This is a genomic window from Cupriavidus sp. FW305-27, assembly GCF_058787995.1.
The window spans coordinates 1-56,247 of record NZ_JBYTAG010000011.1; the positions used below are offsets into that span (position 1 = coordinate 1).

The following is a 56,247-nucleotide window of genomic DNA, read 5'->3' on the forward strand; positions in this document are numbered from 1 at the left end:
AGGGCTGAGCCCCGTGCAATACAGGACTCAGCCCTTGGCGGCCTAACTTACCCGTCCAACTTTACGGGGTCAGTTCAAGTTGGTCTCGCGCCGTTTGCATCTTCCCGATGGTCGAGCGGTGCAAGCTGCAGATCCGCATCGAGATCGGGAGCTTCGAGGCGATGTGCCATCACCGCACAAAGCTGCGGTCCGGCACGCATTCCGGCCGGACCGCGGCGACCAGACACTCAGCCCAGCCCGGTTGCCATCGCCGGGTCCGTCACGCCATGCTGGCCGGTCTCCAGGCGACCGGCGAAGCGGCGTTCGAATCCGCTTTCGGCTTCCGTGACCGTGAAGTCGTACCAGTTGCCGCTCTCCTGCAGCGGCCAGTGGTGCTCCACCTCGGCGCCGGCCGTGATATGGAGTTGCCACGGACCGTCGTTACGATAAGCATTGGGCGTCACCACCAGCGTCAGCGGCTTGCCGCCACCGTTGACTGCGCCCTTGCCGTCGTTGCGCGCCGACAGGTAGACGCTGCCCTTGCCCAGGTCGTAGCAGACGCGGACCTCAGGGGCATCGGCCATGGCGTCCGCGGGCAACTGGCCCTTGAACATGCGCACGAAGCCGTTAGGCCCGTAGACCGCCAGGTCATAGCGTCCGTTGTCCGTGGCGCGCGCATCCCATTCATCGTCCAGCATCTTGCCGGGCTCGACCGTGTAGCGGCGCGGAATCTGGTCCAGATGGAGCCGGTCGTAGACATGGAAGACCGCGCCCTGCTCCCCCGTATTGCTGAAGATCAGCTTCAGCTTGCCGATGGTGGGCTCGGCCAGCGCACTCGCATGGAGGACATAGGGCAGCGCGCGCGAATACTTGGTGCCAGTCTCCTGGAACAGCGACGCCGGCACGGCCGGTGCCGCCGCCTTGGGTTTCGCCAGCTGTTCCGCGATCACCTGCTTGTAGTTGCTGGTATCCGGCAGCGTCGGAAACACCTGGTCATTCGGCGTCCTGAAATCGAAGACCGAAGTCAGGTCGCCGGCCACCGCGCGGTGCCACGGGCTGATCGCGGGCACCGTGATGCCGAAGCGCTGTTCCAGGAAGCGCCCCATCGAGGTGTGGTCGAACACCTGCGAGTTGATCCAGCCGCCGCGCGTCCACGGCGAGATCACATACATCGGCACGCGCGGGCCGAGCCCGTACGGGCGCAGGCGGATGGTCTCGCCGCTGGTGGTGGTGCCGTCGAGCGCCGTATTGCCGGCGGTGTCGAAGTATTCGCCGGTGACGTCGACGGTCGACTTGCCGTGCAGGACGCCATTGGCGTCGTAGGACGGCACCGCGGCCGGCGGCATATGGTCGAAGAAGCCGTCATTCTCATCGAAGGTGATGAAGAACACGGTCTTGCTCCAGACCTCCGGGTTGGCGGTCAGCGCCGTCAGCACCGTGTTGATGAAGTCCGCGCCTTCGGTTGCGCTCGACGGGCCGCCCGGATGTTCGGACTGCGCCGGCGTCGGCAGGATCCAGCTCACGGCCGGCAGCGTGTCGTCCCGCACATGCGCGGCCAGCTGCTCGATGGTCCAGCTGCTCATGCCGTTGTCATAGAGCGGATTGCCCGGCTGCGCTTCACGGAAGCTCTTGAAGGCGAGCCCGCCATGCAGCAGGCCGCCCCAGTTGGCGTTGGGGTTCTGGTAGATGCGCCAGCTCACGCCCTTTGCCTGCAGCAGTTCCGGCAGCGTGGCCCACTGGAAGGCGGAACCCTTGTAGGTGTAGCCCGGCGTGGGCAGCTTGCCGCTCACGCTGCAGCGCAGGTTATTGACCTCCGCATCGTCAAGCGTGCAGTTGCGCCCCGCCTCGCGCAGCGCGGGGTTGTAGTTGGAGCCCGACATGAAAGTGATGCGGTTCGGGTCGGTGCCGCCGGCGTGGCTGCAGTGGTAGGCGTCGCAAAGCGTGAAGGCCTCGGCCAGCGCGTACTGGAACGGAATGTCTTCACGACGGTAGTAGCCCATCGAATGGTCGTTCTTGTACTTGGCCCAGAAGCCGAAACGGCCCTGGTTCCACGCATTCTGCGCATCCATGAAGCTGTGCGGCGTGCCGGAGACGCGCAGCGCGTTGACGGTCGCGCTGTCGAGGTGGAACGGCGTGATCTCGCGCGCGCCGTTCGATTCGAACCACACCGGCTTGCCTGACGGCACCGGCACCGGGAAGCGGTCGCCGAAGCCACGCACGCCGCGCATGGCGCCGAAGTAATGGTCCAGGGCGCGGTTTTCCTGCATCAGGATCACCACGTGCTGCACGTCCTGGATCGTGCCGGTATTGACCGCAGCGGGAACGGCGAGTGCGCGCGCGATGCTGGGCGGCAGCATCGACAGAACCGAAGCAGCGGCAGCGCTTCTGACGGCGCCGGAGAGGAAGGTGCGTCGATCGATTTTGGTCATGATCGGGGAATGGTAAGAGCGGACGATAGAGGAAGGGTCGCGGGTGTGTCAGGGTGCGCAGTGCATGCCCTGCTTCGACGCTGCCGCGTCGCCGGCTGGTGCCGCCTGCATGGTTGCCTTGACGGCCTGGGGAGCGAGGGTGCTGCCATCTTCGCCACCACCGCATGCGGTGAGAGCCAGGGACAAAAGCGCCGCGAGCAGCGGGGCGCGGCCAGACCACAACGGGTTGTTCATGAGGACTCCTTATGTTCGAGGGCCAGGGGGAAGGGACTGACGCGACTCGAAGCGTAGGGGCCCGATGTGACATCAAAATGAATATTGCTCAATACAATTGTTTTTATATTTGAATTATCCTCATTTTCTGGCCGTGGAACGGCACCCGCCCCCGTCACTGACGGGAGCAAGGCAGGACGACAACTGCAGCAGGAATATGTCAGGATGCCGGCGCGGGCCGGCCGAGGCTCAATATCGCTTGAGCGACAGGACGTCGAACGTACGCCGCAGCGTTTCAACGGAGGTGTCGTAGTCCGTCAGCGCGAGGCAGGCGATCAGCACATCGATGATCGCCAGTTGCGCCAGGCGGCTGGTCATCGCCTCGGTCCGGAAGCGGGTCTCGCGCGCCATCGTGAACAGCACGACGTCGGCGAAGGCCTGGATCGGCGACTTGCCGAAATTGGTGATGCAGATGGTGCTGGCACCGCTCTCCCGGGCCAGCCGCGTGGCCGTCACGGTTTCATGCGTGCTGCCCGAATGCGAGATGGTCAGCGTGGCAACCCTGGGGCCCGCGAGCGATGCGCTGATGGCCTGGATATGCGAATCCACCACCGCCTTCACGTTGAGCCCGATGCGCAGCATGCGGTACTGCGCATCCTCGGCGATCGGCGCCGCGCTGCCAATGCCATAGATCTCGATGCGTTCGGCCGCCCTGAGCAATGCGACCGCGCGCTCGATCGCGGCCACGTCGAGCACGGCGCTGGTGTCATGCAGCGTCTGGACGTTGCTCTGGAAGATCTTGCGCATGACCGCCGGGCAGGTGTCGCCGGGCTCGAGGTCTTCGTGGATGATCTGGACCCCCTGCACCAGTTCCTGCGCCAGCAGGATCTTCAGTTGCTGGAAGCCCGTCGCGCCCAGGCTCTTGCAGAAGCCGACCACGCTGCCCTCGCTCGCATTGGTGCGCTCGGCCACTTCGCTGACCGACATATGGATCACGGTCTGCGGATACCGGGTCACGAAATCGGCAATGCGCTGCCCGGCCGGCCCCAGCGAGTCCCGCATGCTGTGGATGCGCGCGAGCATCGCCGACGTGGTGGGCGACGGCGGCGCTGGCTCGGCGGTCTGCGCGGGCTCCGTTCTGGCCGATGACGCCTGCGACGACGATTTCCGGGCCGGCGCCGCGCCCGCGCCGCGGCGGCCCTTTACCATGGGCCCCGCCCGCTCAGGGACTGACGATACGGCGCGAAGCCAGGGTGGCAAGACGGAATCGGCATCAATCGACCTGCAAAGTGGATGGTGAATTCAGTGTTCCGGATGAAACCGGCAAGGCACGGCACGATGATAACTGTTTGCGTTGACGGTACCGTTCTCCCTTGCCCCCGCTGCCCCTGCGGCAACTCAAGTCCCGGCCAGAAACTGCCGATATCCGCAAGGAACCGGCCAATTCCGTGGCGCCGTTGCCAAGGGCCGGCAGACCAGGAGAAGTACGACCGTGACGATGATCGAGCCGACTGCCGCGAACGCAGCGGCAGCCGTTTCCATTGACAACCCGGCAGTCACGCCGGCCGTAGCCGCCAGCGAGACCGCCGGCGACACCGCCGGTATCCGGGCGCGGCCCGCATCCAGCACCGAGATCCATATCTCGGCACCGGGGCAGGCCCTGGCCGGTGGCGGACAGGCGCCCGCGGTGCACGACAACAGCGACGTCGACAACAGCGGCCTGCCCGACCAGGCCAAGGATGCGATCAAGCGCCTGCGCGAACTGCGCGCGCAACTGGAGCGCAAGCTGCAAGAGCTGGAGGCAGTGAAGAATGCGGCCACCGGGACCCCGGACCAGAAGCGCATCCGCATCGCGGCCCTGCAACAGGAAATCGCTGGCCTGGGCGCAGCCATCAACAGCACCACCGCGACCCTGAACCAGGCCATCCGCAAGCTCTCCGCCGAGCAGAAACTGGTGGCGGGCAGCCTGGCGATGAACTAGCACGCCAGGCAGCGACGGTCAGTCTCGATACGCCCACAAGTCGACCACGCGGCCGCCATCGTCCGCAATGAGGCGGAAGGCGGCAGGCTGGTAGTCGGTGTCGATGGCCAGGACGCCGGTGGCGCTGGCGGGCACCATGCCGCAGGCCGACGCGGCAAGCTTCAGGCTCAGCGTATTCGGCATGGCGTGCGCGGCGACCGTCCCGGAGAGCTGGCACCCCGAAGCGCCGGGCGCGATCTTGCCGTCCGCCGTGACCGTGAAGCTTGCGCTGGCGCCCGAGGGCAGCACGACCGTGTACGAGCCTGCCACGCTGCCGGGTTCCACGCTCGCCGCCGGCATGGGATCCTGGCGCAGCAGCCTGACGCTGGCAGCAGCGTCCGCGCCCGGGGCGGCTACCCAGCTGCCACCCTTGTCGCGGCGGTAAATGATGGTGGCCTTGTCTTCGGCATCGGCTAGCGCCAGGTAGCGGCTGCCGTCCGCGCCAGCGTAGTACTTGCCGACCGTGGGGTTGTCGGCGTCGCCAACGCTGACGACGTACGCGCCGGGCTCCAGATCCGTGACCGACAAGCTCGCGGTGGCGGGCGGCGTGGTGTTGTCAGGCGCGTCGTTGCCGCCGCAACCGGCCAGCGCCAGCGCGGCCATCAGGGGGAACAGGGGAATGAGGCGTTTCATCGGGACATGCCTCACTGGCCGAACAGTTCACCCAGGCGCAGGCGCAGCCATTGCTGGCCCGCGGGACGCTGGTCGAAGCCGATCTGCATGGCGGTGACAGCCACCTTGGTCTTGTAGACGACGGACTCATCCTCGCCTTGTGCGGCGGTCGGCGTGCCGCTGCCGGCGCCGATGCCCAGCCCATACGGCGCCGTGCCGTTGAACTTCAGCGCATACGCATCGAAGGTGCCGTGCCGCGAGAACGCGAAGGGCGTGGCGGCCGACGGCGCGTTCGGGAAGTTGACGTTCAGCGCCAGCCCTGCGGGCAGCAGCGGACCGCCGTTGGCCTTGGCACGCAGCGTGTTGACCAGCTTGATGGACAACTGCGCCACCACGCCGGACACCGGGCTTGCCAGGCCCGCATTGTCGACCGAGTCCGTACCCGCGCTCAGGGCGATGGACGGGATACCGCGCGATGCGGCGAACTGCGCATTGCTGACGGTGCCCGAGCTGTTGACGATACGGCCGACGTTCTGCCCTTCGTTGGGCCCGGACAGCACCAGGTCGGGGGCCTTGCCCCAGCGCGCCGGAGCCAGCACGTCCAGCCCGTACATGGTCGCCATCACCGGCGTGCCATGGGCGTAGTTGTAATCGCCGTTGGTGTAGCCCGGCTTCGTGAAGGGGCCCACCGCCGGCTCGCCGGTGGCCGCCGCACCGTTGTGGCAGCCGCCTTCGGCCTCGATCTGGGTCTTGTCGTTGTCGGGCACGATGACCGTGGTGCTGTACATCACGATGCCGGCGCCGCGGCCACTCTGGCCGGTGCAGGGCACGCTGACGATGACGTTGTGGCCTGCGCCCTTGAGGGCGTCGTACAGCGCCTTCAGGTTGCTGGTCAGGCCATCGTCGTTGGTCAGCAGGATGTTCAGGGCGAAGGCAGGGCTCGCCGTGGCGGCCAGCAAGGCCGCGGCGATCAGTCGGGTTTTCATGGCGGTGGTGTCGAGGCGGTTCAGGAGTGCGGGCAAAGCGCGCCCACGGTGCAGACAAGGCAATTCCGGGCAGCCCGATCAGGCTGGCTGGCGCACGCGCCGGCAGCGCCAGGTGTGGGGGCGCGGGCCGGGCGCAGCGCCCTGTGGTGTCCGGTAGTGGACGGACGCTACGTTACCCGCGCTTCGTTACAGTTGCGTGAACAACAAAGCGGTGCCTGGCGATGAATCAGGCGTGCAAGTAAACCGCTCCAGGCACAGGCATGACCTGGCTTCTGGCCGTGCGTCTCAATGAAAATCCCGGCTCCCCACCATCAACCGCCCCAGCATCGGGCTTAAATCCACCAGCTCCTTGGCCACCAGGTGGCGCACGTCGCCCTGGCGCTGCCAGGTGCCGACCACGCCCAGCAGCGTGGCGCTCAGCACCTCCTTGCGCTGGCGCTCGACCAGGTCGGGCCACAGGATCAGGTTGACGGAGCCGGTCTCGTCCTCGATGGTGGCGAAGATGGTGCCGCTGGCGGTGGATGGGCGCTGGCGCACGGTGACGATGCCGCAGGCGCGCACGCGGCGGCCGTTGGCGCAGCGCGCGAGCTGGCTGGCGGTGGCAAAGCGCATCGCCGTCAGCTTGCGCCGCAGCAACGCCAGCGGGTGCGACTTGAGCGACAGGCCCAGGCTGGCATAGTCCGCCGTCACGTCTTCGCCGAGCCGGGGCTCGGGCAGCGCCAGCGCGGCTTCGGCGGGCGGCGCTTCGTACAGCAGGTCGCGGTGCGCGGCATGCGCGGCGGCGGCGCGCGCCTGCCAGCGGGCCTGGCGGCGGTTGCCGGCCAGCGGCGCCAGTGCGTCGGCGGCGGCCAGCACGTCGATGTCGTGCCGGTCCAGGCTGGCGCGCAGTGCCAGGTCTTCGACGCTGTCGAATGGACGCTGGGCGCGCGCGGCCTCGATGCGCAGCGCGGCCGCTTCGCGCATGCCCTTGACGCGGCCCAGGCCCAGGCGCACGCGCGGATGCTGCGGCCTGGTGCGGGCCTGCGCGTCGGCGACATCGGCCTCCACCGGCTCCAGCGTGCTGTCCCAGCGGCTGATGGTCACATCCACCGGCAGCACCTGCACGCCATTGCGGCTGGCGTCCTGCACCAGTTGCGACGGTGAATAGAACCCCATCGGCTGGCTGTTCAGCAGCGCGCACAGGAAGGCGGCCGGATGATGGCACTTGAGCCAGGCGCTGATATAGACCAGCTTGGCAAAGCTGGCCGCGTGGCTCTCGGGGAAGCCATACTCGCCAAACCCCTCGATCTGCTTGCAGATCGCCAGCGCGAAGGATTCCGGGTAGCCGTTGCCGGTCAGCGCGCGCACCAGCGCATCCTGGTGCTGGCGCAGGTCGCCGCGCCGCCGCCACGCCGCCATCGACCGGCGCAGCTGGTCGGCCTGTCCCGGTGAAAAGCCGGCCGCGTCGATGGCCAACTGCATCACCTGCTCCTGGAAGATGGGCACACCCAGCGTGCGGCCCAATACCTTTTCGATGACCGGGTTGAAGTAAGTGGGCGGCTTGCCGGTGCGGCGGAAGGCCTCGCGCCGCTTCAGGTAGGGATGCACCATGCCGCCCTGGATCGGGCCGGGCCGCACGATGGCGACCTCCACCACCAGGTCGTAGTACTGGCGCGGCTGCAGCCGCGGCAGCATCGATTGCTGCGCGCGCGATTCGATCTGGAATACGCCGATGGTCTCGGCCTTGCAGATCATGTTGTAGGTGTCCGGGTCTTCCTTGGGGATGTCTTCCATCCGCGTCGGCAATGCGGCGCGCGCCGGGTCCGGGTTGGGGATCATCTCCAGCGCGCGCCGGATCGCCGACAGCATGCCCAGCGCCAGCACATCGACCTTGAGCAGGCCCAGCGACTCCAGGTCGTCCTTGTCCCACTGGATCACGCTGCGGTCGGCCATGGCCGCGTTCTCGATCGGCACCAGCCGCGACAGCTTGTGCTGCGCGATCACGAAACCGCCCACATGCTGCGACAGGTGGCGCGGAAAGCCGCGCAGCTGCGCGGTCAGGCTGGCCCACTGCTGCACCGCCGGCGATTCGGGATCGAGCCCGTAGCGGGCGATCTTCTCGACAAAGCCGCGGCCGCCGTCCCACCAGGCCTGGCCCTTGACCACCTGCTCCACCACGCTGGCGTCGATGCCCAGCGCGCGGCCCACGTCGCGCAATGCGCTGCGCGAGCGGTAGGTGATCAGCGACGCCGCCAGCGCTGCGCGGTGGCGGCCGTATTTCCTGTAGATGTACTGGATCACCTCTTCGCGCCGCTGGTGCTCGAAGTCCACGTCGATATCGGGCGGCTCATCGCGCTCGCGCGACAGGAAGCGGCCGAACAGCAGGTTGGCCTGCTCGGGACTGACCTCGGTCACATACAGGCAGAAGCACACCAGTGAATTGGCGGCCGAGCCGCGGCCCTGGCACAGGATGCCCTCCCCGCGCGCAAAGCGCACGATGTCGTGCACGGTCAGGAAGAAGGGTTCGTAGTGCTTTTCTTCGATCAACTGCAGTTCTTCTTCGAGCTGTTTCTCCCACTCCGGCTTCAGGCCGTTGGGGAAGCGTTCACGCTTGCCGCGCGTGACCTCCTTGCGCAGGTAGGAGATCGGCGTCTCGCCGGCCGGCACCAGTTCCTCGGGATATTCATAGCGCAGCATCCCCAGCGAGAAATCGCACGACTCTGCGATCTTCAGCGTCTGCGCCAGCGCCTCGCGCGGGTACAGGCGCGACAGCACCTGGCGCATGCGCAGGTGCTGCTCGGCATTGGGCGCCAGCGCCATGCCGCATTCGGCCAGCGGCTGGCCCAGCCGGATCGCGGCCAGCACATCGGACAGCGGCTTGCGCGAGCGCACGTGCATGGTGACCGCGCCGGCCGCCGCCAGCGGCACGCCGGTCTGTGCCGATACCGCTTCCAGGCGCGCGCGATGCAGTGCATCGGCATGGCCCTGCAACTGCTCCAGCGCGATCCAGGCGCGCTCGCCGAAGACCGCGCGGCACCACTCGGCCTGCTCTCGCAGCAGTTCAGGATCGGCGCAATAGTCGGGCAGCAGCAGCGCCACGCAGCCGGGCACGCCGCGCAGGTGCGCTTCATCAGCAGCGGGCGCGGCCAGGTCTTCGGGATGCAGCCGGTAGCTGCCCTTCTGCGCGCGCCGCCGGCCCAGCGTGATCAGCTCGCTCAGGTTGCCGAAGCCCTCGCGGTGCTGCGCGATCAGCACCAGCCGCAGCGGCGGGCGCGCCGAGCCATCGGCCGGGGTCAGGCTGAAGCGGCTGCCGATCAGCAGCGAGAAGGCATCGGCGGCGCGGGCCAGCGCCTGCAGCCGCTGGTGGCGGCTGGCGTGGGCATGGGGATCGTCAGCGCCGGCGTCAGGCTCTTCGTCATGGTCCAGCAGCGGCTCATCCACGCCCTCTTCGCCGCGTGCCGCGCTGCGCGCCACTGCATCGTGCAGGCGCTTGCGCAGCGTCTCGATGGCATCGTGCGCGCGCGCGGTGCCGGCCACCGAGCATTCATCGGTCAGCGCCAGCCCGCTGTAGCCCAGGCCGAAGGCGCGCTCGATCAGCTCGCCCGGGTGCGAGGCGCCGGTCAGGAAGGTGAAGTTGGAGATGCAGTGCAGCTCCACGTAATCCGGCAGCGCCGGCAGCAAACCCGGCAGCGAGGCAGGCAAGAACAGCGCGCTCATGCGAACAACCCGTGCAGGAACCAGCGGTACTCGCCGCCATCGTCCTGCGCCGCATGGCCCGGACGTTCGCGGAAGATCCAGCAGCGCAGGCCGTCGGCGCGCTCGGCGATAAAGTAGTCGCGCGTGGCCAGCGCGCCGTCCCACCAGCCGGCCTCGATGCGCTCAGGGCGGCTCAGCAGCGCCAGCGGGCCGCCGTGGCAGGGCCGGTGGCGCTGCACCGGCAGCGGCAGCGGTTGCGGCAGCAGCCACAGCGGGCGCTCCGGCTGCGGATCCGGCAGGCTGGCGGCCTTGTTGCCGCCGGGCTCGTCGACCGGGCACCAGCGGTTGGCGCGCTCGGGCCGGTGGTCGGCCAGCGGCCGCGGCTGCAGCACGTTGTCACGGCCCAGCCGCGCCATCAGCGTATCGAGCAGGCGGCCCAGGTCTTCCGGCGTGCCGCCGGGCTCGGGGAACAGCGCATCGCTGTGCGGCACGCATGCGGCCATCGCCTCAACGCGCAGCGCCAGGCCGGTCACCGGGGCGTGGAAATTGAGCTTGTCGAGCTTCTCGCGCAGCAGCCGCGACAGGTGCGCGGGGTCGCGGCTGGGCTGGGCCAGGCCCACCGGCACCTCGGTGCCGTCGGTGTCAACGCCGCGCCGGTAGCGCTCATGCTCCAGCACCAGCACGCAGCGCGTGACGCCGGCCTGCTGCACCGCCAGCCAGCCCGCCAGCGCCAGCAGCAGGCGCTGCGCGCCGGCCAGCACGCCCTCGGCGGATTCGATGCGGCCCGGCAGGTCCATGCGCTGCGCAAACGCGGGCGGCGCCACAAACCAGGCAAAGCGCGCCGGCGTGTCGCCATAAGCCTGGTCCAGCCGCGCCAGCAGCGCCGGGCCCAGCCGGCGCGTCAGGCCCGCGCGCGGCAGGCGCCGCACCTCGCCCAGCGTGCGGCAGCCGATGCCGTCCAGCCAGGCCGGATCGGCCAGCGCATGCAGCGCCTCCACCGGCAGGCGGTCCAGCAGCCGGTGCAGGCGTGCCATGCCCACCGCGCGGCGCCCGGGCCGCACCACGCCGCGCCGCGTGCGCCGCAGCGGCTGGCGCGCCAGCCACGCGGCGCCGTGCGCGGTCGGGCCTGAGCCCACCTGGGCAAAGGTGCCAAGCTGGCGCACGCAGGCACGCACCGCGCGGCACAGCGCGCGGTGGCCGCCAAACAGGCGCAGGCTGGCGGTGACGTCCAGCATCACCGTGGCCGACTCCGGTTCCTCGTCGACGGTCACGCCCGGCGTGAAATGCAGCAGCGCCAGCGCCACCGCCTCCATCAACGAAGCTTCCGCGGCCAGGTCGCGCTCCAGCTGCACGATGTCGGCCGACAGCGCCTGCACGCCGCCGCGGCGCATGCCGTAGCGCACGCCGAGCTGCATCGCCGGGCCGTTGGCCAGCACCACCTGCTCGCGCGCCATCACCGCCACCGGCAGCGCATGGTGCAGCGTGGCGGTGGCGGCAGGCGGGCTCACGGCGGGCGCCAGCTCAGGCCAGCTGGGCTGCAGGGCGTCCAGGGGCAGGCGCGGCAGGTGCACCGCGATCCAGTACGGCATCGGAAGAAGATGGAGAAGACGATTCAGACAAGGCAGGTGCTCCTGCCGGGACAGGCCAGGCGGCTGCGCGCGTGGCCGCTGCCATCCCGTCCAGGCGCAGCAGCAGCGGCGTGTCCCGCACCGGCCCGCGCCGCTTGTGGAAGGTGATCGACAGCACATTGCCGGGCAGCGGCGCCAGCAGCAGCCGCAGCACCGCCGGCGACGACTCGCGCAGCGCCGTGGCCGGGCGCAGCGCCCATGCCACCGCGTCGCCGGCCTGCGCCAGCACCTGCAGGCGGCGCAGCGCCTCGGGGCGGGCCGCGGGCAGCCAGACCAGCACGCCGCCAAAGGCCTGGCTGCGCAGCACCTGCTCGGCCGCCCACAGCATGTCGGCCTGCTGCGCGGCCTTGCCGGCGCCGGCCGGGGGACGCATCCAGTAGAGCTGGCGCGCCGGCAGGCCGGCCGCGGCCAGCCCCATCGCATTGGGCAGGTAAGGCGGCGCCACCAGCGCAATACGGCGCCCGGCCCCGGCCAGCGCGCCCAGCGCCGGCAGCAGCAGGCGCAGCTCGCCCGCTCCACCCTGCGCCGTCAGCAGCTCCGTCAGCCCGCCCGCCGGCCAGCCGCCGCCGGGCAGCTCGGCCGACAGCGCGTCATATCCGGTCGGGCATACCGCCGCACCGCCGGCACGGCCCAGCTGGCCGGCCCGCCACAGCCCGGGATAACGCTGCTCGAGCGCCGACAGCGCCTGCTGGCGCGAGACCGGGGGCGCCGGCGCAGGGAAAAGAAGGCCCTCCGCCGCCATGGGCGGGGCTGCGTGCGATTGCGCAGTCATGTGGAGTTGGCGTCGCTCGCCGGGGATGGCGAGGAACTAGTAGATTTACGATAACTGTATATTTATACAGTATCGGGTGCCAGCGCAAGGGGTAGCGGCAAGGGGTGGCCTGGGGGACACCGGGGAAGTGAGACGGGCGGGCGGCGGCCCGTCTTCATTTGCTCCACCCGGTTTCATTCCGGACGGCGGTCCGCAATAGAAAATAATTCGATAGCATTACTTTATTGAATAGAGGCTACTATCGAATGATACGCGCCTGGCTATCGGCGCGCCGATGTATCATACTAAGGCATGCATATATCAATGAAATAATGCTATGTCATTAGTTTCTCAGTGCCGCGACATGCGTGAAGCCAGAGGCAAGACCCTGACCGAGATCGGGCGGGTGCTGGGCATGGCAAGCCAGAACCTGTCGGCGATCCTGCTGGGGAAGAAGGACAGCCGCGCATCCACCCTCGAAGCCCTGGCGGCCGCCCTGGACGCAGAATGGGTCCTGGTGCCCAACGAGCGGGCACAGGAAGTCAGGCAAGTCCTGGAAGGCAAAGGCAGCGGGCCCGACCGCAGCGCCCGCAGCGCAGTCGACATCTTCCTGGACCAGGAATGAGCTACGAACTGCATCCGCGCTTTCTTGAGGTCCGGCTGTACGACCAGTTATGCGGCTACCTGTGCGAGGCCAGCGGCAATGTCCGGTTCGTGCCATCCGAAGCCTTCCGGGGCGACACGCGCCGCCCCACGCTGAGCCTGTCGATCAGCGTCCCGACCGAGGCCGGCCGCAAGGCCACCGCCGAGGTGCTGGACAACCCCTTCCATCCTGCCGTCTACAGCACGGGCCATGAACTGCCGCCCTACTTTGCCGGCCTGCTGCCCGAGGGCGAACTGCGCAAGCGGCTCGAGGCAACGCGGAGCAATCCCGATGACAAGGATGATTTCGGCATCCTGGCATCGGCCGGCAATGATCTCCCGGGGGCCGTCGTCATCGTGCCGGCGGACATCGGCGCGTTGCCGGAGTATGCGCGGACGTATGGCGTGACCGGCGGCGCGGACAACCTGGAAATTGCCGTGGTGGAGGGCGCCACCCAGGGCGCGGCCTCGGTGTCCGGCGTGCAGAACAAGCTGGCCCTGTCGACGGTGCTGCAGGACAAGCGCTACACTCTGCCAGCCAAGGGCAGGCTGTCCGACATCATCGCCAAGCTTCCTGCCAGGAACGATGATTCGCAGGTGTTCAACGAATCGATCTCGATGCAGCTCGCGGCTGCCGCCGGCGTCCATGTCGCGCCGACAAGAGTACTGCCCGTCTCGACCATCGAGGTCGAGGGACTGGTTGAATCGCTGGGCGAAAACCTGCACTACCTTGCGGTGGACAGGTTTGACCGCACCCCGGCCGGGCGTGTGCACGCCGAAGACGGCTGCCAGATGCTGGGCAGGATGCCAGCGAAGAAGTACGCCGGCATCGAGAGCTACATTCAGCTCGTTGCCGCCCTGTATCGCCTGAGCCCGAGCGGGGTCGAGCATGCGCGGCAGTTCTTCCTGCGCCAGGCGGTCAACACGCTGATCGGCAACAGCGATGCGCACCTGAAGAACTTCTCGGTGACCTATCACAACGGGGTCCTGCCAGAACTGTCACCGGCGTACGACATCGTCTGCGTGGCCGCGCTTCCCGGCTTTGCGACCTATGGCCAGAACGTTGCCATCGACAGGCGGCAGCGTGAAGAAACCCTGGCAACGTACGAGACCATCGCGGAGAAGGCCGGCGTCCCGCGGCGCATTGCGACCGCCGCCGTCAAGGAAGCCGTCGCGCTGGCGCATGCCAACTGGCCGCGCATGCTGGACGACCTGGACGCGCCGCAGGCGATCCGCAATATCGTTGCCGAGCGCCTGCAGACGCTGCCGCTTGCACGGGCCGCCAGGCCGGCCAGGTGAGGCGCCCGCCAGCCACCCTCACGGCGCCTGCATCGACACCCCGTAGCCGGCAAAGATGCGCGCCAGTTCGCCATTGCTGCGCAGCGCGCTCAACGCCTTTTCCAGCGCTTCGGCCAGTTCCCGCTCGCCTGCCTTGACCGCCATGCCGACGGCCCACCCGCGCTGCGGCAGCAGCGGCGCGCTGGGTTCCGTCGCGGCAAAGCGCGCCCCGGATTGCCCCGCGGCCTTGAGCGCGCTCTCGTATTGGGCGCGCGTCACCATCGCCGCCGCGATCTCGCCGGAGAACAGCGCGCGCAATGCCGCGTCGGCTTCGGGGTAGATCCTGACCTTGTCGCGCAAGGCGCCGCCCGCGCCGGACAGCAGCGCATTGGCCCCGGCCGAACCGGCTGCGGCGCCGGTCGGCTGCCCGGCCAGGTCTTCCAGGCCGCGCACCGCCGGCACGCGCTCGCGGTCCTGCACCAGCACGAAGGTCTCGCGGTAGTACGGCGCGAAGATCAGCGCCTTGTCGTTCTCGCGCATGAAGGCGCGGTCGACCGGCACGTGCAGCATTACGTCGGCCGGTCCGTAACCAAGGTAATGGCCGCGCCAGACCATGGCACGCAAGTCGTCAGCCATGCTTTCATCGGCATCGAACGGCATCAGCGCCACCGACAGGCCCAGTTCCTTGCCCAGTGCCCTGGCCAGGGCCACGTCGATGCCCGCGGCCTGACTGCCCGCGATCGCGGAGAACGGCGGCAAGCCTTTGTAGACCGCCACCTTGAGGGTGCCGGTCTGGCGGATCCTGGCCAGGTCGGCCTGGGCCGGTTGCGCGCAGAAGAGCACGGCGGCAGCCAGCATGGCGCCGCACAGCCAGCGCACGGCGCCGGCCGGCGCCGCCGGCATGGGGGACACGGAATGCCTGGGGCCGCGGACAGGGCTGGCGGGCATGGGATGGCTCCTGAAAGATGCGTTGACCCGGCACTGCGGGCCGGGGCTGGACAACGTGAAGGACTGCCGGCGCAACCGCCTCTTACTCGTGGCGCGACTCCAGGTAGGTCTTGATGGCCCACACCGCCTCCTGGCTCAGCACGCCGTCGAACGGCGGCATGTAGACGCGGCCGTCGCGCGTGCGGCCCTTGCGCACGGTGGTGGTGTAGAACTGCGAGATCTCGCTCATGCACGCCTGCTTCTTCTTTGCATCCGCCAGCGAGACGCAGTCGCCGTCCAGCTTGCGCAGGTCCGGCGCGATGCCCCCTGACACCGCTTCCAGGCCATGGCAGCGCGCGCAGTTCTGGTTATAGGCCGAGCTGCCGATCCGCAGAGCCTCCTTGTGCGCATCACCGCTACGGTAGGGATTGTCCGGGCGCCATTCGTCGCCCAGTTGTGGTAACGCTTTGGTATCGACGGCCTGGGGCGTGACGTCGCCATGGGCCAGCACGGAGCCGGCCGGGAGGGCGGTCAGGGACGCGCAAAGCGCGAGCAAGGCAAGCAGGCGGCGCTGCGTTTTCATGGATGTCTCCTACAGTGGACGGGTCTTGGTTGTTTGCCCTGTTTCCGCAAGAGCCATACCAGCCAGCCGGACCAGGCCCGGAGGCGCCTGAAAGCAGGCTTCGCCGCGCCGCCATCGTTGTCTGCAACGCAGCATCGCGGCACGGGTGTCCCGGATTGCCACACCCTGGCAAGTGTTTTGCTTCATGACGCAACACTGTCGACCATGCGCCCGGCGAAGGCGCCGACAGCGACCCGCGCAAAGACCGCGGGCGGACTTTCCACAGGAGACAGAGAAATGACCTTCCAGCCGGAACCGGCCCGCCCCGCGGCGGGCGCCCCGGGTGACACAGGGCAGCCCGAGCGCGACCAACTGATTGCCCAGGCCCACCAGCGTTCCGAGTCCTATGGCCTGCGTCCCTATGAATCGCCCGACTTCTGCCCGGTGCTGCAGAGCGAGCTGAAAACGCGGATCGAGCGTAGCCAGTCGCTGTTCGCCTATGCGCTGCCGGTGATGGAAACGCTCTACGACCAGATCGTGAATACGCAGAGCATGGTCATCCTGACCGACGCCGATGGCCTGATCCTGCACTCGATGGGCGATGACGACTTTCTGGCCCGGGCCAACCAGGTCGCGCTGCGCCCGGGCGCGGAGTGGTCGGAAGCGCGCCGCGGCACCAACGCCATCGGCACGGCCCTGGCCGAGAACCGGGCCACGCTGGTACACGGCGCCGACCACTTCCTGGAGGCCAACCAGTTCCTGACCTGCTCGTGCATGACCATCCTCGACCCTTACGGCAAGACCGTGGGGGCGCTGGATGTGACCGGCGACCAGCGCGGTTTCCACAAGCACACCATGGCGCTGGTGCGGATGTCGGCGCAGATGATCGAGAACCAGCTGTTCGGCAACGCCTTCCGTGACATGGTGTGCATCCGCTTCCATTCGCGCGCGGAGTTCCTGGGCACGCTGGTCGAGGGCATCGTCTCCTTCACGCCCGGCGGGCGCTTCCTGTCAGCCAACCGCAGCGGGCAGTTCCAGCTTGGCCTGTCCAATGGCGCCCTGCATGCGCACACCTTCTCTTCGCTGTTCGGGCTGTCGATGTCGCAGCTGTTCGACACGGTGCGCGCGGCTCATGCGGGCATCGTCCAGCTGCACCTGCCGAGCGGCGTCAAGGTCAGCGCCCGGGTCGAATGGAAGTCACCCGCCGCATCGCTGCCGGGCAACACCGATGCCGGCCAAGCAGTCCAGCCTGGCACGGCCGCTGCACCGCGCAGCCTGGCCGCAGGCCCCGCCCGCTCACCCGGGCTGGACGACCTGGACACGGGCGACGCGCAGATCCGCGCGGTCATCGGCAAGCTGCGCAAGGTCATCGGCAAGGATATTCCGGTGATGGTGCTGGGCGAGACCGGCACCGGCAAGGAACTGATGGCGCGCGCCATCCACGCCGACAGCCCGCGCCATGCCGGGCCCTTCATTGCCGTGAACTGCGCCTCCATCCCGGAAACCCTGATCGAGTCCGAGCTGTTCGGCTATGAAGAAGGCGCCTTCACCGGCGCCCGCAAGAAGGGCGGCATCGGCAAGATGCTGCTGGCCAACGGCGGCACGCTGTTCCTGGACGAGATCGGGGACATGCCGCTGCATCTGCAAGGACGGCTGCTGCGCGCGCTGCAGGAACGCGCGGTGTCGCCGCTGGGCAGCAGCAAGGTCATCCATGTCGACGTCTCGGTGGTATGCGCCACCAACCGCAACCTGCGTGACCTGGTCGCCAACGGCCAGTTCCGCGAAGACCTCTACTACCGCCTCAACGGGCTGGTGGTGCGGCTGCCGGCCCTGCGCGAGCGCGGCGACCTCGACGCGGTGGCCGCCAGGCTGCTGCGCCAGGACCAGGCGGGCGTGCAACCCGGCGAGCCGCCCCGCATCCGCGAGTCGGTGATGGAGATGTTCCGCCGCTACCACTGGCCGGGCAATATCCGCCAGCTGTGCAACCTGCTGCGCACCGCGCGGCTGATGGCCGAAGGCGAAGCCGAGATCACCGAGGACCACCTGCCCGACGACTTCCTCGATGACCTGCGCGAGCGCCAGGGGCATGCGGCGGTGCCCGCGGCCCATATGTTGCCGGGCGCGCAGCCCACGCGGCTGGCCGATGTCGAGGCCATGGCCATTGTCGCCACGGTCAAGGCGCACAACGGGAACATCTCTGCGGCGGCCAAGGCGCTGGGGATCTCGCGCAATACGGTCTACCGGAAAATGGAAGAGGCCCGCGGGCTGCCCCACCAGGCCGGCTGATTCGGGCCACGCACCAGGGCAGCCCCGCGCTCAGGCCAGCGGCTCGCCCTGCATCCACAGGTCTTCCAGCTCGCGCCAGGCGCGCTGCACGTTCAGCGGGTGGCGCGACTGGAAATGGCGCCAGTGCCGGAACGGCACCGCCGCCACGGCGTCATTGGCGCGCGAGGCATCGCTGCCCGCGGCCAGCGCGGCGCCGATTCCGTGCGCCAGCGCATCCAGGTAAGCCAGCGTCGGCGCCAGCGTCTGGGCGGGCGTGCCCGCCGCGGTGCCCACCACCGTGCGCGCCGGCAGCTCCTGCAGCCGCCGCAGCGCACGGCGCCACCCCTGCAGCGAGGCGTCGTGCATCTCCGGCACGCGCTCGCGGTAAGCCAGGCCACCCGCACACAGCAGCTGCAGCTGCGGCGCGTACAGCACCGTATCCGAGGCACTGTGCGCATTCGCATAAACCTGCACCTGCCAGGCGGTAGCGCCGGTGTGCAGCCAGCCATCGGGCTGCAGCGCGGGCTGCGGCAACACGATCACGGCGCCGCGCATGGCACCGTTCCCGAGCAGCGTCGCCATGCGGGCCAGGCAGGCCGCGCAGCGTTGCCGCATCAGCGCAGCCGTGGCGGCGGAGGCCAGGAACACGGGCCGGGGCCGCAGCCGTGCGAACGCGGCATTGGCCAGCACGTTCTCCGGGTGGGCATGCGTGTTGACCACCCAACGCACGGGCTGCGGCGTCAGCGCCCGGATGGCGCCGAGCAGCGCACCGCCCCACGCCGCCTGCGGCCCGGGGTCCACCACCAGCACGCCCGCACCGCTCAGGTGGACCAGGGTCGGCACCACTTCGGCGGCGTTGGCGCGCGCCACTTCGGCATTGCCGGCGCGGGCCACGTACACGCCTGGCTGCAGCCGCTCCAGCGTGACCCGCGTGCCGGCAGCGGCCGCCGGGCGCCAGCCGTTCATGGCCAGCGCAAGCGTGGCGCCAAGAAAGCCGCGCCGCGTCGTGGGCATCACCGCTGCCAGCCCGCGGCGCGGATCGCGGCCACCAGGGCGTCGCGCATGGCCCCTGCCGCCAGGTGTCCGCCGTCCACCCAGGCCAGCCTTGCGCCCGGCATGGCGGCCTGCAGGCGCAGCGCGTTGGCGGGACGGCAGACCTTGTCGGCGCGGCCATGCAGCAGCGTCACCGGCAGGCCATGCGCGCCGATGACCCGCGCCGCGCTGAGCAGGGCCGGCTTGCCCAGTCCGGCCCGGTTGCGCAGGTAGTGCGCCTGGATCCGGTATTTGTTCACCGCGGCCATGCGCTCAGGCCGCCGCTGCCGGCGCGAATGCGACGCAGGGGAAAGACCCAACCACGCCTGTTCGCTCGCCTGCCACGCCGCGGCAGTGTCCCGTTTTTGAACAGGCGTACCACTTTGCAACAGCCGTGACACAGTGAGCAGCCGCGCGCGCGCATCGGGCAAGCGCTCGCCCCATGCCTTGACGCAATGCAGCATGCGGCGGCCCCCATGGCGCGGTGAAAACAGCGCGAGCACATCGTCGCGGCCGGTCAGGAAGGAGCCGCGCAGGACCAGCGCCGCCACGGCGTGCGGGCAGTGCGCCGCGTACGCCAGGGCAAGTGCTGCACCCCATGATCCGCCCACCACGCCCCAGCGCTCGATGCCCAGCGCGCGGCGCAGCTGCTCCAGGTCGGCCAGCAGCGCGCCCACGGTATTGCGGCGCAGGCAGCCGGCCGGCCTGGAGCGGCCGGCGCCGCGCTGGTCCGGCATCACCACGCGGTGCCGCCGCGGGTCGAACCACTGCGCCATGGCGGCAGAGCAGCCGCTGCCCGGCCCGCCATGCAGCACCAGCCACGGCTGGCCGTCCGCGGCGCCGGCCAGCCGCACATGCACGCGCTGGGCATCGGGCGTACGCAGGTGGAAGGTGGTGGCCGCGTCGGAAAAGCCGGCAGAAATCGTTGATGCGTCGGGCATGGATGTTGCCTTGAAGGGATGCGGCAGTCGGGCGGCAGCCAGGCGCCGCTGCACAACGATATTCACTAACCATGCCACCCAAGGAGAGAGACATGCGCTGGACCACCCCCGCCTACACCGAGCTGCGGCTTGGCTTTGAAATCACGATGTACATCGCCAACCGCTGAGGGTGCCGCGGTGCCGCGGCGCCTGCGACCGGCGCTGCGCCGACAGGCAAGCCGCGGACCGCAAGCACAACCAACGCAGGCAGACGCCAGGCCTGGCGCCTGCCCCGTGAAGCCATGACCCAACACCAAGCGCTCACGCCATGACAAGCATCCGGGTACTGGGGTCGGCCGCCGGCGGCGGCTTTCCGCAGTGGAACTGCAACTGCCACAACTGCGACGGCGTGCGCCGCGGCACGGTGCGCGCCACGCCGCGCACGCAATCCTCGATCGCGCTGACGGGCGACGGGCCTGATGCCATCCTGGTCAATGCCTCGCCCGATATCCTGCAGCAGCTGCGCCAGGCACCCGCGCTGCAGCCCGCGCGCGCGCCGCGCGACACCGCCATCGCCGCGGTCGTGCTGATGGATGCGCAGATCGACCACGTCACCGGCCTGCTGATGCTGCGCGAACACCGCGAGGCGCTGCCGCTCTATGCCACCGCCGCCGTGCTGGACGACCTGGGCGCCGCCTTCCCGCTGACGCGCATCCTGTCGCACTACTGCGGACTGCGGACGCATGCCCTGCCCTGCGACGGCACCGCGTTTTCAGTCCCGCCGCTGGACGGCCTGACACTGACGGCGATACCGCTGGAGAGCAAGGCCCCGCCCTACTCGCCCAACCGCCACGCGCCGCGCGCGGGCGACAACATCGGCCTGCGCATCGAAGACCGCCGCAGCGGCCGCAGCGCCTTCTATGCGCCCGGCCTGGGCCGCATCGACGACCACGTCTTTGCCGAGCTGCACAGCGCCGACATCGTGCTGGTCGACGGCACCTTCTGGCGCGACGACGAGATGCAGGCGCCTGGCTTCTCGGGCAAGAGCGCCGCCGACATGGGCCACCTGGCCCTGTCGGGACCCGGCGGCATGATCGAGGTCCTGGAGCGGCTGCCCGCCAGCCGCAAGATTCTTATCCATATCAACAATACCAACCCGGTGCTGGTGGAAGACTCGCCCGAGCGCGCAGAGCTGGCGCGGCATGGCATCGAGGTGGCGTACGACGGCATGGAAATCGCCCTATGACAACTGCCATCCTCCCCATCCCCCCCATCGCCTGGACCGAGGCCGAGTTCGAGGCCCGCCTGCGCGCCAGGGAAAGCGGCTACCACATCCACCATCCTTTCAACCAGCGCATGGCGGCAGGCCAGTGTTCGCCCGCGCAGATCCGCGCATGGGTGACCAACCGCTTCTACTATCAGGACAACATCCCGCTGAAGGACGCCGCCATCCTGTCCAATTGCCCCGAGCGCGACACCCGCCGCGAGTGGGTGGTGCGCATCCTTGACCACGACGGCACCGACACCCAGCCCGGCGGCATCGAGGCCTGGCTGCGCCTGGGCCAGGCGGTGGGCCTGGAGCGCGAAGCACTGCTGAGCCACCGGCACGTGCTGCCCGGGGTGCGCTTTGCCGTCGATGCCTACGTCAACTTTGCGCGCCGCGCACCGTGGCAGGAAGCCGTGTGCTCGTCGCTGACGGAGATGTTCGCGCCCGCAATCCACAAGGAACGCCTGGCCGGCTGGCCCACGCATTACCCGTGGATCGAGGCCGCCGGGCTGGACTACTTCCGCTCTCGCATTCCGCTCGCGCAGCGCGACGTGGACCATGGCCTGCGCGTGACGCTGGGCCATTTCCGCAGCGCGGCGCAACAGCAGCGCGCCCTCGACATCCTGCAGTTCAAGCTCGACGTGCTCTGGTCGATGCTCGACGCCATCCAGCAAGCCAACCCATGACAGCCAGCACGCAAGACCTCGCCAGACCGACCCTGCACCGGACCTTTCGCCTGCAATGGGAAGCCTCCCAGCAAAGCTGGGTGCTGCTGTACCCGGAAGGCATGGTCACCCTCAACGACAGCGCCGCCGCGATCCTGCAGCGCTGCGACGGCAGCCACACGCTGGACATGCTGATCGACGACCTGCAGGCCGCGTTTGGCGTGCAGGGAATCGCCCCGGAGGTACATGCCTTTGTCAAACATGCGATCGAACGCGGCTGGCTGGTCTGAGGCCGCGCCCGGCCCGCCGCTGTGGCTGCTGGCCGAGCTGACCTACCGCTGCCCGCTGCATTGCGCCTTCTGCTCCAACCCGGTGGACTATGCCCGGCATACGGCCGAGCTGAGCACCGTGCAATGGTGCGACGTGTTCAGCCAGGCGCGGGCGCTGGGCGCGGTGCAACTCGGGCTGTCCGGCGGCGAACCACTGCTGCGCAAGGACCTTGAAGTACTGGTCAGGCATGCGCATGGCCTGGGCTTCTACACCAACCTCATCACCTCGGGCGTGGGCCTGACCGACGCCCGCCTTGCCGCCCTGCGCGACGCCGGCCTGGACCATATCCAGCTGTCGTTCCAGGACTCCACCCGCGAGCTCAACGACTTCCTGTCCAGCACCCGCACCTTCGACCTGAAGCAGCGCGTGGCGCGCATGATCAAGGCGCACGGCTATCCGATGGTGATGAACTGCGTGCTGCACCGGCATAACCTGCCGCATGTCGGCACCATCATCGAGATGGCCCTGCAGATGGGCGCCGAATACCTGGAACTGGCCAACACGCAGTACTACGGCTGGGCCTGGGAGAACCGGCTGGCGCTGCTGCCCACCCATGAGCAGCTGCGCGAGGCCGAGGCCGTGGTCCGGCAGTACCGCGCGCGCATCGGCAGGCAATGCCAGATCCTGTTCGTCGTGCCTGATTACTTCGAGGCGCGGCCCAAGAAGTGCATGAACGGCTGGGGCACCACCTTCCTTGGCGTGGCGCCGGACGGCACCGCGCTGCCCTGCCACGCGGCGCGCATGCTGCCGGGCCTGGCGCTGCCCAATGTCGCCACGCAGGGGCTGCGCGAGATCTGGACCGAAAGCGATGCCTTCCGCCGTTTCCGCGGCACGCAGTGGATGCAGGAACCCTGCCGTTCCTGCGACCAGCGCGAGCAGGACTACGGCGGCTGCCGCTGCCAGGCGTTCCTGGTCACCGGCGACGCCACCGCCACGGACCCGGTGTGCGAGCGCTCCGGCGCGCACGACAAGGTCAGCGAGATCGTGCTGCAGGGCCGGCTGGCCGTGGCGCAGGCACGCGAGCAAGCGATGGTATTTCGCAGCGATGGCAACTCGCTGCGGCTGAGCAGCGGCCAGCGCTAAGAAAGGAAAAACCCCGGCATGGCAGGCGCCAGCCGGGGTTCCTTGCCGGCATGCCGGCATCGTCAAGACAGTCGCCGGCCTCAGCTGGCACTCAACACCCACTCCGCCAGTTTCTTCGCATCGTCCTCAGCAAGGCTGCCATGCGGCGGCATCGGAATCCGCCCCCACGCGCCCTTGCCGCCTTCGCGGATCTTCTTTGCCAGCCGCTCCGCCGCCTGGCTGTCGCCCTTGTACTTGGCAGCCACCTCGGCAAACCCCGGGCCCACCAGCTTTGACTGCATGCCATGGCAGGAAAAGCAGCCGCTCTTGTCGGCCAGGGCCTGCATGTCGGCGGCCGTGCCGGCCAGCGCCGCGCCCGGCAGCAGCGCCGAAGCCACCGCCAGCGCCATCCATTCCTTCTTCATACCTGAGTCCCGTTTCATCCTGTTGCACCCGCGCCCGGCGCCCGCATCGCACCCATGATGCGATGCGGGCGCCTGGCAGTGTCATCTCCCGCCAGCTCAGCTCTTGTGCAGCTTGAACACCCACACCGAGCCGCCCTGCTCCAGGAAGTTCACGCGCTTGGCCACCTCGCCGCCCCACAGCGGCACCGCGCCGCCCCAGCCGGACACCACCGCCACGTACTGCTCGCCGTTCTCTTCCCAGGTGACCGGGGGCGCCACCACGCCGCTGCCGGTCTGGAACTGCCACAGCTCCTTGCCGGTCCTGGCGTCGGCCGCCTTCAGGTAGCCTTCCGGCGTGCCCCAGAACACCAGCCCGCCGGCGGTGGTCATCACCCCGCCCCACAGCGGCGCGCTGTTCTTGACCTCCCACATGATCTTGCCGCTCTTGGGGTTGATGGCCCGCAGCGTGCCGATATAGTCCTCGTTCAGCGGACGGATGGTGAAACCCGCGCCCAGGAAGGCAGCGCCCTTCTTGTAGCTGATGGGCTCGTTCCAGATATCCATGCCCCACTCGTTGGCGGGCACGTAGAACAGGCCGGTCTGCGGGCTGTAGGCCATCGGCTGCTGGTTCTTGCCGCCAAGGAAGCCCGGCGCGGCAAACACGGACTTGCCCTTCTTCTCGTCGCTGCCGGCGGCGGGGTCGCCGGGGCGGCCTTCGGCGATGTAGTTGGGGCGGCCGCTCTTCAGGTCGATGCCGGTGGCCCAGGTGATCTTCCTGACGAAGGGGAAGGCGTTGACCAGCTTGCCGCTGGCCGCGTCGTTGACGTAGAAGAAGCCATTGCGGTCGGCCTTGCCGCCCATGCGCTTGCCGTCCAGGTCGAAGGTCACGAACTCATTGACGCCATCGAAATCCCAGCCGTCGTTCGGGGTGTTCTGGTAGTGCCAGGCGATCTTGCCGGTGGCGGGATCCAGCGCCACCGTCGAGGCCGAGTAGAGGTTGTCGCCCTTGCGGATATGGCTGTTCCACGGCCCCGGATTGCCGGTGCCGAAGTACACCAGCCCGGTGGCCGGATCGTAGGTGCCGCCCAGCCAGGTGGCGGCGCCGCCGGTCTTCCAGGTCTCGCCCGGCCAGCTTGCGTTGGCGGTGCCGGTCACGCCGTTCTCGGTCTTGTTGCCGTCCTTGTCGTACTTGTAGCCCATATGGCCTTCGACCACCGGCCGCGACCACACCAGCTGCCCGGTCTTGGCATCGCGTGCGTCGACCCGGCCCACCACGCCGAACTCGCCGCCCGAGATGCCGGTCAGCACCATGCCCTTGACGATCATGGGCGCCGCCGTGTACGAATAGCCGGCGGCGTAGTCCTCCAGCTTCTCCTTCCACACCACCTTGCCGGTCTTCTGGTCCAGCGCCACCAGCTGCGCATCGAGCGTGCCGAAGATCACCAGGTTGTCGTAGAGTGCCGCACCGCGGTTCACCACGTCGCAGCACGGCATGATGCCTTCGGGCAGCCGGTGCTCATACTTCCAGAGCTTGCGCCCGGTCTTCAGGTCCAGCGCATAGATGCGCGAATACGAGGCCGTCACGAACATCTTGCCGTCATGGATCAGCGGCTGCGATTCCTGCCCGCGCTGCTTCTCGCCGCCAAACGAGAACGACCACGCCGGCACCAGCTGCCCGACGTTCTTCGTATTGATGCGCGACAGCGTGGAATAGCGCTGGCCTTGCGGGCCCATGCCCCACGACAACACATCGCCGGGGCTCTTTGCGTCGTTCTCGATCATGGCATCGGTCACAGCCGCCTGCGCGGCCAGACTGGCCGCGGCAGCCGCAACCGCCATCACTACTCGTAACGTCCTCATTGCCATCTCCTCTCTTGTTTTGGGTTTCCCAGGTGCGCCACTGCGCCACCCACCAGACACGCCTTTGGCAATTCCCATGCCAGTCGCATCCCCGCACCAGCACGCCGGTTGCGGCCCGGTTGCGTGATGACGGCCGTGCCAGCGCGCAACACTGCGTTGCAGTTGCTCCAGAACTGAACAGCCCGCCTCGGCTGGCCAGCGTCAGTGGCCAAGCGCGGCTTCCTCACGCGCCGGGTAGAGATGGCCGACGTTGCGCAGGTACTCCGCGGGCATCGCGGCCCAGTGCGCGTAGGGCTGCGGCACCGGCATCGCCATGACCTCGGCCAGGTCCCGCCCCTGCGCCGCGGCCTCGCGCAGGCGCGTGTCCAGCCATTGCAGGTAGCCGCGCGTCTGCGCGATGGCCTCAGCGCCGCCGCCGGCCGCAGGCACTGGCCCGTGGCTGGGGACCAGCACGCGCGCCCCGCTGTCGGCCAGCAGCGCCTGCAGCCGGCCCAGGCTGGCCAGCCAGCGGCCGATATCCGCGTGCGGCGTGGTCGGAATGCGTTGCCGGAACACCAGCCCGCCGGCAAAGACCACGCCCGCGCTGTGGTCCAGCACCACCAGGTCGTCGCCGGTATGGCCGTCCAGGCGCACCATCTCCAGCGTATGGCGCCCGATCGTGAGCCGGCCCGGCGCCAGCGCGTGCGCAGCCGGCACGGGCTCGGTGCCGCGCATCCAGTCGCCGCACAGGCGGTAGAGGTTGTCGGCATAAGCGGCGCCCTCGCGCCGCGCCCCGTCGATGGTGCCGGCCAGGGCGCTGCCGCCCACATCGGCATAGGCCTGGTTGCCGAAGAAATAGTCGGGATGCAGGTTCAGGTTCAGCACCAGCCGCACCGGGGCGGCCGTGACCGATGCAATCGCCTTGCGCTGCTGCTCGCCATACAGCCGCGACGGGCCGGTGTTGATGACCACCACCCCGTCGCCGGTGTCGATAAACGCCGTATTGATGATGTTGCAGCCGTTGCCGGCCGCGAAGTCGGCATTGGAGCCTTCCAGCAGCCACACGCCCGCGGCGATCTCGCGCGGGGCCAGGCGGTAGTCAGGAGGCTGCAGCGCGGCCTGCTGGGCGAGTGCCGGCGGCACGGGCTGGCCCGCCAGGCATAGCAGCAACCACAGTAGCAATCGTCGCTTCATGGCGATACCCGCGCCGCGATGCGGTTGCCGTTGTTGTCGTGGCCGGCCACCGTCATGCCCGGCGGCACGGCATCGCGCAGGTCGAAGGAGAAAATCGGGTTCTCGGCAACCGGCTCATGCAGCGTCAGTCGCAGCAGCGGCTGCCGGGCCGCGTCGGCCAGGACCAGGGTCTCGATATGGAACGCCGGGATGCCCGCCGCCAGGCCGGTATCCATCGGATGCATCACGCGCAGCCGCACGCGTGCCGCGGCCCCGCCGAAGCCCGGGAACACGCGCGCGTCCACGCGGTTGAGCGTGCGGCTCCAGCTGCCGTCGCGGCGCGTGGCGCCGGGCACCGTGCAGCCCCCGCCGCCGGCATCGACCAGCACGCTGCCGACATGCCAGGTGCCATCGCGCGTGCGCGCCGCCACCCGCACCGGCGATGCCTGTTCCAGCTTGAAGCGGAACGACAGCGACGGGCGCACCCGCAGCGGTTCGAACGCCAGCACCTCGCGGATCGGGTTGCGGTCCACCGCCACCACGATGCGATCCACTTCGCCCAGCGCCGAGGCATCGAAGGCGATCGGCACGCGCATGGGGTCTTCCGCAAACGCCGGCCCGGTCACCCTGACGCGGCTGTCGAACACCACCGGGCCAGACTGCAGCAGCTCCTTGTGGATCCAGGCCCATTGCGGCGACTGCAGCGGATCGCTGTGCGCGATGACGGCGCCCGCTGCCCCGGCAGCCGCTACCGCCGCACTGGCCAGGCCCAGTGCGGCCGCCATCAGCAGGAGCATGCCCCACGTCCGCCGCCTCATGCCTGCTGCCCCCGGCGCGCCATGCCGCGCTGCGGGTCGTAGCCCTGCAGCGCCAGCGCGAAGAACACCACCGCGCTGCCCGCCACCACCGCCAGGCTCAGCGGCGCCACCTGCCCGTACAGCGCAAAGCGGATCGCCTCGACCGCGTGGGTGAAGGGATTGAAGCGGGCCAGCTGGTACACCAGCTCCGCGCCCGACTCCTGCAGCTTCCACAGTGGATACAGCGCCGAGCTGATGAAGAACATCGGGAAGATCACGAAGTTCATGGTGCCGGCAAAGTTCTCGAGCTGGCGCACATGGACCGACAGCAGCAGGCCCAGCGCACCCAGCATCAGCGCGGCCAGCGCCATGGCGCCCGTCGCCGCCAGCAGGTGCAGGGACTCGAAGCGGATGCCGAAGGCCATCGCCACCAGCAGGAACGCGGCCATCTGCAGCAGCGACAGCACCGTACCCGCCGCAAGCTTGCAAGCCAGCAGCCAGCCCCGCGGCAGCGGCGCGGTCAGCAGCAGCCGCATCACGCCCATCTCGCGGTCGTACACCATGGCCAGCGACGACTGCATGCCGTTGAACAGCGCGATCATGCCCAGCAGTCCGGGCGCCACGTAGACCTTGTATTCGATGTAGGTGTCGTAGGGCGGCGCAATGGCGACGCCCAGCGCGTTCTGGAAGCCCGCGGCAAACACCAGCAGCCACAGCAGCGGGCGCACCAGCGACGACAGCAGGCGCCCGGGCTGGCGCAGGTACTTGCGCAGCTCGCGCCCGCAAACCGCGCGCAGCGCGCGCCAGCGATGGATCAGGATGGAGGCCATGGGTGCGCTACGCGGATGGGGCCCGGCATGCCGTGTCGGCTTCATCGGCGCCCAGGGTGTCGAGGTTGTTCTTCGGATGCAACACGCCTTCCACCGGGGCCATGCCGGCCACGCCGTCGGGGTGGGCCAGCAACACCGGCTGGCGCAGCTGGCGGTCCCAGCGGCGGAACGACAGCGGCGGCCCCTTGAAGCCGTCCACCACCACCTGCCCGGCGGCAAGCGCCTGCGCCTGTCCGGCAAACCCGGCCCCGGGCAGGCGCGCCACGCTCTCGGCAATGGCCTTGACCGCCACCCAGGCAGCCCAGTCGTAGCCGGTCATCGGACGGCCCGCCGCGCGCATGAAGCGCCGGTTGAGCTGCGGCCCGCCATTGCGCTCCCAGGCCCAGTGCCACGCCTGCGCGCCCAGCCCGCCGGCGCCCACCACCGGGCGCGGCAGCAGCGTGGCGTAGGGCACGCCGCGGGCGAACTCGCCGTCGGCATCGGCCACCACCACCACGTCATAGTCCACGCCGCCGGTCAGCAGGCCGAGGTTGGCCTGGTCGCGCTCACGCGGGTCGTTGGACAGCCGGAAGGCGCGCTGCGCCGACCAGGCAATGCCAAAGCGCCGCGCCGACGCCACCAGCGCGTCGCGCTGCGCCGCATCGGCCGCGGACGGGCCGCTCAGCAGCAGGGCGCGGCGCCATTTGCGCAGTGCCAGGTACTGCATCAGCGCATCCGCGCGCATGCGCAGGCTGGGCAGCGTGTGCAGCAGCACCGGCGCGCAGCCGGCGCCGCGCAACGCGTCGTCGTCGGCCGACACGTTGAACAACAAGGCCTCGCCCGGCTTGACCGCGCCCGTGGCCGCCCTGACCGATGCCGGCGGCAGGTCCAGCAGGATATAGCGCGTGCCCTGCCGCGCCAGCGCCGCGACCAGCGGGGCCACCTCGGCTTCAGTGCGGGCTTCCTGTGCTTCCAGCCTGAGCGACTGGCCCGCGGCCCCGAGCGCCACGCGCGCTTCGGCGGCCGCCACCTGGGCGCCGTCGAGCGCACGGCCCTGCGGCTGGCCGGGATAGCGCTGCGCCAGGCGCCGGGGCGCATAGCGCGCGTCGTCGGCCTGCGACACGACCGCCACGCGCACCTCGGCAGCGTGCACCGCGGCAGGCAGCCACGCCAGCGCCACGGCGCCCAGCCCGGCACGCCACCACTGCCACCACGCACGCGAGCGCTCAGTCATCGATCGCCACCGAATGCGGCACCCGGCCCGCCTTGAGCGTGGCCACCGCCTTGCGGCTGGCGGTGTCCACCACGCTGACATCGTCGGACAGGCCGTTGGCGACATACAGCCGCGCGTTGTCGCGGCTCAGCGCCAGCCCCCATGCGCGGCGGCCGACCAGCACATAGTCCTGCACCCGGCGCGACGCCACCTCGACCACCGCGACATGGTTGGCGCGGCCGAGCCCGATATAGGCGCGCGTGCCGTCGCCGCTGGCCGCCATGCCCACCGGGGTCACGTCCTCGGCGCGAAAGCCCCGCGGCGCGAAGGCGATGGTCTGGGCCACCTCGAAGGTATCGGTACGGATCACGCTGACGCTGGCCGAGAGCTCGTTGGATACCCACAGCTCCTTGCCGTCGCGCACCAGCAGCAGCCGCCGCGGCCGGTTGCCGACCTGGATATTGCGGATCACCTTGCGCGAGGCCACGTCGATGACATGGACCAGGTTGGCCACCTCCGAGGTCACGTACACATGCCTGCCGTCGGCGCTGACCTTGACGCCCTCCGGCTCCTCGCCCACCCTGACCGCGAACACGCGCTTGCCCGACGCCGTGTCGTAGGCCGACAGCAGCCCGTCCTCTTCATTCGAGACATAGAGCGTGCGGCCGTCCTGGCTGAGATCGAACAACTCCGGATCATCCCCCACCGGCAGCGATGCCACGGTCTTGCGGCTGGCCACGTCGACCACATCCACCCGGTTGTCGTCGCTGCAGGCCACGTACAGGCGCGTCCGGTCGGGCGACAGTTGCAGGTGGCGCGGGCGCTTGCACTGCCGCCATACCGCGACCAGCTGCCGGCTGCGGGCATCGAAGACGGCGAGGGCATCGTCCTTCTCGCTCGAGACAAAGACCTGGTTGCCAGCCTGGCCGGCGGGTCGCGCGGCCCCGCCCTGCGCGCCTTCGGCCAGGCCGGCGGCAACCAGCAGCGTCGTGACCAGCAGCAAGGCGCCGGCAAACCAGCGGGGAGATGGCATCTTGTTCATGCGGGTACGCGCCTCGCGGCCGGGTCAGTGACAGGGGCCCGCGGCGTCATGGCCAGGAAAGCGCCCTCCAGGGTGTCGCACGCAGCGGCGCCGCGCAGTGCGGCCGGGGTGCCGTCGAAACGCACGGTGCCGCGGTCCAGCACGATCACGCGGTCGGCGTGCTCCACCTCCTGCACCAGGTGGGTGGCCCACAGCACGCCGGCCTGCGCCCGCGCCGTCAGGCGCCGCGCATCGGCCACCAGTTGCGCGCGCGAGGCCGGGTCCAGCCCCACCGTCGGCTCGTCCAGCAGCAGCATGGCCGGTTCATGCAGCAGCGCGCGCGCCAGTTCCACCTTGCGCCGGTTGCCGCCCGAAAGCTCGCGCACCGGTGCGCGCGCACGCGCCGCCAGTCCGAAGTCATCGAGCAGCCGGGCGATGCGCAGCGCCGCCACGCCGCGCGGCAGCCCGTGCAGGTCCGCGTGAAAGCGCAGGTTGGCCAGCACCGGCAGGTCCAGGTCGATGGCCGGCTGCTGGAACACGATGCCCAGCCGCGCCAGCGCGCGCACCGGATCGCGCCGCATGTCGCTGCCCATGACCGTGACCTGCCCGGTATCGGCCACGAACAGGCCGCTGAGGATCTGGAACAGCGTCGTCTTGCCCGCCCCGTTGGGGCCGAGCAGTGCCACGAACTCGCCGCGCCGCACGCTGAGCGAGACCCCATCCAGGGCCACGCGGCTGCCAAAGGCCTTGCGCACGGCGTCGCAGCACAGCGCCGGCGGCGCTTGCATGGCCATCACAGCTGCCCCCTGGGCCGCGCGGTGCCCACGCGCTCGGCAAAGCTCCGCTCGGTCTCCCACGCATGGCGCAGGAAGTCATCGTATTGCGCGGTATTCAGGTAGGTCAGCTCCTGGTCGTACCTGGCCAGTTCCGCAAGGTGGCGCGGCTGCTGCATCGCGGCACGGAATGCGTCATGCAGGCGGCGGACGATTGCCGGATCGGTGCCGCGCGGCACGCCGATGCCGTAGGGCGAGTGATGAACCGCATCGGCAAAGCCCAGCTCGCTTACCGTCGGCACCTCGGGCCAGCGCGGTGAGCGCTGCGCGCTGAACACGGCCAGCAAGCGCAGCTTGCCGGTCTCGACGAAAGGCGCGAAGCCGGTGGAATTGACCCCCGCCATCAGCGAACCGTTGGCCACCGCCAGCATCTGGTCAGCGGTGCCGTGATACGGCACGTGGATATAGCGCACGCCGCTGCGCCCGAGCACGTCCTCCATCGCCAGATGGGCGGTGGTGCCGATGCCGGTGGAGCCCACGGTCAGCTCGCCCGGATGCGCGCGGCCCCAGGCGACCACGTCGCGCAGCGAGCGTAACGGGCTGTCTGCGGGCACCACGATGCCGAAGGTATAGCCCGAGATCATCAGCACCGGCTGGATGTCGCGCAGCGGCTGCCAGGCGGTCTTCTGCTGATGCGGGAAGCGATATACCGTCAGCGGCAGCTGGCCGATGGTGTAGCCGTCCGGCCGCGCCGCGGCAAGCAAGCCTCCCACCAGCGTGCCGCCGGCGCCCGGCCGGTTCTCCACCACGACCGGCTGCCCCAGCTCGCGCCCGGCCAGCTCCGCCAGGATGCGCATGGAGATATCGGTGGCGCCGCCCGCTGGCCATGGCACCACCAGCGTGATCGGCCGCGACGGATACCCGTGCGCGCCCTCGGCCAGCGCTGCGCCCGCATGGACCAGGCCGAGGCACGGCAACAGCAGGCAGGCAAGGCAGCGACCAAGGCGGCGGAACATGGCTAAGCACCAGGCAGAGTGTTGATGCAGGTGAACAGAGCAAGGCCGATACCATGTGCAGCGCAGCATCAGGCCGCGCTCCATGCCAGCCGTTGCCTGGCCGCGCCGGACGCACTGCCGGACGCTGCAGCCAGGCCGTGCCTTGTGCGGTGCGCTGCGAACGACTGTCCCATGGTTGAGCACCGGCCCGCTGCTTGTGTCCGCAGCTGTCCTGTTTTGTGACAGGCATCGGCGCAAGGCGGGTTCGGCCAGCGCGTTCCCGGGCCGCTCACCGCGCAAGTGCCGGACTCCCGATGCACGGTACGAAACCTGCTCAGCTCCGGGCAGGCGCTACCCAATGCAGGTATCGCGCCGCTTATCCGGAGGAGACGGAACCATGCCAGCCAACCCGCGCCCCGCACCGCCAGGGCAGGCGCCGCGCGACACCGTGGCTTGCCGCCGCAGGACCAGCCGCGGCGCCGCCACCGCGATTGCCATGGCGGTCGCCCTGATGGCCCAGCGGCCCGCTGTTGCGCAGCACGACACCGCTGTCCCAAACCAGGACAGCGCCATGCTGCCGGAAGTCCTGGTGGTGGCCGCCGCGCCGCTGCCAGGCATCGGCGTCGACAGCGACCTGGTGCCCTACACCGTGCAGACCGTGCGCGGCGACGACCTGGATCGGTCGCGCGCCGGCAACCTGGCCGAGTACCTGTCCCGCAACCTGGCCGGCGTCAACGTCAACGACATCCAGGGCAGCCCGTTCCAGACCGACATCACCTACCGCGGCTTCCGTGCCTCATCCATTCCGGGCGTGCCGCAGGGACTGTCGGTCTACCTGGACGGCATCCGCGTCAACGAGCCCTTCGGCGACGTGGTCAGCTGGGACATGATCCCGGAAGCCGCGCTGGCGAGCGTGTCGCTGGTGTCCAGCGCCAACCCGGCCTACGGCCTCAATACCCTGGGCGGGGCGCTGGCCATGACCACTCGTTCCGGGCTGGACTCGCCCGGCTTCGCGGCCGACCTGTCCTACGGCAGCGGCGCCCGCAAGCGCGCCGACCTGTCCGGCGGCGTGCGCAGCGACAGCGGCTGGCACGCATTCGCGGCCGGCACCCTGTTTCAGGAGCATGGCTGGCGTGACCAGTCGGGCGGCCGGCTTGGCAACGTCTTCGCCAAGGCTGGCTATGCGGGCGACACTGACAGCTTGGACGTCTCCGTGCTGCACGGCCGCAGCACGCTGACCGGCAACGGGCTGGTGCCCAGCTTCCACGCCAGCGCCAATGGCACGCTGCCAGACCTCTACCAGGCCAACCGCCACGCCGTGTACACCTACCCCGACCAGACCCGCAACCAGGTGACCCAGGTCGTCGTCAACGGCCGCCACTGGTTCGACGACAAGACCAGCGCCGCCGCGCTGGCCTACGTGCGCACCAGCCGCCGCGACACCACCAACGGCGATGTCAACCCCGCCTACGAGGCCTATGCCGAAGACTGCGAGGACGGCTTTGCGCCCGACGGCAGCCCGCTCGGCGCCGACTGCGGCATGACCCGGGCCGAAGGCGCCGCGCTGCATCCCGCCGTGATCAACACCACCCATATGTGGCAGCAGACCGTCGGCATGGCGCTGAGCATGGCCAGGGAGACCGACCGCCACCTGCTCAACGCCGGCCTGACCCTGGACCGCAGCCGCCTGACCTATTCGCAGTACGCGCAGCCCGGCACCTTCACCGACTACCGCGGCGCCGTGGCCGACCCGGACGCCCCCAATGCCCTGTTCTCCGGCGTCGGCGGCAGCTCGCGCATGCTCGGCCTGTACCTGTCCGACACCTGGTCGCTGACCCCCAGCACCTTCCTGACCGCCTCGGCCAGGTGGAACCACGTCGAGGTAAGCAATACCCTGCGCAACAGCGACGGCAGCGAACAGCCGCGCGAAAGCTTTACCTACCGCCGCCTCAACCCCGCGCTGGGACTCTCGCAGAAGCTGGGCGGCGGCGTCACCGTGTTCGGGGGCTACGCGCAGAACAACCGCGTACCGACCGTGCTCGAACTCGGCTGCGCCGACCCGACGCGGCCCTGCCGCCTGCCGGCCGGCCTGCAGGCCGATCCCTACCTGAAGCAGGTGGTCTCACACTCCTATGAAGCAGGCGTGCGCTGGCACCGCGGCAAGGACACCGAAGTCACCGCGTCGCTCTACCGCGTCGACAATCACGACGACATCCTCTTCCTGCGCGCGCCGAACACCCAGCTCGGCTACTTCGCCAACTTCGACCGCACCCGCAACCAGGGTCTGGACCTCACCGCCCGCCAGCGCGTGGGCGATGTCACGCTGCGGCTTGCGTACAGCTATCTGCAGGCCACCTACCAGGCCGCCGGCCAGCTTGCCGCCGGCGAACGCACCATCGACATCCGGCCCGGCATGCGCATGGCGGGCCTGCCCCGCCATGCGCTCAAGCTGGGCCTCGACTGGCAGGCACTGGCCGGCCTGACGCTTGGCGCCGACCTGGTGGCGGTGTCAGGCACCGTCTCCAGCGGCAACGAAGACGGCCTGCGCAGCGACCCGCAGCCGGGCGCGCCGCCGAAGACCGCCGACTGGCATGTGCCCGGCTACGCCACCCTGAACCTGCGCGCGGCGTACAAGGTGAACAAGCGGTTTGAGATCTATGCACGCTTGGCCAATGTCTTTGACCGGCGCTACGAGACCTACGGACAGATCGCGAACGATGTGTTCCCCGGCGGTAGCCTGGTGCGCCCGCACGTGGCACCGGGGGATGCCGCCAGCGCGCTGTTCGTGGCACCGGGCGCGCCGCGCAGCTTCTGGCTGGGGGCGGTGTTCCGGATGTAGCAAGCCAGGCACGCCAGATCCACACCCACGCCCTGCGCCACGGTGTCGCCCTCACTCGTTTGAGTGTATTCAACCCCTCCCCTACGGAAGAGGGGATCAGCGCCAGGGAACTGCGGCCGACATGGCGGGGAGAAGGGGGCGCGGTCCGGCAGCCGTGGCGCGCCGGAATCCATGCAAAGCAAACAAGGCATGCGCCCCCTGCCCATCGAGAATGAGGAGGAATGCCGTGCGCGACAACCAGCCCGTCACCCAGCGCGAGTTTGATTTCCCGGACAACGCCACGCTGATGTCGACCACCGACACGCAGAGCTACATCACCTACGCCAACGCCGCGTTTGTCGAGGTCAGCGGATTCACGCGGGAAGAAATCCAGGGGCAGCCGCACAACCTGGTGCGCCATCCCGACATGCCCGCCGAAGCCTTTGCCGACATGTGGGCCACCCTCAAGGGCGGAGAGCCATGGACCGCGCTGGTCAAGAACCGCCGCAAGAACGGCGACCATTACTGGGTCCGCGCCAATGCCACGCCCGTGGTGCGCAACGGCCGGCCCGCCGGCTACATGTCGGTGCGCACCAAGGCAACACGCGAGGAGATAGCGGCAGCGGAAAAGCTGTATCGCGATTTCCGCGAGGGCCAGGCCGGCAGCCGGAAATTCCACAAGGGACTGATCGTGCGCACGGGCCTGATGGCCTTTACCTCGCTGTTCCAGACCATGCCGGTACGCTGGCGCGTGCGGCTGGCGCTGGCCGCCCTGCTCCCCGTCAGTATCATCGGCGCCTGGGGCATGGGCCTTTCCGGCATGGCACTACCAGGCTTTGCAGGGGTCATGGCGCTTGCCACGTTGCTGGCATCCTGGTGGCTGCAACGGCAGATCACCACCCCGCTGGAACAGGTCCTGCAGCAGGCGCTGCGCGTGGCGTCCGGCGAAAGCCAGAAGGCCGTGCACATGAACCGGGTCGACGAGATCGGCATGACGCTGCGCACGATCAGCCAGCTCGGCCTGATGTTCCGCTGGCTGATCGACGACGTCAGCGGCCAGGTCGTCAATGTCCAGACCGCCAGCAATGAAATCGCGCGCGGCAATATCGACCTGAGCGCGCGCACCGAACAGGCGGCGTCCAGCGTGCAGGAAACCTCCGCGTCGATGGCGCAGATGACCTCCACGGTGCAGAGCAACGCGGAGACCGCGGCGCAAGCCAACAAGCTGTCCGGCTCCGCCAGCGTCGCCGCGGAGCGCGGCGGGCAGGCGGTGTCGGAGGTCGTCAACACCATGAACGAGATCACCGAGAGCTCCAGGCGCATCGCCGATATCATCGGCGTGATCGATGGCATTGCCTTCCAGACCAATATCCTGGCGCTCAATGCGGCGGTGGAAGCCGCCCGCGCCGGCGAACAGGGCCGCGGCTTTGCCGTGGTGGCCGGCGAGGTGCGCAGCCTGGCGCAGCGCAGCGCCAATGCCGCCAAGGAAATCAAGGGACTGATCGATGTCAGCGTCCACAACGTCGCGTCCGGCGCCAAGCTGGTCGACGAAGCCGGCAAGGCCATGGACGACATCGTCTCGCAGGTCAAACGCGTATCCGACCTGATCGCCGAGATCAGCGCCGCCACCACCGAGCAAAGCAGCGGAATATCCCAGGTAGGGGGCGCGGTCAGCGACCTTGACAACATCACCCAGCAGAACGCCGCGCTGGTCGAGCAAAGCGCAGCTGCGGCCGAAAGCCTGAAGCAGCAGGCAACACGGCTGGTGGAGGCGGTCAGCGTGTTCCGCTAAGCGCGGCGAAGCGGGCCGGCATGCAGTGGACCTGTCGGCCCGCTATCGGGGCGCGCTACTATTCGCCTGACACGGCGCCTTTGCGTCGAGCGTCAGCCCTGCCCCCAACCCGTCATGACCCGCATTGTCCGCATCGCCCTCCACACCCTGGCATCCGCAAGCCTCATGTTCCTGAGCACCGCGCATGCCACCGACATCGACTGCGATCCGTCCGCCACCGCCGCCAACGCTACGCAGGCGCAGCGCCTGATCTGCGAATCCGCGCTGTTTTCCATGGGCTACCAGCGCATCTATGCCGACCAGCAGCGCCTGCTCAAGGCGCGGGCAATCACCGACGCCGACATTGCAGCATTCCGCAAGAAGCGGGACCGCTGCGATTCGGCATCGTGCCTGGACACGGTCTTCCGGGAGTGGAATGCATTCGCCAGCCGGGCGCGGGTCCCCTGACCGGAGAGCCTAAGCGGGCAGTCCCGCCCGCGCGGACTCAGAAAGCGCCGGCTGGCACAGCGTCGTTGCCGGCAGGGCCGGCCTTGCCTTTCCGGACGCCGGATGCCAGGGCACGGATGGCGGCTTCGCGGGAGTTTCCGATGCGCTTGTGCGCGGTCTCCAGGACCGCATCGATGTCCCGCCTGGTCACGGCGCGCTGCAGGGCACGCCAGGTCTTGAAGGAATTCTCCAGCGACCCGGGACGGGATGCGAGCCCCAGCCGCACATAGCGCAGGACCCGCAGCGAGATGGAATTCAGCAGCTCCCCGACCAGCCGGTTGCTCGACAGGTCTGCCATGGCCATGTTCGCCAGGAAGGTCACGCTGATATAGGCGTCCACCGATTCCTCGACAGCCTTGCCGAGCCGCGGCATGAATTGCTCGAATAACGCATCAAGCGCGTCCGCGCGTTCTTCCATCAACTGCCTGAGCAGAATCGCAAACAGTGCGTCCCGCACCACGTAGATATCCCGCAGGTCCTGGGCATTGGGCTCGGTGACAATGGCGCCGCGCCGCGCGCGGAACTCGACCAGCCGCTCCCGCTCCAGGATGCGCAAGGCCTCGCGCACAGGAGCGCGGCTGACCTCCAGGACCTCGCTGATGTCTTTCTCAAGCAGGCGTTGGCCTGCGTGGATCACGTCGATCGTAATCAGTCCCGCCAGCCGCACCGCAATCTGGTCGGCGACGGATGCCGACCAGTCGCGTCCATGCATAAGCGCCTGCTCGACCGCCAGCGTGACCGGATTCTGCGGTGTTTGCGGCGCAAGCAGCGACTGCAGTTCTGGCGTGTTGGTAGTCTTGAGTCTGCCCATGAGGGGTAAGTCCTTCCGATTATTGGGGAACCGGTCGGGTGTTGCCCTCGATCGGCGCTGCACCGCTCGCAGCGCCCAAGATCTTACCTTACGTGGCGTATCGGGCGGATGGCCGAGGGTGGCATCACGGTCGGTGCAGGCTAAGCAGTGGTCTTTCGGCGCACTGTGCCGCGCGTGGACCGGCTCTCCTTGGGGCTGCAACCAAATTGCGCGTGATACCAGCGCGAGAATCCGCTCGGCGCGGAAAACCCGAGCAGGGTCGCCACCTCGGTCAACGAACGATCGCTCTCGATGACATGACGCGCGGCAAGCTCCGTGCGGATGTCGTTGACGATCGACGAGAAGCTTTGTCCCTCTTCCGCCAGCCGGCGCTGGACCGTACGGCACACCACGCCCAGATGGTCCGCCACTTGCTCGATGCTGCAACGTCCGCTGGGCAACAGCAGCAGGACAATGCGCCGCACGTCTTCTAGCATGGTCGCGTGCTGCGACATGACAGACGCGTCGATCAGCTGCTGCGCGTAGCGCGCCATGGCCGGATCGGCAGACGGGTTGCGTGCATCGAGATCGGCCTTCGCGCAGATGATGCAGTTGAAGTCATAGTCGAACTCGACGCAAGGGCCAAAAAACCGTTGGTGCGTACCAAGGTCGCGCGGCGCCGGGTGCTCGAAGCATACGCGCCGCGGCTCCCAGTCGGGCTTGAGAAGCTGGCGTATCAGCCGCACCATTACCCCCAGCGCCAGTTCAACCCTTTGGCGCGTGGGCTGATGTGCGCTGCCAGCGATGACCGCCTCGCGAATAATGACCAGTTCGCCGCACTCCTCTACCGCCAGCGACAGCGCACCGTTGAGCAACGCCTGATAGCGCATCAGCATGCGAAGCGAGTCGCGCAGCGTCGCCTGGTCGCGGATCAGCAATCCTACGGCCCCAAGATTGGACAACAGGCGCGACTCGGCCATGCACAGTCCGAAACTCTCGTTGCCTGACATGGTTGCCGACGCCTGCAGCAGTCGTCCGACACGCTCAACCGGAATCATGAGGTCCGGCTCGCGCAGCACGCCCGGACTCAAACCCGCGTCAAGGAGCATCCGCACCGGGTCCAGTCCGGCGGCTCGGGCGACCTCGCTGTAGTTGGTGAGGGCCGCAGCGCGGACAAGTGACGACATTAGCGAGCAGAGTGGAACATTGACATGGAATGATAAATCCCGGTCATGTAGTGTCAAGCGGGAGAAACCCGCTGGATCCAGACTCGCAGGAATCGATCGGCCTGTTCGAAAAATCGGAGACAACCTTCATGATCCAACGCCTCAAAGCGGCACCCGCAGTGGTCCGCGCAACCTCTCTGGGCAATTCGATCCAGGTCGAGCCAGTCACCTGCACGATCGGTGCTGAGCTCAGCAACGTCAACCTCGGCGCGGCTGCCGAAGACGAGCAGCTGATGGCTGAAATCCGCGCCCTGCTCCTCAGACATCGCGTGCTGTTCTTCCGCGACCAGGACATCACGCGCGCGCAGCACGTAGCTTTTGCGCGCCGCTTCGGCGAGCTGGAGGACCATCCGGTGGTGGGCAGCCATCCCGATTACCCGGGGCTGGTCCAGATCTACAAAACCCCGGACAGTCCTCCCGACCGCAACGAGAATTCCTGGCATACCGATGCCACCTGGCGCGAGAAGCCACCGCTAGGCTGCGTGCTGCGCTGTATCGAGTGCCCACCCGTGGGCGGCGACACCATGTGGGTCAACATGGTCGAGGCCTACAACCAGTTGCCCGAGGATATCAAGACGAAGATCGCCACATTGCGCGCGCGCCACGGCATCGAGGCGAGCTTCGGTGCCGCCATGCCGATCGAAAAGCGTCTTGCGCTGAAGGCCCAGTACCCGGACGCCGAGCACCCGGTGGTGCGCACCCATCCCGAAACCGGAGAGAAAGTGCTGTTCGTCAATGGAAGCTTTACCACGCACTTCACCAACTACAACGTGCCGGCCAATGTGCGCTTCGGCATCGACAAGGCGCCGGGTGCCGCAAATCTGCTTAGCTACCTGGTCAGCCAGGCCACCATCCCCGAGTACCAGGTGCGTTTTCGCTGGAAGAAAAACAGTGTTGCGTTCTGGGACAACCGTTCGACCCAGCACTACGCAGTGATGGATTACCCCCCGTGCCACCGGAAGATGGAGCGCACCGCAATTATCGGTGACGCGCCTTACTGAAAGATCGACACGACCGGTCGGGCATGCCGCAACGGTAGTCACCACCCAGCCCAGTTGCGCGGCCGGGTGACTGCCGTATTATTCCGGCTGGTAGTTGATGGACTTCAGCAGCGCGGCCTGTTGCTGGTATGCCTGCTTCAGGTCCGCCATCATCTCTTCCGAGGTGGCGGCATTCCCCTGCTCCATGCCCATATCCTTGACGCGGTTCTGCACTGCGGGCTGCTTGAAATACGCCAGCGTCGCCTCGCGGATTTTTTGCTGGACCGCCGGAGCGACATCCGGGCGCGACCACACGGCGAACCAGCCCGCTTGCGCCAGCTGCGGGTAACCGAGCTCCTTGAACGTCGGCACATCCGCCAATCCGGCAATCCGGGTCGGATAGGCCACGGCAATCGCTCTGATCTTCCCCGCCTTGATCAGCGGCATTGAGGTAGTCACCCCATCGAACATCAGCGGCACATGGCCGCCCATCAGGTCGTTCAATGCCGGAGGAGAGCCCTTGTAGCCAACATGCCGCATTGGCACGTGGGTGAGTTGCCCGAGCAGTATGCCCGAGGTGTGGCCCCTCAATCCCGCAGCGTAGGAAGCGAAAACCAGGCCGTCCTTCTGCGATTTGCCGTAGTCCACCAACTGCTTGAGGTTAGAGACCGGCACATCCTTGTTGGCAACCAGCACCAACCCCGTGCGGCTGACCTGGGCCAGGGGCTTCAGGTCGGCAAAGGGCTTGTAATAGACCTTGTAGGCCAACGGCGCTTCGCTGACGACACCGCCCTGGATGACCAGAAGGGTATGGCCATCCTTGCCGGTGGCCTGCAAATCGCTGATCGCCAGCGCGCCGGCGGCACCAGGCTTGTTTTCCACGATCACCGGCTTGCTCCACGCCTTCTGCAGGCCTTCCGCCAGCAGCCGCGCCAGGGCGTCGGCGCTGCCGCCGGCAGGCCCCGCCACCACCAGGCGGATCGGCTTGCTTGGCCAATCCTCCTGGGCGTGAGCCACGGGCACCCCACCGACGACACCGACTCCGATCGCCAGGGCGTATCCGCGCCACCATAGGTTATTGGTTCGCTTCCTCATGTCTGTACCTCTTGATTGCCGTCTTTTCTCAATTCTCGGATCGCCACGCGTCAACCGGCTTGACCGATCACGCCAAGTTGTTGTCGATTCGCGCAAACAGAGGGAAAACCCTGCTCGCGGTATCGGCCACACGGCAATTGAGGTCTGGGGGGTCCACGGCAGCAAGGCGAAAGAGCGGGACCCACACCGTCGCGGGTCCCGCCTTCGCCATCACATGTTGGGTCCGGGATGCCGGGCCGTCAGTTCCTCCAAGGGCTCTTTACATGCATTCGGCCTTGCGCAGGAAGCCCTGGTGGCCACCGTTACGATTGGGTGCGAAGCCATTCTTCTGAAGCGTCTCTTCCACCGTGTCGTAGAAGACCCCAAGCTGCAAGATCTCGCGGGTCTGCTGCGCCGTCGCGATGGGGCGACCAAATTCGCCGGCGATACGCACCAGTTGCTTGATCTGCTCGACGGTGCTCATCTTTCCCGTGCGGGTCTGGTTCCAGAGCACGTCCTCGATGCCACACCGCACATGCAGGCCCAAGGCCATGCCGATCATGTTGATGGGAAGCACATTCAACACCGAACTCTCCACCGTTACCACGGCTCCGTCCGGCACAGCGCACAGGATGTTTGCCAGGTTGTAGATGTTCGCCTGATCCATGCCGCCGCTGATAGCCACCCAGTTCATCACCAGCGGGCCCTTGTAGACGCCGCGGCGAATCATCCGCTCAATCGTTTCAAAGCTGTTGATGTTGTAGCACTGAAACTCACTCTGAATCCCGGCGGCTGTCAGACGCCGAACGTGCTCCTCGAACCAGCTGGGATTCGAGGGCACGACCATGTCCTTGTAGGTATCGTAGAGGTGCGCGAACCCTCGCGACAGTCCTTTGAAATCATCCACACCGGCATGCTCCGTCACATTCATCTGCGAGGTGTTGACGGTCACCGTCACCTGGTCGGGCTTAGGATCGAGTTCGGCCAGCATATGCCGCGTGTCATCGCTAAGCCATTTGGCGCCTTGGCCCTCTTCAGGCGCGAAGCTGATGGAGCCGCCCACCTGGATGACCATTTCAGGACAGGCCTTGCGCACGCCGGCGATCAGCTCATTGAACTTGGACAGGCGCTTGCTGCCCTTGCCGTCCTCTTCGCGCACGTGCAGATGCAGCACTCTCGCACCGGCTTCATAGCAATCCACCGCCTTCTGGATCTGGTCCGCTATGGTGACCGGGATATCTTCCGGGAAGTCTGACGGGATCCAGCCCGGCGCATAGGGAGCGGCGGTGATGATCAGAGGCTGCTGGTTCTCGGGATACAGGTGGCCGTCAAGGAAGTTCATGTTGGTGGATCTCCGGGTTGAGATGTGAATCTTGAGAAGGTCGATGGATGAGACAGCTGCTTCGTGCCGTCAAATCACGAAAATGGACGAGCCGGTGGTCTTCCGCGACTCCAGGTCCCGGTGTGCCTGCACGGCATCCTCCAGGGCATAGCGCTGATTGATCCCGATGCGGATGCGGCCAGCCGCCACGTGGCCGAACAGCTCGCCGACCAGTTCCGCCTTCTCGGCAGGATCGGCGATATAGTCGGCCAGGCCCGGGCGTGTCAGGAACGCCGAGCCCTTGCGGGCCAGAATTGCCGGATCGAACCCGGTTACCGGGCCGGAGGCGAAACCCACGCACACCAGCAGGCCGCGGCGCCTGAGGGAGTCCAGCGAGGACATGAAGGTGTCCTTGCCCACGCTGTCGAAGACCACGTTCACGCCCACGCCGTCGGTCAGTTCCCGCACGCGCCTGGCCACGTCCTCATGGCTGTAGTTGATGGTGTGGTCACAGCCGTGGGCGCGCGCCACTTCGGCCTTGGCATCGGTCGAAACCGTGCCGATCACCGTCAGCCCCAACAATTTGGCCCACTGCGCAACGATCAGGCCAACACCACCTGCCGCGGCATGCAGCAGGATGGAGTCGCCCGCCTTGAAGGGGTAGATCCGGCGCATCAGGTAGGCCGCCGACAAACCGCGCATGGTCATGGCCGCCGCGACTTCGCAACTGATTGCCTGCGGCAGCCTGATCAGCGGACCGGCAGAGATCAGCCGCTCCGTGCTGTAGGCGCCCAGCGTGTTGGTAAATCCGGTGTAGGTCACACGGTCGCCGACCGCCAGATGGGTGACGCCGGCACCGACAGCCTCAATCACGCCAGCGGCCTCGTTGCCGATGCCGCTGGGCAGCGGCACCTTGTACGTGCCGCTGCGGAAGTAGGTATCGGCGAAGTTCAGGCCTGCCGCCACGTGGCGGACGCGGACCTCCCCCGCTCCGGGCTCACCAACGCTGCCGTCCTCAAGACGAAGGACGTCGGGTCCGCCGGTTTCATAGAACTTAACGATTTTCGCCATGCCGTCTCCTGTTCTCTATCGAATATGACCGTTCACCTGCGGATCGGCGGTTGAGCTCGCCGAAGGACAAACCGGTTTGGGGATGCAGTGGATGGGTTGATGTCTGGGTGTGTTTCGCGACGATCGAATCATCTGGCAGGGGGCAACGTTCCGCTTTACCTGGCACGCCTTGAACTTTCCTTCTTATGACAAGGATTCGCTGGTGCAGGCGCACTGGATCGTTGACGGCCGGCTGCCATCATGGCGGGCAGTGGGCCGCTGGGCAGGCCGCAATGACGGGGCGCCAGCCCCTATTCGTCGACCCTGATCCCTGCGTCGCTAGCGATCTTCGACCAGACTTGCAGATCGCTGCGGACGATCTCGCCCAGCTGCGCGGAGGTCTTTACCGGCGGCGGCTCGAAGTTCAGTTTCTTCATCAGCGCCGCGATCTCCGGCAATGCCTGCACCTTGTTGGCCTCATCGGACAGCCGCTTCACGATCGCCGGACTGGTTCCGGCCGGGGCGAACATGCCGAACCATCCCACCGTGTTGAACTTGTAGCCCTGTTCACTCATGGTCTTGACGTCGGCAAGCTGTGGCGAGCGCACGTTGCCGACGATGGCAATGCCACGCACCTTCCCGGAACGCAGGAACGGAACCGCGACGCTGGGATCGGTCCAGCCGATCTTCAGCACCCCTGAAGAAAGCTCGGTGAGCAGTTGACTTGTTGTCCGATATGCGACGTGCTCGGTCTTCATGCCGGTCTGCTTCTTCAGCCATTCCATGGTCAAGTGCGCGGACGAGCCGGTGGCCCAGCTGCCATAGCTGTACTTGTCCGGATTCGCCTTCACCAGCTCGATGAGTCCTGGCAAGTCGTGCACCGGCAGATCCGGGCTCACCAGCAGCAACACCCCACCCGCGGCTGTCTGCGCGATCGGCATGAGGCCCTTTCTTGCCTCCTGGGATATGGACTTCATGACGGCAGGCGCAACCACCATGTTGGATGCCGTTGTGTAGAGAATCGTGTAGCCGTCCGGCGCCGCCTTGAGAACGGCATTGGTTCCGATCACCCCGCTGCCGCCCGGCCGGTTCTCCACGACCACGGCCTGCTTCAGCGATTCGGAAAGGCGCTGCGCCATGGCCCGCGCCAGCGCGTCGGTTCCCGAGCCGGGAGACGACGGAACGATCATTTGAATCGGGCGTGCGGGCCAGGCTTCCTGTGCCTGCAGCGGCCCTGGCGCGCACAGGGCAATGATTGCCTCTGCGCACAATGTGATGGCGAGCAGCTTCTTCAGTGATGACATCGTCGTCCCCAGTTCTCTCGACTATTCCCCAGCCTGAAAAGTGCTGCCAGCCCCACCATTGGGCGGCCAGCGATTGCTACCGGCTCAGGCTATCGTGCGCAAATCATAGCAGTCGAAATTTTTATTGTCGACATGAATATATTTGGCTGGGTCGCGAGGTTGCCGGGGATCGATTCAGTCCGGCTTCTTGCCCGTTGGCGCCGTGCCCTCCGTCGCGGGCGCCTCGAAGGCATCGAACAAAAAATCGGGGGCGCTGGTGTTGTGGCGCGACCGGACGGTACGGCCGAATCGCACCGCGGTTGCCTGCATTGAAGTAACTGCCATCACCGGCTTCCTGATGGCCTCACCAGCCGGCCCGGTCGTCCAGGTGACCTCGCTCGCGTCTGCGTTGTCGTCGGCAACATACATGGAGCGCAGCATCGCGAACGCGCGCTTGGCGTCATAGGCCGGCAGGAACCGGACATCGAGCGCAGTACGCATGTCGCTGATTTCAGTGATCGCGACCGTTGCCTGGCCTCCGCCAGTGAAATGCAGCGTGAAAGCCAAGGGCTGCGGCTCGATTTCTATCCGAGCGATGTTGACCACCGGGCGCCCTTCCTGCTCTATCGGCCCCAGCAGGAACGAAGAGCCATAGGCATTGACACCCAGGTGGCGGGCCGGCAACGGTTTCGCCCGCCAGTAGCCATCGGCGGGATAGAGCACCAGGACCTCGGTACGGGTCCGCCCGGATTTCCGGAACACCTGGATCAGGTGAAAACCGGCATCGGCCCTGCCCGCTACCGTGACCGGCACCCGATGTGGCCGCCAGAAGCTTGCGAACGTGATCCCGACAATGGCAATGTCCCTGCCGTCGTAAAGGGTGACCGTGCGCGGCACGAAGACATGGCGGGGATCAGTCGGGTGAGGCGTCTTGCCGAAGTTGCACCCGGAGAAATCCGGCGCGGAGCTGTCAATGCGGATGGCGTTGACGTAGGGCGGATGCAATGCCTGGATGCGGAACCTGCCAACCGCGGCGGCGGACAGCGCGAACGAGACATTGTCTTCTTCCGCGCATGGGCCTGGCGTGCTGAAGTTCTCGACCTCCACGGCCAGCCGCTGCGCGCAAGCCGGCACGGAAAGCAGCGCCAGGCACAGGGTCGCGACAAGGCGCGTTGCGCGCATGCCAGGCTCCGTGAACGGGAATGAGGCGGGATCCGATTCCCGCCTGCGTGGACCTGTTCCTACTTGGTCCTGGGCGGCACGATCGCAGTGCCGGCGTCGGTGGTGCGCTCATGCTGCATGGTCGGCATCATGTTGCTGTTCAGGTGGAACATCACCCAGAGCGAACCCGTCAGCGTGATCACCACCAGCACCAGCGTGAACATCAGCGACAGCATGTTCCAGCCGCCCTCCGACCGCGCGTTCATGTGCAGGAAGTAGATCATGTGCACCACGATCTGCACGGCCCCGATCAGCAGGATAACGATGGCGGTGGTGGACGACTTGTCGAACACCTTTCCCATCACCAGCCAGAACGGGATCGCGGTCAGGAAGACAGACAGCACGAAGCCCGTCAGGTAGCCGCCCAGCGTGGCATGCGGCCCCACGTCCTCGTCATGCCCGTGGCTGTGTCCGTGGCTGTCCAGCGTTTCGTCGTGCGCGCTCATGGCAACGCTCCCATCAGGTAGACGAAGGTAAAGACGCCGATCCAGACGACGTCAAGAAAGTGCCAGAACATCGACAGGCACATCAGCCTGCGCTTGTTGGCCGTGATCAGCCCGTGCTGCGCCACCTGGGTCATCAGCACGACCAGCCAGATGATGCCGCACGTGACATGCAGCCCGTGGGTTCCGACCAGTGCGAAGAACGAGGTCAGGAACGCGCTGCGCTGCGGCCCTGCGCCCTCATTGATCAGGTGCGCGAACTCATAAAGCTCGACCGCCAGGAACCCCGCGCCGAAGACCCCCGTGATGGCCAGCCAGATCTGGGTTCCGGCGATGCGGTTCTGCTGCATCTGCAGCATGGCAAAGCCGTAGGTAATCGAAGACAACAGCAGGAACGAGGTGTTCAGTGCCACCAGCGGCAGCTCGAACAGCTCTGCCCCGCTCGGTCCCCCCGCATACTCCCGGCCCAGCACGCCATACGCGGCGAACAGGCAAGCGAATATCAGGCAGTCGCTCATCAGGTAAAGCCAGAACCCCAGCAGCGTCCCGTTCTGCGGGTGATGGTCTTCGGGCAGGTAGAACTGGTAGCCTCCCGGCGGGGCCGCGTCCGCGGTGCCGGTGCCGCTCACATGGTTGGGAAAGGTCGTGTCAGCCATGGCCAGCCATCCGTTGTGTGCGCGCCGCTTCGGTCTGGACCACCAGGTCGGCCGGGAGGTAATAGTCGCGCTGGTAGTTGAACGTATGGATGATCGCGCCGATGATCGTCGCCGCGAACGATGCTGCCGCCAGCCACCAGATGTGCCAGATCAACGCGAAACCGCAGAGCGTGGAGAACCCCGCGAGCACGATGCCGGCCGCGGTGTTCTTCGGCATATGGATCGGAATAAAGCCCTGCTGCGGCCGCGCGTAGCCATTCTGCTTCATGTGCCACCAGGCGTCGGTGTCGTGCACTACCGGCGTAAAGGCAAAGTTGTACTGCGGCGGCGGGGATGAAGTCGACCATTCGAGCGTGCGGCCGTTCCACGGATCGCCAGTCAGGTCCCGAAGCTCCTCGCGGTGGATGAAGCTGACCACCAGCTGGACCAGGAAGCAGGCAATGCCGATGGCGATCAGCAAGGCGCCGAACGCAGCCAGCTGGAACCAGACCTGGTGCGTCGCGTCCTCGAAATGGCTCATGCGCCGGGTCACGCCATGCAGCCCCAGCCAGTACAGCGGCATGAACGCAAAGTAGAAGCCGACCAGCCAGAACCAGAACGATGCCTTGCCCCAGGACGAGACCAGGCGATAGCCGAATGCCTTCGGGAACCAGTAAGTAATGCCTGCCATCAGGCCGAACAGCACGCCGCCGATGATCACGTTGTGGAAATGCGCGATCAGGAATAGGCTGTTGTGCAAGGAGAAGTCAGCCGGCGGCACCGCCAGCAGCACGCCGGTCATGCCGCCGATCACGAACGTGACCATGAAGCCGATGGTCCAGAGCATGGGGGGCTCGAAGCGGATCTTGCCGTGGTACATCGTGAACAGCCAGTTGAAGATCTTGGCACCGGTCGGGATCGATATGATCATGGTGGTGATGCCGAAGAACGAATTGACGCTGGCGCCCGATCCCATCGTGAAGAAATGGTGCAACCAGACCAGGTACGACAGCACGGTGATCACTACCGTGGCGTAGACCATCGACGCGTACCCGAACAGGCGCTTGCGGCAGAACGTGGCGACCACTTCCGAGAACACCCCGAACACCGGAAGCACAAGGATGTACACCTCCGGATGGCCCCATATCCAGATCAGGTTCACGTACATCATGGCGCTGCCGCCCAGCTCGGTGGTGAAGAAGTTGGTGCCGACGTAGCGGTCGAGCGCAAGCAGCGCCAGCGCCGCGGTCAGCACCGGGAACGCGGCAATGATCAGCACGTTGGTGCACAGCGCGGTCCAGGTGAAGATCGGCATGCGCATCAGCGTCATGCCGGGCGCCCGCATCTTGACGATGGTCACCAGCAGGTTGATGCCGGATAGCAAGGTCCCTACCCCGGCCACCTGCAGCGCCCATATGTAATAGTCGACGCCGACGTCAGGGCTGTGGATGATGCCGGACAAGGGCGGATAGGCCAGCCAGCCGGTGCGCGCGAACTCGCCCACGAACAGCGACATCATGACCAGGATGGCACCGCCCGTGGTCATCCAGAAGCTGAAGTTGTTCAGGAACGGGAAGGCCACGTCGCGCGCGCCGATCTGCAGCGGCATGACGAAGTTCATCAACCCCGTGACCAGCGGCATGGCGACGAAGAAGATCATGATCACGCCGTGCGCGGTAAAGATCTGGTCGTAGTGGTGCGGCGGCAGGTAGCCAAGGTTGTCGCCGAACGCGATGGCCTGCTGGATGCGCATCATGATCGCGTCGGCAAAACCCCGCAGCAGCATCACGATGCCCAGGATCACATACATGATGCCGATCTTCTTGTGGTCGATGCTGGTGAACCATTCCCGCCACAGGTAGCCCCAGAGGCGATAGTAGGTGAGCGCCGCGACGATTGCGCCCCCACCGATCACCACCACGATGAAGGTGCCGAGCAGGATGGGATCGTGCAGCGGGAGGGCCTCCCACGAAAGCCGGCCGAAGATCAAATTGGCGAGTTCCGAGCGCTCGGGCATGTTTGTCACCTGGGGCCTGAATTAACCAACCATGGCCGATGGGGCTGGCCAGTACCGCAAGGGAAGATCCGGATCCGCACCCTACTGCAGCAGCACCCGGCCGTCATTGCGCGCGGACTCCGACGCGAACACGGGCGCTGTGGCCGCGGTGTTGCGCGCCGTGCAGATGCCGGCGAACGGGTCGAATTTGCCGCGGCTGCGGTCAAGCGCCATGGTGTCTGCCATGCACCGCCCGCCGCCCACGCAACGGTTCAGGATCAGGTCGTAGAGGCCTGGCGCCACGCTGGCATAGCGTTGCACCGCGTCGCGCTCGCTGGGCTGCGCGAGCTTGAGGTACGTATCCGTGGACAGGCCCTGGCCCGACGACTTGACCTGCTGGATCCAGCTCTCGAAGTCCTGGTTGGACAGCCCATGGAACTTGAAACGCATGTGGGAGAAGCCCGCGCCGCTGTAGTTGGCCGAGAAGCCTTCATACACGCCGGACTTGTTGATCACGGCATGCAGCTTGGTTTCCATGCCGGGCATGGCGTAGACCATGCCCGCCAGCGACGGGACGAAGAATGCGTTCATCACCGAGGTGGCGGTGATGCGGAAAGCGATGGGCCGGTCGACCGGCGCCGCCAGCTCGTTGACGGTGGCGATGCCCTGCTCGGGATACAGGAACAGCCACTTCCAGTCCATCGCCACCACCTCCACCGTCAGCGGCTTCACGTCTGCCGGGACCGGCCGGCCTGCGTCGATCCGCGTCAGCGGCCGGTACGGATCGAGCTGGTGGGTGCTGACCCAGGTCACGGCGCCCAGCGCGATGATGATCAGCAGCGGCGCGGCCCAGATCGCCAGCTCGAGCACAGTGGAATGGTCCCAGTCGGGGTTGTAGGGCGCATCGGTCGCACTTTCCCGATAGCGCCACGCAAACAGCAGCGTGAGGATGATCACCGGAACGATGATCAGCAACATCAGGCAGGTGGCAATGATGATCAGGTCGCGCTGGCGCAGGGCCATGTCGCCGGATGGCGCAAGCAGCACTGCGTTACAACCGGCCAGGCACGCCAGCATGACTGCGGCGGCACATCGCAGCAGTAGTCTTCCCTGCACACGTCTTGGCGGCACTACAGAGTCGAAGCGGCCCATAGTCTCGGAAGTGGCGTCTGAGGAATATCGGCAAACTGCCGGCGAACTCACCTTTCGTTTTTCTATGGCAGTTTAGGCGCTATTCTTGTCAGTGCGAGACTTAAGAGCCAATTTCATCGGAATGGGGTCGGCTCCATGTGCAGTATCGACGCACTCCTGCCAGAAGGAGACTTGACGATGGCCAGCCTCACCCACCAGCATCGCGCATCGCCGACTGCACCTCCGGCGCCCGGCCACCACCAGGTGGCACCCGCCGAGATCGCCACCGGGGTGGTGATCGGACGGGCCTCGGAGTACTTTGACTTCTTCGTGTACGGCATCGCCTCCGTGCTTGTCTTCCCGGCGGTCTACTTCCCGTTTGCGAGCGAGCTGGCGGGGTTGCTCTTCAGTTTCACGATCTTCTCGTTTGCGTTTATCGGACGCCCGTTCGGCACCGCGCTGTTCATGCGCATCCAGCGGCGCTGGGGCCGCGGCATCAAGCTGACGGCGTCGCTGTTCCTGCTCGGCACGGCCACGGTGGGGATTGCGTTCCTGCCGTCGTACGCCTCGATCGGGGCCGCGTCGATCTACCTGCTGGCGCTGTTCCGCTTCCTTCAGGGCATTGCGTTCGGCGGGTCGTGGGACGGGCTGCCGTCGCTGCTGGCGCTCAACACGCCGGAGGACAAGCGCGGCTGGTATGCGATGGTGGGCCAGCTCGGCGCACCCACCGGGTTTATCGTCGCCAGTTCGCTGTACCTGTTCCTGCATGCCAGCCTGACCCCGCCTGAATTCATCGAGTGGGGCTGGCGCTATCCGTTCTACGTGGCCTTCGCCATCAACGTCGTGGCACTGTTTGCACGGCTGCGCCTGGTGGTGACCCATGAGTACACGCAACTGCTCGAAGAAGACGAGCTGGAGCCGATCAGCACCTTGCAGATGGTGAACGCGCAAGGCTTCAACATCTTCCTGGGGGCCTTTGCTGCGCTGGCCAGCTATGCGCTGTTCCACCTTGTCACGGTGTTCCCGCTGTCCTGGGTGATCCTGCACCGCTCGCAGAGCATCTCCGACGTGCTGGCCGTGCAGATCGTGGGCGGCTTCATCGCGTTCATCGGCACGCTGCTTTCCGGCTGGATCGCGGACCGCGTCGGCCGGCGCACCACGCTGTCGGCAATGGCCGTGCTGATCGGCATCTTCAGCCTGGCAACGCCGTGGCTGCTCGGTGGCGGCGCGACCGGCCAGGACATCTTCATCCTGGTCGGCTTCGGCTTGCTGGGCCTGTCGTACGGACAGGCTGCGGGCGTGGTGACGTCGAACTTCGAACGCCGCTTCCGCTACACCGGAGCCGCGCTGACCACGGACTTCGGCTGGCTGTTCGGCGCCGCCTTTGCGCCGCTGGTGGCGCTGGGCCTGTCTTCGCTGTTCGGCCTCGCAGCGGTCAGCCTCTACCTGCTGTCTGGCGTGATCGGCACGCTGGCCGCCTTGCGCATCAGCCGGGCGCTCGGGACGCCTGACATGTGACTGCGGTCATGGCCTGCGCAAGGCCATGACGATTCCCCTGCGACGGGCGGGCTGATTCGCCGCCCGATTTCCTCTTGCGCTTCCTTGCTTGCTGGCCCCTGCCCGGCTGCCTGACCCTTGGCGCCTGGCGCCCCGGCGCCGCATATGGCGGATAATGCGCTATTTGCAAGCACTTCCCTCCCCATGCCCGCAAGCAGCAACACCACTGGACGCATCGACTGGACAACGCTGTTCCTGCTTACCTTCCCGCCACTGAGCTGGGCCGGCAATGCCATCGTCGGCCGCCTGGCCGCCGGCACGGTGCCACCCATCACCTTGAACTCTGTGCGCTGGGTGCTGGCAGGGCTGCTGCTGGCACCCTTTGCCTGGCGCGGCGTGATCGAGCACCGCGCGGCACTGCGCCGGCACGCCGGCGTGATCACCGCCCTGGGCGTGCTTTCGATCGCCAGCTATAACGCCCTGCAGTACCTGGCGCTGACCACCTCGACCCCGATCAACGTGACGCTGATCGGCGCATCCACGCCGCTGTTTCTGATCGTGATCGGCGCGATCTGTTTTCGCGAACGGGTGAAGCCATGGCATGTCACCGGGGCACTGCTGTGCATGGTCGGCGTGACCTTCGTCCTGGTACGCGGCGAACTGGGCCGGCTCGCCCAGCTGGACCTGGTTGCCGGCGACCTGTTCATGCTGGCCGCCACCATCGCCTGGAGCGGCTATACCTGGCTGCTGCGCAAACAGCGGCCCGCCGTGCCCCTGCCCGTGCTGCTGTTCGCGCAGATCGTCACCGGCGTACTGGCAAGCGCTCCCGTGACGGCATGGGAGCTGATGACGCTGGACCAGCCGCTGCAATGGAGCGGCAAGGTCGCGGCCATCCTGCTCTATGTAGCAACCATTCCCTCGCTGCTCGCCTACTTTGCCTGGGACCGCGCCATCGCCCGCGCGGGCGCTCAGTTGCCGGTGTTCTTTATCACCCTGACGCCGGTATTCGCGGCGCTGCTGTCCACGCTGCTGCTGGGCGACTGGCCCCGCTGGTACCACGCGGTGGGGCTGGCCGCGATCGCGGCGGGAATCTGGCTGGCGCAGCGGCGTTGAGGGGGCCGGCCGGTCCACACCAGGGACCAGGCATGCCCCGGGCGTTTCAATCCTGAATCAGTCTCGCTGCGGCTGCACTAACCTGTTTGCACGATGGGCTCGCGCAACCTGGTGCACTACCCTCGCAGTAGAGCTCACACCACTGAAACCGGGGGGGAATCATGGGTGAACGGAATCCGCGCGGGCAACACGCGTCGGCTGACCTTGCACGATGCGAGGCGCCAGCAAAAGACATCGAAGCTGAATCAGCGCCATCGCGGCGCACACAGCAACCCAGGATAAGGCCCACGGTGCATCCCGGCACTTCCGACCTGCATTTCATTGCTGGCCGCCGGGAGCCTCCTGCCGCAATGAGCCGGCTCACGGCTGCGGACGATCCGTTGCTGGGCTGCCTGCTGTTGCTGAACCGGGCCCTGCAACGGACGGTGCCTTCAGCGGTCCTGCTGGAAGGGCTGCCGCTGGACGGGCAGGCCCTGACGTTGCCGCTGCTCTGCACTGCGGCGGCGCGCGCCGGCTTGTCGACCCGGCTGGCGGAGCACGACCTCGACGATATCCCGGATACCTCGATACCGGCCATGCTGTTGCTGGACAAGAACAGGCCGTGCGTACTGCTGCAGCGCTGCGAGCACGGACGGTTTCTCGTCGCCCTGCCAGGCTGGGGCGGTGGGGTGCAGGAAGTCAGCCGCGAGGAACTGCTGACCCAGTACAGCGGGCACGCCGTCTTCGCGCAGCCAACGCTGCAAGCGGCCGTGTCAGCCGATACGGAGCCGGCACAGCCGTGCCCGTGGCCCGGCGACGCGATGCGGCCATCATGGCGGCGCCGTTGGGAGCGGCTGCTTGCCTCGACGCTCAGGGCACTATGCCTGCGGGGCAGGCTGCCGGCTGAGGATGTGGTCCGCGCTGGTGGCTAGTCATTGTCCGGCCAGACAGGCGCGGCTCCGATGACGCATCAGGACGTCGGCGATGCCGACGTGTTGCCCGAACTGCTCTGCCAGGTCCCCACCGACAGGTCACGTTGAGCGGAAACCGCATCTCGTAGCGGTGGCCGACATCCTCGGTCAACCCGGCCGGGGTCATCGGCGCTCCGCACTGTCCCGGTATGCAATAGGTCAAGCCGAACGCGCTGCACGCAGTCGTTCACCATGCCAGGCGCCTTGGGGAAATGAAAAGGAGGCAGGGCAATTTGCCCTGCCTCCGCTCAGGCGCCGGTCTGCCCTCCCCGGCACAGACGCGCGCCCCCGTCCAACCGGCTTAGATGACGCAGGCAAGCTTGACGGTGAGGCCTCCCCAATCGGTGGCCTGGTTGGTGTCGACCTGTACCTGCAGCTTGTCGTTGCGGTTGACGGTTCCGGACGGCACCTCCTGGCTGCAGCTCTGCTGGCCATTGCTGATCTTGCAGCTCAGGTCCCTGACCGGCGTGATGGTCGCTGAAGCGCCGGCCCCTGTCACCGTGTGGACCGAAATGTCCAGCGTTCCCTGCACCTTGCCGAGTGTGGTGGCAGTGAGCGTGACACGGCTGCAATCGTAGGGGATCACGACGCCGAAGTCCGAAGGCAAGGGAACCGCCCCGCCGGCGCCGGTCATGGCATAGTTGCCGCGGCTGAGCGTGGCTGGCACGTTGAAGTTGCCGTTGTAGACGGTGCCTGTCCCCATGCTCACGCCCGAAGTTGGCCACTTGCCGCCCGCCTTGGGACCGTACAGCGTCGAGGTCGTGGTGTCGAAATAGAAGTCGCCATCGACGCCGATGTCGTCGGTCGGCGCACCGCTGCCGTACAGGATGTGACCGCCATTGCCTGCAGTGCCGCCACCGGTGCCGCCGGTGCCGCCGCTGCCGCCCGGCTGGGTGACCAGCGAGACCCCTGCCGGCCACACGTCATTGGCCTTGGGCCCGTACAGCGTCCAGGTATCGGTGTCGAGGTAGTAGTCGCCATTGTTGCCAACGCTGTTGGCTGGTGCCCCCGCGCCCGTCAGGACGACGCCGCCACCGGTGCCCGACCCGGTGCCGCCACCCATCTGGACGCCCGGCGGCCACGTGCCGTTTGCCTTGGGCCCGAACAGGGTCGAGGTGGAGGTATTGATGTAGTAGTCGCCATTGTTGCCGACGCTGTCGGTCGGATCGACCGAGCCGGACAGGATGGTGTTCCCGGCCGCTCCGGTATTGCCGGTACCCGCCACCGAAACCCCTGCCGGCCACGTGCCGTTTGCCTTGGGCCCGAACAGCATCCAGGTCACGGTATTCAGGTAGAAGTCCCCGTCCTTGCCGATCTCGGGCCCGGGATCAGTGGTACCCGACAGCATGGCGCTGCTGCTGGCGGCGGTCTGCGTTGCGGGCGTTGTTGGCGTCGTGGGTGACGCTGGCGCTGACGTTCCCGTGCCTGGGGCTGTGGCGGCGGCGCTGGCAGGCGTCGATTCGCCCCCCCCGCCTCCCCCGCAACCGGCGGCCGTGATGACCAGACAGGCGAGCGGCAAAGCCACAAGTTTCAAATGGATGCGTTTCATGGATGGACCCCTTTCCCTGGCTTTTGAGCACATAGAATTCGTCAGCCTTGGCAAGCGCCAACGATGAGGTCAATCTAGCTGGCGGAATCGGAATGGAAAATCGGCTCTATGGACGAGCTTCGGTTATGCGAAATGGCGTCCCTCAGCGCGGATGAAAATGCCCGCGCGGGATAATGCCGGAGCGCTCGGCACTATTTACGGGGTACAGTCGCCGCGGGGCTGCGCAATTCCCGTGAAGCCTTGCAGGACAAGGCATTTCCGGCCATGGAAAGTGGCTTCCGGAGGCTCCGGCAGCCACTGCGGACACTGTTTTCCAGCGCCCCGAAAATGCCGTCAATCGCCACTGGAGTGGAATGCCGGCGCGAGCTGAACGGCTTAGCGAGGAAGTATTAGACAGGCCGCCAGAGCAGTCGGAAAAAGTATGTATAGCAAATGAAACGTCATGGGCGACAGAAAATTAATGGTGAAGGCAGGCCACTGTCCGAATACCCACTCGGCACGATCGGGCTGTGAGATGTCGACCCGCGGGTATCCTCGCGTGGCCCGGCGATTGTCATCGAAACGAGATAGACACCGGGTGCCAGGCTTGCTGAACTCCGGGGGCGATTCGCGCATGCGCCAACGG

General features: G+C 67.4%; 49 protein-coding genes. 16 read left to right on the forward strand and 33 right to left on the reverse strand.

What is annotated here, in order from left to right; translation table 11 throughout:
* Positions 1-227: 227 nt before the first annotated feature.
* The 3 genes from AC3WRI_RS07290 to AC3WRI_RS07300 form a co-directional block, all read right to left on the reverse strand.
* Positions 228-2,408, reverse strand: coding sequence for a phosphocholine-specific phospholipase C (locus tag AC3WRI_RS07290; RefSeq protein WP_492292935.1), 2,181 nt, complete (start codon positions 2,406-2,408; stop codon positions 228-230).
* A gap of 48 nt (positions 2,409-2,456) precedes the next feature.
* Positions 2,457-2,642 (reverse strand): hypothetical protein, encoded by a 186-nt coding sequence (locus AC3WRI_RS07295; protein ID WP_492292937.1) that lies wholly within the window; start codon positions 2,640-2,642, stop codon positions 2,457-2,459.
* A 228-nt stretch (positions 2,643-2,870) separates the two neighbouring features.
* Positions 2,871-3,830 carry a MurR/RpiR family transcriptional regulator gene (locus AC3WRI_RS07300; RefSeq protein ID WP_231881499.1) on the reverse strand — a complete coding sequence of 320 codons (960 nt, stop codon included), beginning with the start codon at positions 3,828-3,830 and terminating at the stop codon, positions 2,871-2,873.
* Between the two features lie 289 nt (positions 3,831-4,119).
* On the opposite strand from AC3WRI_RS07300, the gene AC3WRI_RS07305 reads away from it, so the two are divergent.
* The gene (locus tag AC3WRI_RS07305) at positions 4,120-4,602 is read left to right on the forward strand and encodes a hypothetical protein (protein WP_492292996.1); all 483 of its coding nucleotides are present in this window, start codon (positions 4,120-4,122) and stop codon (positions 4,600-4,602) included.
* An 18-nt stretch (positions 4,603-4,620) separates the two neighbouring features.
* On the opposite strand, the gene AC3WRI_RS07310 is transcribed toward AC3WRI_RS07305, so the two are convergent.
* The 5 genes from AC3WRI_RS07310 to imuA all read right to left on the reverse strand — a co-directional run bounded on the left by AC3WRI_RS07310 (position 4,621) and on the right by imuA (position 12,314).
* Positions 4,621-5,274: a hypothetical protein gene (locus AC3WRI_RS07310; RefSeq protein ID WP_492292939.1), complete on the reverse strand. Its 654-nt coding sequence runs from the start codon at positions 5,272-5,274 to the stop codon at positions 4,621-4,623.
* 11 nt (positions 5,275-5,285) lie between these two features.
* Entirely contained in the window at positions 5,286-6,239 is a 954-nt protein-coding gene (locus tag AC3WRI_RS07315; RefSeq protein ID WP_011616989.1) for a 5'/3'-nucleotidase SurE, read from the reverse strand.
* 285 nt (positions 6,240-6,524) lie between these two features.
* Positions 6,525-9,935, reverse strand: a complete 3,411-nt coding sequence (locus tag AC3WRI_RS07320) for an error-prone DNA polymerase (RefSeq protein ID WP_010812405.1) — start codon at positions 9,933-9,935, stop codon at positions 6,525-6,527.
* Entirely contained in the window at positions 9,932-11,503 is a 1,572-nt protein-coding gene (locus tag AC3WRI_RS07325; RefSeq protein ID WP_041688058.1) for a Y-family DNA polymerase, read from the reverse strand. The genes AC3WRI_RS07320 and AC3WRI_RS07325 overlap by 4 nt, the downstream gene beginning before the upstream one ends.
* Positions 11,436-12,314 (reverse strand): translesion DNA synthesis-associated protein ImuA, encoded by an 879-nt coding sequence (gene imuA / locus AC3WRI_RS07330; RefSeq protein WP_011616987.1) that lies wholly within the window; start codon positions 12,312-12,314, stop codon positions 11,436-11,438. Before imuA ends, AC3WRI_RS07325 begins: the two co-directional genes overlap by 68 nt.
* Before the next feature lie 343 nt (positions 12,315-12,657).
* Here imuA and AC3WRI_RS07335 point away from each other — a divergent pair, with 343 nt between their 5' ends.
* Both AC3WRI_RS07335 and AC3WRI_RS07340 read left to right on the forward strand, forming a co-directional pair.
* A complete protein-coding gene (locus AC3WRI_RS07335; RefSeq protein ID WP_010809785.1) occupies positions 12,658-12,918 on the forward strand; it encodes a helix-turn-helix domain-containing protein in 261 nt (86 codons plus the stop codon).
* On the forward strand, positions 12,915-14,234 hold the full coding sequence (locus AC3WRI_RS07340; protein WP_010809784.1) for a type II toxin-antitoxin system HipA family toxin: 1,320 nt from the start codon (positions 12,915-12,917) through the stop codon (positions 14,232-14,234). The genes AC3WRI_RS07335 and AC3WRI_RS07340 overlap by 4 nt, the downstream gene beginning before the upstream one ends.
* A gap of 18 nt (positions 14,235-14,252) precedes the next feature.
* Here AC3WRI_RS07340 and AC3WRI_RS07345 read toward each other — a convergent pair whose 3' ends face one another.
* Positions 14,253-15,161, reverse strand: coding sequence for a substrate-binding periplasmic protein (locus tag AC3WRI_RS07345; protein ID WP_492292941.1), 909 nt, complete (start codon positions 15,159-15,161; stop codon positions 14,253-14,255).
* An 82-nt stretch (positions 15,162-15,243) separates the two neighbouring features.
* Positions 15,244-15,723, reverse strand: a complete 480-nt coding sequence (gene pedF / locus AC3WRI_RS07350) for a cytochrome c-550 PedF (RefSeq protein WP_010809782.1) — start codon at positions 15,721-15,723, stop codon at positions 15,244-15,246.
* Positions 15,724-15,999: 276 nt separating this feature from the next.
* On the opposite strand from pedF, the gene AC3WRI_RS07355 reads away from it, so the two are divergent.
* The gene (locus tag AC3WRI_RS07355) at positions 16,000-17,988 is read left to right on the forward strand and encodes a sigma-54-dependent Fis family transcriptional regulator (RefSeq protein ID WP_010809781.1); all 1,989 of its coding nucleotides are present in this window, start codon (positions 16,000-16,002) and stop codon (positions 17,986-17,988) included.
* Positions 17,989-18,018: 30 nt separating this feature from the next.
* Here the strand turns inward: AC3WRI_RS07355 and AC3WRI_RS07360 are convergent, their stop codons facing one another.
* Together AC3WRI_RS07360 and AC3WRI_RS07365 are read right to left on the reverse strand one after the other, a co-directional pair.
* A complete protein-coding gene (locus tag AC3WRI_RS07360) occupies positions 18,019-18,981 on the reverse strand; it encodes an MBL fold metallo-hydrolase (protein ID WP_492292942.1) in 963 nt (320 codons plus the stop codon).
* Entirely contained in the window at positions 18,981-19,940 is a 960-nt protein-coding gene (locus AC3WRI_RS07365; RefSeq protein ID WP_492292944.1) for an alpha/beta fold hydrolase, read from the reverse strand. Before AC3WRI_RS07365 ends, AC3WRI_RS07360 begins: the two co-directional genes overlap by 1 nt.
* 92 nt (positions 19,941-20,032) lie before the next feature.
* Here AC3WRI_RS07365 and pqqA point away from each other — a divergent pair, with 92 nt between their 5' ends.
* From pqqA to pqqE, 5 genes are all read left to right on the forward strand, one after another.
* Positions 20,033-20,107, forward strand: a complete 75-nt coding sequence (gene pqqA / locus AC3WRI_RS07370) for a pyrroloquinoline quinone precursor peptide PqqA (protein ID WP_010809778.1) — start codon at positions 20,033-20,035, stop codon at positions 20,105-20,107.
* Between the two features lie 140 nt (positions 20,108-20,247).
* The gene (gene pqqB, locus AC3WRI_RS07375) at positions 20,248-21,165 is read left to right on the forward strand and encodes a pyrroloquinoline quinone biosynthesis protein PqqB (RefSeq protein ID WP_011616980.1); all 918 of its coding nucleotides are present in this window, start codon (positions 20,248-20,250) and stop codon (positions 21,163-21,165) included.
* Positions 21,162-21,872: a pyrroloquinoline-quinone synthase PqqC gene (pqqC, locus tag AC3WRI_RS07380; protein ID WP_010809776.1), complete on the forward strand. Its 711-nt coding sequence runs from the start codon at positions 21,162-21,164 to the stop codon at positions 21,870-21,872. The genes pqqB and pqqC overlap by 4 nt, the downstream gene beginning before the upstream one ends.
* A complete protein-coding gene (pqqD, locus tag AC3WRI_RS07385; protein ID WP_010809775.1) occupies positions 21,869-22,141 on the forward strand; it encodes a pyrroloquinoline quinone biosynthesis peptide chaperone PqqD in 273 nt (90 codons plus the stop codon). Before pqqC ends, pqqD begins: the two co-directional genes overlap by 4 nt.
* Complete coding sequence (gene pqqE, locus AC3WRI_RS07390) at positions 22,113-23,264, forward strand: pyrroloquinoline quinone biosynthesis protein PqqE (protein ID WP_010809774.1); 1,152 nt, start codon at positions 22,113-22,115, stop codon at positions 23,262-23,264. The genes pqqD and pqqE overlap by 29 nt, the downstream gene beginning before the upstream one ends.
* A gap of 80 nt (positions 23,265-23,344) precedes the next feature.
* Here the strand turns inward: pqqE and AC3WRI_RS07395 are convergent, their stop codons facing one another.
* The 9 genes from AC3WRI_RS07395 to AC3WRI_RS07435 form a co-directional block, all read right to left on the reverse strand.
* Positions 23,345-23,668, reverse strand: coding sequence for a c-type cytochrome (locus AC3WRI_RS07395; protein ID WP_010809773.1), 324 nt, complete (start codon positions 23,666-23,668; stop codon positions 23,345-23,347).
* Positions 23,669-23,764: 96 nt separating this feature from the next.
* Positions 23,765-25,507, reverse strand: a complete 1,743-nt coding sequence (locus tag AC3WRI_RS07400; RefSeq protein ID WP_010809772.1) for a PQQ-dependent methanol/ethanol family dehydrogenase — start codon at positions 25,505-25,507, stop codon at positions 23,765-23,767.
* Between the two features lie 201 nt (positions 25,508-25,708).
* Positions 25,709-26,680, reverse strand: coding sequence for a quinoprotein relay system zinc metallohydrolase 1 (locus tag AC3WRI_RS07405; protein WP_492292945.1), 972 nt, complete (start codon positions 26,678-26,680; stop codon positions 25,709-25,711).
* Complete coding sequence (locus tag AC3WRI_RS07410; protein WP_234788133.1) at positions 26,677-27,456, reverse strand: quinoprotein dehydrogenase-associated SoxYZ-like carrier; 780 nt, start codon at positions 27,454-27,456, stop codon at positions 26,677-26,679. Before AC3WRI_RS07410 ends, AC3WRI_RS07405 begins: the two co-directional genes overlap by 4 nt.
* A gap of 17 nt (positions 27,457-27,473) precedes the next feature.
* Positions 27,474-28,286 carry an ABC transporter permease gene (locus tag AC3WRI_RS07415; protein ID WP_010809769.1) on the reverse strand — a complete coding sequence of 271 codons (813 nt, stop codon included), beginning with the start codon at positions 28,284-28,286 and terminating at the stop codon, positions 27,474-27,476.
* Positions 28,287-28,293: 7 nt separating this feature from the next.
* Entirely contained in the window at positions 28,294-29,499 is a 1,206-nt protein-coding gene (locus AC3WRI_RS07420; RefSeq protein WP_010809768.1) for a type 1 periplasmic-binding domain-containing protein, read from the reverse strand.
* Positions 29,492-30,520 (reverse strand): PQQ-dependent catabolism-associated beta-propeller protein, encoded by a 1,029-nt coding sequence (locus AC3WRI_RS07425; RefSeq protein ID WP_010809767.1) that lies wholly within the window; start codon positions 30,518-30,520, stop codon positions 29,492-29,494. The genes AC3WRI_RS07420 and AC3WRI_RS07425 overlap by 8 nt, the downstream gene beginning before the upstream one ends.
* Positions 30,517-31,293 (reverse strand): ABC transporter ATP-binding protein, encoded by a 777-nt coding sequence (locus AC3WRI_RS07430; RefSeq protein WP_439669915.1) that lies wholly within the window; start codon positions 31,291-31,293, stop codon positions 30,517-30,519. Before AC3WRI_RS07430 ends, AC3WRI_RS07425 begins: the two co-directional genes overlap by 4 nt.
* Positions 31,293-32,288, reverse strand: a complete 996-nt coding sequence (locus tag AC3WRI_RS07435; RefSeq protein ID WP_492292947.1) for a tripartite tricarboxylate transporter substrate binding protein — start codon at positions 32,286-32,288, stop codon at positions 31,293-31,295. The genes AC3WRI_RS07430 and AC3WRI_RS07435 overlap by 1 nt, the downstream gene beginning before the upstream one ends.
* A 376-nt stretch (positions 32,289-32,664) precedes the next feature.
* Here AC3WRI_RS07435 and AC3WRI_RS07440 point away from each other — a divergent pair, with 376 nt between their 5' ends.
* The 3 genes from AC3WRI_RS07440 (at position 32,665) to AC3WRI_RS07450 (ending at position 37,324) form a co-directional block, all read left to right on the forward strand.
* Positions 32,665-35,106, forward strand: coding sequence for a TonB-dependent receptor (locus tag AC3WRI_RS07440; protein WP_492292948.1), 2,442 nt, complete (start codon positions 32,665-32,667; stop codon positions 35,104-35,106).
* Between the two features lie 226 nt (positions 35,107-35,332).
* Positions 35,333-36,877 carry a methyl-accepting chemotaxis protein gene (locus tag AC3WRI_RS07445; RefSeq protein WP_011616969.1) on the forward strand — a complete coding sequence of 515 codons (1,545 nt, stop codon included), beginning with the start codon at positions 35,333-35,335 and terminating at the stop codon, positions 36,875-36,877.
* A gap of 114 nt (positions 36,878-36,991) precedes the next feature.
* Complete coding sequence (locus AC3WRI_RS07450; protein ID WP_011616968.1) at positions 36,992-37,324, forward strand: hypothetical protein; 333 nt, start codon at positions 36,992-36,994, stop codon at positions 37,322-37,324.
* Positions 37,325-37,361: 37 nt separating this feature from the next.
* Here the strand turns inward: AC3WRI_RS07450 and AC3WRI_RS07455 are convergent, their stop codons facing one another.
* Together AC3WRI_RS07455 and AC3WRI_RS07460 are read right to left on the reverse strand one after the other, a co-directional pair.
* Positions 37,362-38,174 (reverse strand): GntR family transcriptional regulator, encoded by an 813-nt coding sequence (locus tag AC3WRI_RS07455; RefSeq protein WP_010809762.1) that lies wholly within the window; start codon positions 38,172-38,174, stop codon positions 37,362-37,364.
* Between the two features lie 140 nt (positions 38,175-38,314).
* On the reverse strand, positions 38,315-39,340 hold the full coding sequence (locus AC3WRI_RS07460) for an AraC family transcriptional regulator (protein ID WP_011616967.1): 1,026 nt from the start codon (positions 39,338-39,340) through the stop codon (positions 38,315-38,317).
* A gap of 128 nt (positions 39,341-39,468) precedes the next feature.
* Between AC3WRI_RS07460 and AC3WRI_RS07465 the strand changes: the two genes are divergently transcribed.
* Complete coding sequence (locus AC3WRI_RS07465; protein ID WP_010809760.1) at positions 39,469-40,380, forward strand: TauD/TfdA dioxygenase family protein; 912 nt, start codon at positions 39,469-39,471, stop codon at positions 40,378-40,380.
* Positions 40,381-40,458: 78 nt separating this feature from the next.
* On the opposite strand, the gene AC3WRI_RS07470 is transcribed toward AC3WRI_RS07465, so the two are convergent.
* From AC3WRI_RS07470 to cyoA, 9 genes are all read right to left on the reverse strand, one after another.
* On the reverse strand, positions 40,459-41,454 hold the full coding sequence (locus AC3WRI_RS07470) for a Bug family tripartite tricarboxylate transporter substrate binding protein (protein WP_011616966.1): 996 nt from the start codon (positions 41,452-41,454) through the stop codon (positions 40,459-40,461).
* A 259-nt stretch (positions 41,455-41,713) separates the two neighbouring features.
* Positions 41,714-42,775, reverse strand: a complete 1,062-nt coding sequence (locus AC3WRI_RS07475) for a beta-keto acid cleavage family enzyme (RefSeq protein WP_492292950.1) — start codon at positions 42,773-42,775, stop codon at positions 41,714-41,716.
* A 69-nt stretch (positions 42,776-42,844) separates the two neighbouring features.
* Positions 42,845-43,825 (reverse strand): quinone oxidoreductase family protein, encoded by a 981-nt coding sequence (locus AC3WRI_RS07480; protein WP_492292952.1) that lies wholly within the window; start codon positions 43,823-43,825, stop codon positions 42,845-42,847.
* Between the two features lie 290 nt (positions 43,826-44,115).
* A complete protein-coding gene (locus AC3WRI_RS07485) occupies positions 44,116-45,108 on the reverse strand; it encodes a Bug family tripartite tricarboxylate transporter substrate binding protein (RefSeq protein WP_010809756.1) in 993 nt (330 codons plus the stop codon).
* A 174-nt stretch (positions 45,109-45,282) separates the two neighbouring features.
* Entirely contained in the window at positions 45,283-46,269 is a 987-nt protein-coding gene (locus tag AC3WRI_RS07490) for a hypothetical protein (protein WP_492292953.1), read from the reverse strand.
* 59 nt (positions 46,270-46,328) lie between these two features.
* A complete protein-coding gene (gene cyoD / locus AC3WRI_RS07495; RefSeq protein WP_010809754.1) occupies positions 46,329-46,754 on the reverse strand; it encodes a cytochrome o ubiquinol oxidase subunit IV in 426 nt (141 codons plus the stop codon).
* Positions 46,751-47,407, reverse strand: coding sequence for a cytochrome o ubiquinol oxidase subunit III (gene cyoC, locus AC3WRI_RS07500; protein ID WP_010809753.1), 657 nt, complete (start codon positions 47,405-47,407; stop codon positions 46,751-46,753). Before cyoC ends, cyoD begins: the two co-directional genes overlap by 4 nt.
* Positions 47,400-49,403, reverse strand: a complete 2,004-nt coding sequence (gene cyoB / locus AC3WRI_RS07505; protein ID WP_011616962.1) for a cytochrome o ubiquinol oxidase subunit I — start codon at positions 49,401-49,403, stop codon at positions 47,400-47,402. The genes cyoC and cyoB overlap by 8 nt, the downstream gene beginning before the upstream one ends.
* Positions 49,404-49,484: 81 nt before the next feature.
* Positions 49,485-50,534, reverse strand: coding sequence for a ubiquinol oxidase subunit II (cyoA, locus tag AC3WRI_RS07510; RefSeq protein ID WP_011616961.1), 1,050 nt, complete (start codon positions 50,532-50,534; stop codon positions 49,485-49,487).
* Positions 50,535-50,711: 177 nt separating this feature from the next.
* On the opposite strand from cyoA, the gene AC3WRI_RS07515 reads away from it, so the two are divergent.
* The 3 genes from AC3WRI_RS07515 (at position 50,712) to AC3WRI_RS07525 (ending at position 54,034) form a co-directional block, all read left to right on the forward strand.
* Positions 50,712-52,031 carry an MFS transporter gene (locus AC3WRI_RS07515; RefSeq protein ID WP_011616960.1) on the forward strand — a complete coding sequence of 440 codons (1,320 nt, stop codon included), beginning with the start codon at positions 50,712-50,714 and terminating at the stop codon, positions 52,029-52,031.
* 183 nt (positions 52,032-52,214) lie between these two features.
* Positions 52,215-53,123 carry a DMT family transporter gene (locus tag AC3WRI_RS07520; protein ID WP_010809749.1) on the forward strand — a complete coding sequence of 303 codons (909 nt, stop codon included), beginning with the start codon at positions 52,215-52,217 and terminating at the stop codon, positions 53,121-53,123.
* Between the two features lie 350 nt (positions 53,124-53,473).
* Complete coding sequence (locus tag AC3WRI_RS07525) at positions 53,474-54,034, forward strand: cysteine peptidase family C39 domain-containing protein (RefSeq protein ID WP_010809748.1); 561 nt, start codon at positions 53,474-53,476, stop codon at positions 54,032-54,034.
* A gap of 340 nt (positions 54,035-54,374) precedes the next feature.
* On the opposite strand, the gene AC3WRI_RS07530 is transcribed toward AC3WRI_RS07525, so the two are convergent.
* Complete coding sequence (locus tag AC3WRI_RS07530; protein ID WP_037024008.1) at positions 54,375-55,622, reverse strand: hypothetical protein; 1,248 nt, start codon at positions 55,620-55,622, stop codon at positions 54,375-54,377.
* Between the last annotated feature and the right edge of the window lie 625 nt (positions 55,623-56,247).

Coding starts and splice junctions, on each gene's coding strand:
- AC3WRI_RS07290 (WP_492292935.1), bottom strand. CDS start 2,408: ATGACCAAAATCGATCGACGCACCTTCCTCTCCGGCGCCGTCAGAAGC.
- AC3WRI_RS07295 (WP_492292937.1), bottom strand. CDS start 2,642: ATGAACAACCCGTTGTGGTCTGGCCGCGCCCCGCTGCTCGCGGCGCTT.
- AC3WRI_RS07300 (WP_231881499.1), bottom strand. CDS start 3,830: ATGGTAAAGGGCCGCCGCGGCGCGGGCGCGGCGCCGGCCCGGAAATCG.
- AC3WRI_RS07305 (WP_492292996.1), top strand. CDS start 4,120: ATGATCGAGCCGACTGCCGCGAACGCAGCGGCAGCCGTTTCCATTGAC.
- AC3WRI_RS07310 (WP_492292939.1), bottom strand. CDS start 5,274: ATGAAACGCCTCATTCCCCTGTTCCCCCTGATGGCCGCGCTGGCGCTG.
- AC3WRI_RS07315 (WP_011616989.1), bottom strand. CDS start 6,239: ATGAAAACCCGACTGATCGCCGCGGCCTTGCTGGCCGCCACGGCGAGC.
- AC3WRI_RS07320 (WP_010812405.1), bottom strand. CDS start 9,935: ATGAGCGCGCTGTTCTTGCCTGCCTCGCTGCCGGGTTTGCTGCCGGCG.
- AC3WRI_RS07325 (WP_041688058.1), bottom strand. CDS start 11,503: ATGCCGTACTGGATCGCGGTGCACCTGCCGCGCCTGCCCCTGGACGCC.
- imuA (WP_011616987.1), bottom strand. CDS start 12,314: ATGACTGCGCAATCGCACGCAGCCCCGCCCATGGCGGCGGAGGGCCTT.
- AC3WRI_RS07335 (WP_010809785.1), top strand. CDS start 12,658: ATGCGTGAAGCCAGAGGCAAGACCCTGACCGAGATCGGGCGGGTGCTG.
- AC3WRI_RS07340 (WP_010809784.1), top strand. CDS start 12,915: ATGAGCTACGAACTGCATCCGCGCTTTCTTGAGGTCCGGCTGTACGAC.
- AC3WRI_RS07345 (WP_492292941.1), bottom strand. CDS start 15,161: ATGCCCGCCAGCCCTGTCCGCGGCCCCAGGCATTCCGTGTCCCCCATG.
- pedF (WP_010809782.1), bottom strand. CDS start 15,723: ATGAAAACGCAGCGCCGCCTGCTTGCCTTGCTCGCGCTTTGCGCGTCC.
- AC3WRI_RS07355 (WP_010809781.1), top strand. CDS start 16,000: ATGACCTTCCAGCCGGAACCGGCCCGCCCCGCGGCGGGCGCCCCGGGT.
- AC3WRI_RS07360 (WP_492292942.1), bottom strand. CDS start 18,981: ATGCCCACGACGCGGCGCGGCTTTCTTGGCGCCACGCTTGCGCTGGCC.
- AC3WRI_RS07365 (WP_492292944.1), bottom strand. CDS start 19,940: ATGCCCGACGCATCAACGATTTCTGCCGGCTTTTCCGACGCGGCCACC.
- pqqB (WP_011616980.1), top strand. CDS start 20,248: ATGACAAGCATCCGGGTACTGGGGTCGGCCGCCGGCGGCGGCTTTCCG.
- pqqC (WP_010809776.1), top strand. CDS start 21,162: ATGACAACTGCCATCCTCCCCATCCCCCCCATCGCCTGGACCGAGGCC.
- pqqD (WP_010809775.1), top strand. CDS start 21,869: ATGACAGCCAGCACGCAAGACCTCGCCAGACCGACCCTGCACCGGACC.
- pqqE (WP_010809774.1), top strand. CDS start 22,113: ATGCGATCGAACGCGGCTGGCTGGTCTGAGGCCGCGCCCGGCCCGCCG.
- AC3WRI_RS07395 (WP_010809773.1), bottom strand. CDS start 23,668: ATGAAGAAGGAATGGATGGCGCTGGCGGTGGCTTCGGCGCTGCTGCCG.
- AC3WRI_RS07400 (WP_010809772.1), bottom strand. CDS start 25,507: ATGAGGACGTTACGAGTAGTGATGGCGGTTGCGGCTGCCGCGGCCAGT.
- AC3WRI_RS07405 (WP_492292945.1), bottom strand. CDS start 26,680: ATGAAGCGACGATTGCTACTGTGGTTGCTGCTATGCCTGGCGGGCCAG.
- AC3WRI_RS07410 (WP_234788133.1), bottom strand. CDS start 27,456: ATGCTCCTGCTGATGGCGGCCGCACTGGGCCTGGCCAGTGCGGCGGTA.
- AC3WRI_RS07415 (WP_010809769.1), bottom strand. CDS start 28,286: ATGGCCTCCATCCTGATCCATCGCTGGCGCGCGCTGCGCGCGGTTTGC.
- AC3WRI_RS07420 (WP_010809768.1), bottom strand. CDS start 29,499: ATGACTGAGCGCTCGCGTGCGTGGTGGCAGTGGTGGCGTGCCGGGCTG.
- AC3WRI_RS07425 (WP_010809767.1), bottom strand. CDS start 30,520: ATGAACAAGATGCCATCTCCCCGCTGGTTTGCCGGCGCCTTGCTGCTG.
- AC3WRI_RS07430 (WP_439669915.1), bottom strand. CDS start 31,293: ATGGCCATGCAAGCGCCGCCGGCGCTGTGCTGCGACGCCGTGCGCAAG.
- AC3WRI_RS07435 (WP_492292947.1), bottom strand. CDS start 32,288: ATGTTCCGCCGCCTTGGTCGCTGCCTTGCCTGCCTGCTGTTGCCGTGC.
- AC3WRI_RS07440 (WP_492292948.1), top strand. CDS start 32,665: ATGCCAGCCAACCCGCGCCCCGCACCGCCAGGGCAGGCGCCGCGCGAC.
- AC3WRI_RS07450 (WP_011616968.1), top strand. CDS start 36,992: ATGACCCGCATTGTCCGCATCGCCCTCCACACCCTGGCATCCGCAAGC.
- AC3WRI_RS07455 (WP_010809762.1), bottom strand. CDS start 38,174: ATGGGCAGACTCAAGACTACCAACACGCCAGAACTGCAGTCGCTGCTT.
- AC3WRI_RS07460 (WP_011616967.1), bottom strand. CDS start 39,340: ATGTCGTCACTTGTCCGCGCTGCGGCCCTCACCAACTACAGCGAGGTC.
- AC3WRI_RS07465 (WP_010809760.1), top strand. CDS start 39,469: ATGATCCAACGCCTCAAAGCGGCACCCGCAGTGGTCCGCGCAACCTCT.
- AC3WRI_RS07470 (WP_011616966.1), bottom strand. CDS start 41,454: ATGAGGAAGCGAACCAATAACCTATGGTGGCGCGGATACGCCCTGGCG.
- AC3WRI_RS07475 (WP_492292950.1), bottom strand. CDS start 42,775: ATGAACTTCCTTGACGGCCACCTGTATCCCGAGAACCAGCAGCCTCTG.
- AC3WRI_RS07480 (WP_492292952.1), bottom strand. CDS start 43,825: ATGGCGAAAATCGTTAAGTTCTATGAAACCGGCGGACCCGACGTCCTT.
- AC3WRI_RS07485 (WP_010809756.1), bottom strand. CDS start 45,108: ATGTCATCACTGAAGAAGCTGCTCGCCATCACATTGTGCGCAGAGGCA.
- AC3WRI_RS07490 (WP_492292953.1), bottom strand. CDS start 46,269: ATGCGCGCAACGCGCCTTGTCGCGACCCTGTGCCTGGCGCTGCTTTCC.
- cyoD (WP_010809754.1), bottom strand. CDS start 46,754: ATGAGCGCGCACGACGAAACGCTGGACAGCCACGGACACAGCCACGGG.
- cyoC (WP_010809753.1), bottom strand. CDS start 47,407: ATGGCTGACACGACCTTTCCCAACCATGTGAGCGGCACCGGCACCGCG.
- cyoB (WP_011616962.1), bottom strand. CDS start 49,403: ATGCCCGAGCGCTCGGAACTCGCCAATTTGATCTTCGGCCGGCTTTCG.
- cyoA (WP_011616961.1), bottom strand. CDS start 50,534: ATGGGCCGCTTCGACTCTGTAGTGCCGCCAAGACGTGTGCAGGGAAGA.
- AC3WRI_RS07515 (WP_011616960.1), top strand. CDS start 50,712: ATGGCCAGCCTCACCCACCAGCATCGCGCATCGCCGACTGCACCTCCG.
- AC3WRI_RS07520 (WP_010809749.1), top strand. CDS start 52,215: ATGCCCGCAAGCAGCAACACCACTGGACGCATCGACTGGACAACGCTG.
- AC3WRI_RS07525 (WP_010809748.1), top strand. CDS start 53,474: ATGAGCCGGCTCACGGCTGCGGACGATCCGTTGCTGGGCTGCCTGCTG.
- AC3WRI_RS07530 (WP_037024008.1), bottom strand. CDS start 55,622: ATGAAACGCATCCATTTGAAACTTGTGGCTTTGCCGCTCGCCTGTCTG.